We start from the raw sequence: 57,060 nt of genomic DNA, 5'->3' as shown, positions 1-57,060 counted from the left end.
TGAGTACGTGGCAGTACGCCAGTACGAACGTCCAGACCGCGGATCATGTCTTTCTCACGACCATCGATACGCGGCTCGCCTGCCAGTACGCGGCTACGAACAGCATTTTTCTCGATAGCGTGCAGAATTTCGCTCAGCTCGTTAGCGTCCAGAGATTCATCCTCAGCAACCAGCGTAGCGATGGTTTCAGATTTGATGACATCAATCTGCGCGTAACGCTCTTGCTTGTCGGTGATGCGGTATGCATCGCTCAGACGTGCGCCCGCCAGTGCAGCAACGCGTGCGTTCAGCGCGTCGTTTACCGCTTCAGGCTGCCAGTCCCAACGTGGTTTACCGGCTTCTTTCACCAGGTCGTTGATGTTCTGGATAACAACCTGCTGCTGATCGTGGCCGAAGACCACTGCGCCCAGCATCTGGTCTTCGCTCAGCAGTTCAGCTTCGGATTCAACCATCAGCACAGCCGCTTCAGTACCCGCAACAACCAGGTCCAGCTTACTTTCTTTCAGCTCTTCCTGAGTTGGGTTCAGCACATACTGGTCATTGATGTAACCAACGCGCGCCGCACCGATTGGACCATTGAATGGAATACCAGACAGTGACAGGGCAGCAGATGCACCGATCATCGCCACGATGTCCGGGTTAACCTGTGGGTTAACGGAAACAACGGTCGCAATAACCTGCACTTCGTTAACGAAGCCTTCCGGGAACAGCGGACGAACCGGGCGGTCAATCAGACGCGCGATCAGGGTTTCACCTTCGCTTGGACGGCCTTCACGACGGAAGAAACCACCCGGGATTTTACCGGCAGCGTAGGTACGCTCCTGGTAGTTAACGGTCAGCGGGAAGAAATCCTGACCTGGTTTAGCTTTTTTCTGGCCAACAACGGTAACGAATACCGCAGTGTCATCCATGCTTACCATAACGGCAGCAGTAGCCTGACGTGCCATCATGCCGGTTTCCAGCGTGACGGTATGTTGACCGTACTGGAATTTACGAACGATCGGATTCAGCAAAGTTCTGTCCTTTCTTAAATGTTTGACAGCACACCACCGGTGTGCTGTCGATTTAACCCGACCTTCTTCGCATCCTCGCGACTAATGACAACCAACACCCCCATGGGTGAAGCCTCTCATTAGCCGCGCGAACCTCTGCAATGAAGATCATTTATAGCAACAATACAATAGTTTCCAGTGAATTGCTGCCGTCTGGTTGAAAAAAGGGGCCATCAGGCCCCCTTTTCTGAAACTCGCAAGACTTAGCGACGCAGACCCAGACGCTCGATCAGCGCGGTGTAGCGTGCAACATCTTTACGTTTCAGGTAGTCGAGCAGTTTACGACGCTGAGAAACCATACGCAGCAGACCACGACGGCTGTGGTGATCTTTTTTGTGCTCTGCAAAGTGACCCTGCAGGTGGTTAATCTGTGCAGTCAGCAGTGCAACCTGAACTTCGGTAGAACCGCTGTCGTTAGTACCACGACCAAACTCAGAAACGATTTTAGCTTTAGCTTCAACGCTTAGAGACATTTTCAAACTCCAAAATATAAAGAATGTAAGGGTGCCGATCTCTAATTCAGCGACCCCATGTACGCCTCGCAGATTGTTAAACAATTTACCAGGCGTTAAGCGGCGATATTCTACTCGTCTCCCCTGCTTATCGCAAGGTGAGCCGTTATCACCGTCACGCTTCGACCGGATATTCGACGACCAGACGACGCGGCGCAACGCGCCCTTCGCCATCCATTTCGCCCATCCCGATGAACTTGCCTTCGTCACCTTCGGTGACGCGGACCAGTCCTTCCAGCGGCGCTTGCGCCGTACGAACCGGATTACCGTTCTTAAAGTAAACGGACGATGTTAAAGGAAGATTAACGACCGGGAAGTCTGCTGCCGGACTGTCCATTGGCATCAGCAGTGGATCGAGCAAATCTGCCGGTGCAATCCCCTGAACTTGTGCCTGCTCAACCAGCTCGCACAGCTGTTCCAGGGTCACCATCCGCTCCACCGGGTACTTGCTCACCGCCAGGCGGCGCAGGTAAATCACATGCGCGCCACAGCCCAGCTTTTCCCCGAGGTCGTCGATAATGGTGCGAATATAGGTCCCTTTCGAACAGTGTACTTCCAGCTCCAGTTCGTCACCTTCGTGGCGAATAAACAGCAGCTCATACACGGTTATCGGACGGGCTTCACGCGGGACTTCAATACCCTGGCGCGCATATTCGTAGAGTTTTTTCCCCTGATATTTTAGCGCCGAATACATCGACGGCACCTGCATCGTGTCCCCACGGAAGCTCTCCAGCGCAGCATCAAGCTGTTCCGCGCTGAACGTCACCGGACGCTCTTCTACCACCTGGCCATCCGCATCGGAGGTATCCGTGCGCTGGCCCAGTTTAGCGATGACGCGATAACGCTTATCGGAGTCGAGCAGGTACTGGGAAAACTTTGTCGCCTCTCCCAGACAGACCGGCAGCATACCGGTTGCCAGCGGATCGAGCGCGCCGGTGTGGCCCGCACGGTTGGCGTTAAAAATACGCTTAACTTTTTGCAGCACGTCGTTGCTGGAAGCGCCCTGGGGTTTATCCAGCAGCAGCACACCATGCACGTCGCGACCACGACGACGAGGACGACTCATTAGTCCTCCTTGCTGTCGTCCGCCGGGTTAACACGACGCTCATCGTCATGTTTAACCACGCTGGTCACCAGGTTGGACATGCGCATACCTTCGACCAGCGAGTTGTCGTAGAAGAAGGTCAGTTCAGGCACGATACGCAGGCGCATCGCTTTGCCGAGCAGAGAGCGGATGAAACCAGAAGCTTCCTGTAGCGCTTTAATGCCGTTTTTCACTGCGGCTTCGTCCTGATCGTTCAGGAAGGTGACGAACACTTTGGCATAGGCCAGATCACGGGACATTTCCACACCGGAAACGGTGGTCATCATGCCGACGCGTGGGTCTTTGATTTCACGTTGCAGAATGAGTGCGATCTCTTTCTGCATTTCCTGCGCTACGCGCTGTGGGCGACCAAATTCTTTCGCCATAATAAATTCTCCAGACAAAAAAGGGGCTAAAGCCCCTTTTTAAAATTATTGCCGGGTGGCGCGAGGCGTTCCCGGCCGACATCAGTCATTATGCAATAGTACGCTGAATTTCGATGATCTCGAACACTTCGATCATATCGCCAACGCGAACGTCGTTGTAGTTCTTCACGCCGATACCACATTCCATGCCGTTACGGACTTCGTTGACGTCATCTTTGAAGCGGCGCAGGGATTCCAGCTCGCCTTCATAGATAACCACGTTGTCGCGCAGGACGCGGATTGGGTTGTGACGCTTGATGTTACCTTCGGTAACCATACAGCCCGCGATCGCACCGAATTTCGGTGATTTGAACACGTCACGCACTTCAGCCAGACCGATGATCTGCTGTTTCAGCTCAGGAGACAGCATGCCGCTCATCGCTGCTTTCACTTCGTCGATCAGGTTATAGATGACGGAGTAGTAACGCAGATCCAGGCTTTCGGCTTCAATCACTTTACGCGCAGACGCATCCGCACGAACGTTGAAGCCAACCAGGATCGCGTTGGATGCAGCAGCCAGGGTGGCGTCGGTTTCGGTGATACCACCTACGCCAGAACCGATGATCTTCACTTTAACTTCGTCAGTAGACAGTTTCAGCAAGGAGTCGGAGATCGCTTCCACAGAACCCTGAACGTCGGCTTTCAGAACGACGTTCACTTCGTGAACTTCACCCTCGGTCATGTTAGCAAACATGTTCTCGAGTTTAGATTTCTGCTGACGAGCCAGTTTAACTTCACGGAATTTGCCCTGACGATACAGTGCCACTTCACGCGCTTTCTTCTCGTCACGCACAACGGTCACTTCGTCACCAGCAGCCGGAACACCGGACAGACCCAGGATTTCCACAGGAATGGACGGACCCGCTTCCAGCACTTCCTGACCCAGTTCGTTACGCATCGCACGAACGCGGCCGTATTCGAAGCCACACAGAACGATGTCGCCCTTGTTCAGCGTACCTTCGCGAACCAGAACAGTTGCAACCGGACCACGACCTTTATCCAGGAAGGATTCGATCACCGCGCCGCTCGCCATACCATTACGGATCGCTTTCAGCTCCAGAACTTCAGCCTGCAGCAGGATAGCATTCAGCAGGTCGTCGATACCGGTACCCGCTTTTGCAGATACTGGGATGAACTGCGCTTCACCGCCCCACTCTTCCGGCATAACGCCGTACTGAGACAGTTCGTTCTTCACGCGGTCCATATCGGCTTCTGGCTTATCGATTTTGTTGACTGCAACAACCAAAGGCACCTGCGCCGCTTTCGCGTGCTGAATAGCTTCGATGGTCTGTGGCATCACGCCATCATCTGCTGCAACAACCAGTACAACGATATCCGTAGCCTGAGCACCACGAGCACGCATTGAGGTAAACGCTGCGTGGCCTGGGGTATCCAGGAAGGTGATCATGCCATTTTCTGTTTCTACGTGGTAAGCACCGATGTGCTGGGTAATACCACCCGCTTCACCAGAGGCAACCTTAGTAGAACGAATGTAGTCAAGCAGAGAGGTTTTACCGTGGTCAACGTGACCCATGATGGTCACAACCGGTGCACGCGGTTCAGCCGCAGCACCTGTGTCACGGTCGCTCATTACTGCTTCTTCCAGCTCGTTTTCACGACGCAGGATAACTTTATGGCCCATCTCTTCGGCAACCAGCTGTGCGGTTTCCTGATCGATAACCTGGTTGATGGTTGCCATGGCGCCCAGTTTCATCATCGCTTTGATGACCTGAGAGCCTTTGACTGCCATCTTGTTCGCCAGATCGCCAACGGTGATGGTTTCGCCGATCACAACGTCACGGTTTACGGCCTGAGCTGGCTTCTGGAAGCTCTGCTGCAGAGCGGAACCTTTACGCTTACCGCCTTTACCACCGCGAACGGCAGCGCGTGCTTCTTCACGGTCAGCTTTGGATTCAGCGTGCTTATTGCCTTTTTTCGCAGGGCGCGCAGCTTTAGTACTGCGAGTACGACCGCGACCACCTTCAACTTCACGGTCGTTGTCGTCTTCAGCCTGACGCGCGTGCTGAGAGGTGGTCACGTGATAATCGCTGGTATCTTCAGTCGGTTCAGCGGTATTCACACCATTTTTCTCGTTTTCTTCTGCCATACGGCGCGCTTCTTCAGCCACACGGCGAGCTTCTTCTTCAAGCTTACGGCGGGCTTCTTCTTCCGCTTTACGCTTCAGCTCGGCAGCTTCATTTTCACGGCGGGCTTTTTCAGCCTGGGCGGTTTTTGTCATTTCGTCGGTCTGTTGATTGCTCACTTTGTCTTTTTCCGCAGCGTCACGCTTCACTTTATCACTTGCGTCGCGTTTCGCTTTTTCTGCGGCCTCACGTTCAGCTTTTAATTCTGCTTCACGTTTGGCGGTTGCTTCCGCCTCACGCTGAGCTTGTTCTTCCGCTTCACGCTGTGCCTGCTCTTCCGCGGCAAGGCGTTCTGCCTCTTGCGGATCACGTTTTACAAAGGTGCGCGTCTTGCGGACTTCAATTTGTACCGATTTGCTTTTGCCACCGGTACCAGGGATGTTTAACGTGCTACGCGTTTTGCGCTGCAGCGTTAACTTGTCAGGCGTAGAACCGTGTTCACGGTTCAGGTGCGTTAACAAGGTTTGTTTTTCTTGCGCGGTCACCGAGTCATCAGCGGACTTCGGGATCCCTGCATCAGCAAATTGCTGTACCAGGCGGTCCACGGAGGTCTGAATCTCAGCAGCCAGCGATTTTACAGTTACATCAGTCATGCTGTTCCTTCCTGCTACAGTTTATTACGCTTCGTCGCCGAACCAGCAAATATTACGTGCGGCCATGATGAGCTCGCCGGCTTTTTCGTCGGTTAAACCGTCGATATCAGCCAGGTCATCAACGCCTTGCTCAGCGAGATCTTCCAGCGTACAAACACCACGGGCAGCCAGCTTGAACGCAATCGCACGATCAAGACCTTCCAGATTCAGCAGGTCATCAGCCGGCTTCTTATCGCCAAGGCTTTCTTCCTGAGCCAGTGCCAGGGTGGTCAGTGCGTTTTTAGCGCGTTCACGCAGGGCTTCAACAGTCTGTTCATCCAGACCGTCAATTTCCAGCAGCTCTTTCATTGGCACATAGGCCAGTTCTTCCAGCGTAGAGAAACCTTCTTCAACCAGAACAGTGGCGAAATCTTCGTCAATATCCAGGTATTTAGTGAAGGTATCGATCGCCGCATGGGCTTCAGCCTGATGCTTAGCCTGCAGGTCATCAACGGTCATAACGTTGAGTTCCCAGCCGCTCAGCTGCGACGCCAGGCGTACGTTCTGACCGTTACGGCCGATTGCCTGCGCCAGGTTGCCCGCTTCAACAGCGATATCCATGGTGTGTTTGTCTTCGTCAACAACGATAGACGCCACATCAGCTGGAGCCATTGCGTTGATCACGAACTGCGCCGGGTTGTCATCCCACAGAACGATATCAATACGTTCGCCGCCCAGCTCAGTAGAAACTGCCTGGACACGCGCACCGCGCATACCGACGCAAGCACCGACCGGGTCGATACGCTTGTCGTTGGTTTTCACCGCAATTTTCGCACGGGAGCCCGGATCGCGAGCCGCCGCTTTAATCTCGATAACTTCTTCGCCGATTTCCGGTACTTCGATACGGAACAGTTCAACCAGCATTTCTGGTTTAGAACGGGTCACGAACAGCTGTGCACCACGCGCTTCAGGGCGAACGGCGTACAGAACACCGCGGATACGGTCGCCTGGACGGAAGTTTTCACGCGGCAGCATATCTTCACGCAGGATCACGGCTTCAGCGTTACCCGGCAACCCTTCGGATTTGATCTCCAGAGAGATGTTGTCGCGGTTAACTTTCTTCACCACGCCCGTGATGATTTCGCCTTCCTGATCGCGGAACTGATCGACAACCAGCGCGCGCTCAGCTTCGCGCACTTTCTGCACGATAACCTGCTTCGCGGTCTGGGTGGTGATACGGTCGAAGGTGACAGATTCAATCTGGTCTTCAACATACTCACCCACGTTCAGACTTTCGTCTTCATAACGTGCCGCTTCCAGCGTGATCTCTTTAGTCGGCTGGGTCACTTCTTCTACGATTACCCAACGACGGAAAGTATCGAAGTCACCGCTTTTACGATCGATTTCTACGCGAACATCGATCTCTTGTTCGTATTTTTTCTTGGTTGCTGTAGCCAGTGCACTTTCCAGCGCTTCGAAAATCTTCTCACGCGGCAGTGATTTCTCGTTGGAGACGGCTTCAACAACAGCCAAAATTTCTTTGTTCATCGCGGGCTTTTCACCTCAATCCAGACTGTTAAAAGTGGGGAACCAGGTTCGCCTTCTGGATATTACTCAGCGCGAACACTTCATCTTTGCCGTCGACTGTCACCGTGATCATTTCACCATCAACGGCTTTGATAATTCCCTGCCATTTACGGCGGTTCTGTACGGCCATACGCAGAACGAGAGCCACTTCTTCACCGGTAAAGCGCACATAGTGCTCGGCCGTGAACATCGGGCGATCGAGGCCAGGTGAGGAAACTTCCAGGTTGTACGCAACGGTAATCGGATCTTCAACATCAAGAACCGCACTCACCTGGTGGCTAACATCAGCACAATCATCAACATTGATGCCATCTTCACTATCAATATAGATGCGCAGCGTCGATGTACGGCCGCGAACGAATTCGATGCCGACCAGTTCGTAGCCCAGTGCTTCGACCGGTGCAGTAATCATCTCTGTTAATTTTTGCTCTAATGTGGACAAGCCCACCCCCAAGACATAAAAAAAGGGCGTAAAGCCCAGTTATTCTGTAGTCAGATAACAAAAAACCCCGATAAATCGGGGCTTTAGATAACTGAACCCTATAGCCACAACTGTGGCCTGGAGCACTCTCCGAAAGAATTTTTTCAAATCCAGCTACGAAGGCTCTAAGTCTTCACAGTATATTTGAAAAAGAACTTTATGGGAAAGTGGTTGCGGGGGCCGGATTTGAACCGACGACCTTCGGGTTATGAGCCCGACGAGCTACCAGGCTGCTCCACCCCGCGCCTGAAACGTGGCAAATTCTACGCGTTTTGGACAGAATTTGCAAATAATGCTGGGATTTGGTACCGAAGACGGGACGTAAAATCGGCGTTTAGTATATTGATAGTTGACCCCACCTGTCAAGGCGACTTCCGCCAGATCAATCAGACCAAAATTTTTACAAAAAACGCACGAGTCTCTTCCGGTCTTCGCCAAAAGATGATTAAATGAATACTCACTTATTTTGCATAAAAATGCACAAGAGAGCGAAAGCGGTCTCTAATCAGTCAATCAAGCAGGGTTTTATTCTATGACGACGATTCTCAAGCATCTTCCGGTAGGACAACGTATTGGCATCGCTTTCTCAGGCGGCCTGGATACCAGCGCTGCACTGCTGTGGATGCGCCAGAAGGGAGCGGTTCCGTATGCATATACTGCGAACCTGGGTCAGCCGGACGAGGACGACTATGATGCTATTCCTCGTCGCGCTAAAGAGTACGGTGCAGAGAACGCGCGCCTGATTGACTGCCGTAAGCAACTGGTCGCTGAAGGTATCGCGGCTATTCAGTGTGGTGCTTTCCATAACACCACCGGCGGCCTGACCTATTTCAACACCACTCCGCTGGGCCGTGCAGTCACCGGCACCATGCTGGTTGCCGCCATGAAAGAAGACGGCGTGAACATCTGGGGTGACGGTAGTACCTATAAAGGTAACGATATCGAACGCTTCTATCGTTATGGCCTGCTGACCAACGCCGAATTGCAGATCTACAAACCGTGGCTGGATACTGACTTCATCGACGAGCTGGGTGGTCGTCATGAGATGTCCGAGTTCATGATCGCCTGTGGTTTTGACTATAAGATGTCCGTAGAGAAAGCGTACTCCACCGACTCCAACATGCTGGGTGCGACGCACGAAGCAAAAGACCTGGAGTTCCTGAACTCCAGCGTGAAGATCGTTAACCCGATCATGGGCGTGAAGTTCTGGGACGAGAATGTCAAAATCCAGGCCGAAGAAGTGACCGTTCGTTTCGAGCGCGGCCATCCGGTTGCACTGAACGGTAAAACATTCTCTGATGATGTTGAGCTGATGCTGGAAGCTAACCGTATTGGTGGTCGTCACGGTCTGGGCATGAGCGATCAGATTGAAAACCGTATCATCGAAGCGAAAAGCCGCGGCATCTATGAAGCTCCGGGAATGGCACTGCTGCACATCGCTTACGAGCGTCTGCTGACTGGTATTCACAACGAAGACACCATCGAGCAATATCACTCTCATGGCCGTCAGTTGGGTAAACTGCTGTATCAGGGCCGCTGGTTCGATCCACAGGCGCTGATGCTGCGTGATGCGTTGCAGCGTTGGGTCGCAAGTGCGATCACCGGTGAAGTCACCCTGGAACTGCGTCGCGGTAACGACTACTCCATCCTGAATACCGTGTCTGACAACCTGACCTATAAAGCAGAGCGTCTGACCATGGAGAAAGGTGAATCCGTGTTCTCGCCGGACGATCGTATTGGTCAGCTGACCATGCGTAACCTGGATATCACCGATACCCGTGAGAAGCTGTTCAACTATGTTGAGAATGGCCTGCTCTCCGCAAACTCTGGTAACGGCCTGCCGCAGGTTGAAAACCTGGAACACAGCGTTAAGAAGTAATCACTGTACCGAAATGCAAAAGGCGCCTGAAGGCGCCTTTTTTGTTGTCGGGTTTTCGTAGGCCCGGCAAGCATCGCGCCACCGGGCGAAACGGCGGGTGGCGCTACGCTTACCCGCCCTACAAAATCACAAACTACAGACGAAAAAAAAGACGTCTTTCGACGTCTTTCTTCTGGAATATTGGTACCGAGGATGGGACTCGAACCCACAAGCCCGTTAGGGCACTACCACCTCAAGGTAGCGTGTCTACCAATTCCACCACCTCGGTACAGAATACTTAGTGCGGGATATCGCTGGTCGGCTTAGCCGGCGCAGCTGGCTGAGTCTGCTCAGTTTTAGCTGGCGCGCTCAGATTTTCCCACTCGCTTCCTTTGCTGGTCTTGTTGCTGTTGATATTGCCAAGCACCAGACTGATGATGAAGAACAGCGTAGCCAGAATCGCCGTTGTGCGGGTCATGAAGTTCGCAGAACCACTTGAACCAAACAGCGTACCGGAAGCGCCTGCTCCGAAGGAGGCTCCCATATCAGCGCCTTTACCTTGCTGCAGCATAATCAGCGCTACGAGAGCGATGGCTACAATAAGGAAAATAACTAAAAGAGCTTCGTACATAATCAACCTGTTCCTTGCGGATTTGCCGCATACCAATGCTTCGACCAATTAGCAGGATTTTTGTTTCCCACTGAAGCGGGTGTGAATACTAACCAAAGCGAATGGCCTTCGCAAGGGCATTTTTGACGCATTGTATCAACTGCGGAAAAAAACAGCAAAAAGCCATTAATTGCTTAAAACAAAGGCGACAAAAGCCGCCTTTTTAAACATTTAGCGTGCAAGATTATGCAGCTTTTACAGCATCCGCAATGCGGTGTGCGAACTCAGTGACCTGCGCTTCGTCTTCACCTTCGACCATGACGCGGATCAGCGGTTCGGTACCGGACTTACGCAGCAGCACGCGTCCACGATTACCCAGGGCCGCTTCAACGTCAGCCATTACTGCTTTCACGTTCTCATTTTCCAGCGGATCGCCTTTGCCCGCAGTGAAGCGCACGTTCACCAGGAGCTGAGGGAACATTTTCATCCCGCTGCAGAGGTCGTGCAGGCTCATATGGTTGCGTGCCATTGCGGCAACCACCTGCAGCGCGGCCACGATGCCATCTCCGGTGGTGGTTTTGTCGAGCAGGATCACGTGGCCCGAGTTTTCTGCACCAATACGCCAGCCCTTCTCCTGCAGTTTTTCCAGCACATAGCGGTCACCCACTTTCGCGCGGACAAACGGAATACCGAGCTGTTTCAGCGCCAGCTCCAGGCCCATGTTACTCATCAGGGTACCGACGGCGCCGCCGCGCAGCTGACCCTGACGCAGGCCCTCACGCGCGATGATATAAAGGATCTGATCACCGTCGACTTTATTACCTTCGTGGTCGACCATGATCACGCGGTCACCGTCGCCGTCCAGCGCAATGCCCAGATCGGCTTTTTCAGCCAGAACGCGCGCCTGCAGGGCACGAACGTCAGTTGCACCGACCTGCTCGTTAATGTTCAGACCATCCGGCTCGCAGCCGATGGTGATCACTTTCGCGCCCAGTTCGCGGAAAACATTCGGGGCGATGTGATAGGTCGCGCCATTTGCACAGTCCACCACAATTTTAAGGTGCGCCAGGCTCAGCTCATTTGGGAAGGTGCCTTTACAGAATTCGATATAACGACCCGCCGCATCGACAATACGGTTCGCTTTACCCAGCTCTGCGGAATCAACACAGGTGATCTCTTTTTCCATTTCGGCTTCAATTGCTTCCTCCACTTCATCCGGCAGCTTGGTACCATCGATAGAGAAGAACTTGATGCCGTTATCATAGAACGGGTTGTGGGAAGCCGAGATGACAATCCCCGCTTCCGCACGGAAGGTACGGGTCAGATATGCAACCGCAGGCGTTGGCATTGGGCCTGTAAAGGAAGCAGACAGTCCAGCCGCCGCGAGACCGGCTTCCAGCGCAGATTCCAGCATATAGCCCGAAATACGGGTATCTTTACCGATAATGATCTTACGGGAACCATGACGCGCCAGTACCTTGCCAGCAGCCCAGCCGAGCTTCAGGACAAAATCAGGGGTGATGGGAGCATCGCCTACACGCCCACGGATACCATCGGTACCAAAATATTTACGATTACTCATAGCGTTTGTTTTCCTTCGCTGCCAGTGTGGCTTCCACCACCCGCATGGCTTCTACTGTTTCTTTGACGTCATGGACACGAATAATGTGTGCGCCTTGCATTGCCGCAATCACCGCGCAGGCCAGACTACCACTCAGCCGTTCACCTGGCCCAACATTCAGTAACTGACCAATCATCGACTTTCTCGACATCCCCACCAGTAACGGCAGGCCAAAGTGATGAAATTCCGATAAGCGCGCAAGCAGCGCATAATTGTGTGAGAGATTTTTACCGAAACCGAACCCCGGGTCGAGCAGCAATTTCTCTTTTGGGATACCTGCACGTTCACAGCGCGCAATATGCTCAATAAAGAAGCGATTCACGTCGGCATAGACATCGTCATACTTAGGCGCTTCCTGCATGGTTTTCGGCTGGCCCTGCATATGCATCAGACAAACTGGCAGCCCGGTTTCCGCTGCTGCTTCAATCGCGCCCGGCTCGGTGAGTGAACGAATATCATTGATAATATGAGCACCTACTCTCGCCACTTCACGAATCACCTCAGGTTTGGAAGTGTCGACGGAGATCCATACTTCGAAACGTTGTGCAATCGCTTCAACCACCGGTACCACGCGCGCCAGTTCTTCTTCCACAGACACGTCAGCCGCCCCCGGACGCGTCGATTCGCCGCCAACGTCAATGATGGTGGCACCCGCATTAATCATTAAGTTTGCGTGCTTAACCGCCTCAATAAGCGTGTTATGCGTGCCGCCGTCAGAGAAGGAGTCAGGGGTAACATTCAGGATCCCCATCACATGAGGATGTGAAAGATCGAGATGCGAGTCCTGGGCGAATAATTTCATGGCGAAATCCCTGGTATCTATATGGTTAAACAGAAATGAAAAACCCCGGAGCAAGCTCCAGGGTTTGAGGTACGGACAAATGCTTCAACAGCAGTGACTTACTTATCGCCCAACTGTTCTGACATGGTATTGCCCGGGTTTGGCGTACGCGGTTCATCAACCGGACGCGGCGCACGCGGGGTGCCATTGTTGTCAGAATTATTGGAAGCGCCTGGGTCTTCCCAGCCTGCTGGCGGACGCACTTCGCGACGCGCCATCAGGTCGTCAATCTGCGGTGCATCGATGGTCTCATATTTCATGAGTGCATCTTTCATCGAATGCAGGATGTCCATATTGTCATTCAGGATCTGGCGAGCACGTGCATAGTTACGCTCAACCAGAGATTTTACTTCCTGATCGATGATACGTGCCGTCTCATCGGACATATGTTTCGCTTTCGCCACAGAACGGCCCAGGAATACTTCGCCCTCTTCCTCTGCGTACAGCAGCGGACCGAGTTTGTCGGAGAAGCCCCACTGCGTCACCATGTTACGCGCCAGGTTTGTCGCAACTTTAATGTCGTTGGACGCACCGGTAGAAACATGTTCAACACCGTAGATAATCTCTTCTGCCAGACGACCACCGTAGAGGGTAGAAATCTGACTTTCCAGTTTCTGACGGCTGGCGCTGATCGCGTCGCCCTCAGGCAGGAAGAAAGTGACACCCAACGCACGTCCGCGCGGAATAATCGTCACCTTATGCACCGGATCGTGTTCCGGTACCAGACGACCGATAATCGCGTGACCCGCTTCGTGGTATGCCGTGGACTCTTTCTGCGCTTCCGTCATCACCATGGAGCGGCGTTCCGCACCCATCATGATCTTGTCTTTCGCTTTCTCGAACTCCACCATCGACACGACGCGTTTGTTACCGCGAGCGGCAAACAGTGCTGCTTCGTTGACCAGGTTAGCCAGGTCCGCACCGGAGAAGCCCGGGGTACCACGCGCAATGATTGCCGCGTCGATATCTGGCGCCAGCGGTACGCGACGCATATGGACTTTCAGAATCTGCTCACGACCGCGAACATCCGGCAGACCGACCACAACCTGACGGTCGAAACGGCCTGGACGCAGCAGAGCGGGGTCAAGTACGTCTGGACGGTTAGTTGCTGCGATAACGATGATACCTTCGTTACCTTCGAAGCCGTCCATCTCAACCAGCATCTGGTTCAGCGTCTGCTCGCGTTCATCGTGACCACCACCCAGACCTGCGCCACGCTGGCGGCCAACGGCGTCGATTTCATCGATGAAGATAATGCACGGTGCTGCCTTCTTGGCCTGCTCGAACATGTCACGCACACGAGATGCACCGACACCCACGAACATTTCTACGAAGTCAGAACCTGAAATAGTAAAGAACGGCACCTTCGCTTCACCCGCGATAGCTTTCGCCAGCAAGGTTTTACCAGTACCCGGAGGGCCAACCATCAGCACGCCTTTCGGGATCTTACCGCCCAGTTTCTGGAAACGGCTCGGCTCGCGCAGGTATTCAACCAGTTCAGCAACCTCTTCTTTCGCTTCGTCACACCCGGCGACGTCGGCGAACGTGGTCTTGATCTGGTCTTCCGTCAGCATACGCGCCTTGCTCTTACCGAACGACATGGCACCTTTGCCACCGCCGCCCTGCATCTGGCGCATAAAGAAGATCCAGACGCCGATAAGAAGCAGCATTGGGAACCAGGAAATGAAGATAGAAGCCAGCAGGCTTGGTTCTTCTGGCGGCTCACCTACCACCTTGACGTTTTTAGTCAGAAGGTTATCAAGCAGCTTAGGATCGTTCACCGGGATGTAAGTCGTGTAACGGTTACTATCTTTCTTGGTAACGTTGATCTCACGTCCGTTGATACGCGCTTCGCGAACCTGGTCCTGATTGACCTCCTGCAGGAAGGTAGAATAATCCACCTTGCGGCCATTCGACTCGCTGGGCCCAAAGCTCTGGAATACTGACATCAGCACAACGGCAATGACCAGCCAGAGTATTAGGTTTTTCGCCATGTCACTCAAGGGATTAACCTCATATTACAACTGTGTTAAAAACAGCGTCAGGATACTCTATATCCAGTTTCATTCAAACTTTCGCCTGAAATCCACCGGTTATCATTTTCGCCCGGTCGCTACAATATACACTTCACGGGAACGGGCCCGGGAAGAGTCCGGCTTACGAACTTTGACCTTCGCAAACAGGGAGCGAATTTCCTTAAGGTACTCCTCGAAACCTTCGCCCTGAAACACCTTCACAACAAAACTACCACCAGGCGCTAGTACATCACGACACATTTCTAACGCTAGCTCCACCAGATACATGCCGCGGGGGATATCCACCGCCGGTGTTCCGCACATATTTGGTGCCATATCAGACATGACAACCTGAACCTTACTGTCACCCACACGTTCAAGTAACGCTTTCAGTACTAATTCATCACGAAAGTCGCCCTGAAGGAAGTCGACACCGACGATGGGATCCATTGGTAAAAGATCGCATGCGATGATTCGGCCCGCTCCACCGATCTGCGTTACCGCATACTGGGACCATCCGCCAGGTGCTGCACCGAGGTCGACAACCGTCATCCCCGGCTTAAAAAGTTTGTCACTTTGCTGTATTTCATCAAGTTTAAACCAGGCGCGGGAACGTAACCCCTTTTTCTGCGCCTGAAGAACATATTTATCGCTAAAGTGTTCCTGAAGCCAGCGGCTGGAACTGGCAGAACGCTTTTTACCTGTCATTTAACATTTCCGTCCGGGTTCATCGTTACTTACCTTTGGCGTAAATTTCTACGCTGCTGTTTGGCGATATTAGGGAGATGGCGGTAGAATGAACCGTTTTCAATCCCAACGTAAGCAAAAATATACGATGAATCTGAGTACTAAACAAAAACAGCACCTTAAAGGTCTGGCACATCCGCTCAAGCCTGTAGTTATGCTTGGCAACAATGGTTTGACCGAAGGGGTGCTTGCCGAGATTGAACAAGCGCTGGAACACCACGAGCTGATCAAGGTGAAAATCGCCTCTGAAGACAGAGACACTAAAAACCTGATCGTGGAAGCCATCGTGCGCGAAACCGGTGCCTGTAATGTACAGGTCATCGGTAAAACGCTGGTGCTCTATCGCCCATCTAAAGAGCGCAAAATCTCGCTGCCACGCTAAGGATATCCTGAATCAAACACATTTTCTGTGTTAAACGAGGGATTTCTGTCAGCAGGTGAGCAAAATGCCATGCTCCTTGAGTTGTTAAAAGGCCGCTATGCGGCCTTTTTCTTTTCTTTACAATGTATCAACATCTTAGCAGAGAGGCGAATTACAGGTATTCGACCTTGATAATTTCGTATTCCACTTCACCACCAGGGGTGCGGATGGTGACAACATCGTCCTGCTCTTTGCCAATCAGGCCACGAGCAATCGGCGAGTTCACCGAAATCAGGTTCTGTTTGAAGTCTGCTTCATCATCACCCACGATGCGATATGTCTGCTCTTCGTCGCTGTCCAGGTTCAGCACGGTAACGGTTGAACCGAAAATCACGCGGCCATTATTAGGCATCTTAGTGATATCAATAACCTGCGCGTTGGACAGTTTTGCTTCGATATCTTTAATACGCCCTTCACAGAAGCCCTGCTGCTCACGCGCGGCGTGGTATTCAGCGTTCTCTTTCAGGTCGCCATGCTCACGCGCATCCGCGATAGCGGCGATGATTTCAGGGCGACGAACGGATTTCAGGAAATCCAGCTCTTCGCGCAGTTTTTCGGCACCACGTAAGGTCATCGGAATAGCTTGCATTTGTTATACCTCTTAAACATTCCTGTTGGGAGCAGTGTTCCCTGCCCCGGCCCTCATGAGCAGGCCAGAAGCAAAAAGAAAACCGACCCGGGAGCAACGCCCCAGGTCAGCAGCAATTTTCAATTTGATATGCATTTTACCGCGAAGTTCACTATGGGTCATCGTTTACTTTGCAGTGCTATGCACCGTAGTATGACGGTTTGTTTTCGGGTTGTTAGCGCGAGATTATGCGATTTTCCAGATTTATCATCGGATTGACTACCAGTATAACGTTCACCGCCCAGGCCGCGAATGTTGATGAGTACATTAATCAGCTCCCCGCAGGCGCGAACCTGGCCCTGATGGTGCAGAAGGTTGGCGCACAGGCTCCCGAGATTGACTATCACAGTCAACAGATGGCGCTGCCTGCCAGTACCCAAAAGGTGATCACTGCCCTCGCCGCCCTGCTCCAGCTCGGGCCTGACTTCCGGTTTACCACCACACTCGAGACGAAAGGTAACGTCGAGGGTGGCGAACTGAAAGGCGATCTTATCGCCCGCTTCGGCGGTGACCCGACCTTTAAACGCCAGGATATCCGCAATATGGTTGCGGTGCTGAAAAAAACTGGCGTGCAGAAGATTGATGGCAATGTGCTGATAGACACGTCCATTTTCGCCAGCCACGATAAAGCCCCAGGCTGGCCGTGGAACGATATGACGCAATGCTTTAGCGCCCCGCCAGCCGCCGCGATTGTTGACCGTAACTGCTTCTCTGTTTCGCTTTACAGCGCGCCAAAGCCAGATGATTTAGCGTTTATCCGCGTGGCCTCTTACTACCCGGTCACGATGTTTAGCCAGGTCCGCACGCTGGCCAAGGGCTCCCCAGACGCACAGTATTGCGAACTGGATGTGGTGCCAGGCGATCTTAACCGCTTCACGCTCACCGGCTGCCTGACGCAGCGTGCCGATCCGCTGCCGCTGGCCTTTGCGATACAGGACGGTGCCAGCTACGCGGGTGCCATTCTGAAAGATGAGCTGAAACAAGCGGGAATAACTTACTCCGGCACGCTGCTCCGTCAGACGCAGGTTAACCAGCCCGGCACGGTCATCGCCAGCAAACAGTCTCCGCCGCTGTACGATCTGCTGCGAATTATGCTGAAAAAGTCGGACAACATGATTGCCGACACCGTGTTCCGCATGATTGGTCACGCGCGTTTCGGCGTGCCGGGAACCTGGCGCGCGGGCTCAGACGCGGTTCGTCAGATCCTGCGCCAGCAGGCAGGGATCGATCTGGGTAATACCATTGCCGTCGATGGCTCCGGATTATCGCGTCATAATTTGATCTCTCCGGCCACAATGATGCAAGTGCTTCAGTACATTGCACAGCATGACACTGAGCTAAACTTTATTTCAATGCTGCCACTGGCCGGCCATGACGGTTCGTTGCAGTACCGCGCCGGGCTTCACGCTGCCGGTGTGGATGGCAAAGTATCCGCCAAAACCGGTTCACTGCAGGGGGTTTACAACCTTGCAGGCTTCATCACTACCGCCAGCGGACAACGCATGGCATTCGTGCAGTATCTTTCCGGCTATGCCGTCGAACCGACCGACCAGCGCAATCGTCGTATTCCGCTTGTTCGCTTCGAAAGCAGGCTCTATAAGGACATTTATCAGAATAACTAGCGATGAAACTACTCATAGTTGAAGACGATCTGTTATTGCAGGAAGGGCTGGCACTGGGTCTGGCTAATGAAGGGTATGCCCTCGACTGCGCCAGCACGGCGGCGGAAGCGGATGCCCTGATTCAGAGCGGCGAATACAGCCTGGTGATCCTCGATTTGGGCTTGCCTGATAAAGACGGCGCCACGCTCCTGAGCCAGTGGCGACGCCGCGGTATCGCCAACCCGGTGTTGATTCTGACGGCACGCGATGCCATTGAAGATCGTATCACCGGCCTCGATGCCGGTGCAGATGATTACCTGGTGAAGCCTTTTGCACTTGCAGAGCTGCAGGCTCGGGTGCGAGCGTTGATTCGTCGTTATCAGGGTCATAGTGATAACTTACTGACCGACGGCGATATTACGCTGAATCTGCAAACCCAGCAGGTATTGCGCCAGGCCCAACCGGTTGAGGTGACGCCAAAAGAGTTCGCCCTGCTAACGCGTCTGATCATGCGCAGCGGGCAAACGGTGCACAGAGAAACTCTCCAGCAGGATATCTACTCCTGGCAGGACGATCCGGGCTCAAATACCCTTGAAGTCCACATTCACAACCTGCGTCGTAAGCTCGGCAAAGACAGGATCAAAACCGTCCGTGGCGTTGGCTATCGTCTGGAGAGCCAGAAATGAACAGCATGCGTCGGCGCTTGATGGTTCTGCTGGCGGTTATTCTGTTATTTTTCCAGTTGATAAGCGTGATCTGGCTGTGGCATGAAAGCCGTGAACAGATTGGTTTTCTGGTCAGTGAAACGTTGTCTGCCAAAGCCCGCAATAGCCACGTAGAGAAAGAGATCCGCGAAGCGATTGCCTCTCTTCTGGTTCCTTCTCTGGTGATGGTCGGTTTCACGCTGTTGTTTTCATTCTGGGCAGTCACCTGGATAATCCGGCCCCTCAATAAACTACGCGCCAGCCTGGCTAACCGTTCGGCGGATAACTTAACCCCGCTTCCTATGTATTCCGATATGGAAGAAATTGGCGCGGTTACCACTTCCATGAATCAGTTACTCGCCAGGCTGGACAATACCATTCAGCAGGAACGTCTTTTCACCGCAGACGCTGCACACGAACTGCGAACGCCCCTTGCCGGGATCCGGCTCCATCTGGAACTCATGGCGCAGTCTGGTGCGCCACAGGCCGCGACGTTAATCAGCCGTATCGATCAGCTTATGCATACCGTTGAACAACTGCTGATGCTGGCCCGTGCCGGACAAGCAATGGCCAGCGGCCACTATGAAACCGTTAACTGGACGGACAATATCATTACGCCGCTTGGCCTTGAGCATGAAGCCAAAGAACATACGGTGATATGGCCCGCCAGGAGTGCGCTCACGGTTCAGGGAGACGCAGTGCTTCTGCGTCTGATGCTGCGCAACCTGCTGGAGAATGCCGGACGATACAGCCCGTCAGGGACAACGATTGAAGTGACATTAAACGAAATCGAAGGGGGTACTCAGGTCAGCGTTATCGATCAGGGTCCCGGTATTGATGAAGCTCACCGACAGTCTATTACTGAGCCATTCCGTCGGCTTGACCAGCGCTACGGTGGCAGTGGTCTGGGCCTGAGTATCGTGCAGCGCATCGTGCAGCTCCACCACGGCAAGCTGACACTTGAAAATGGCGCTGAAGGCGGATTGATCGCCAGCTGCTGGTTACCATCAACGCTGGAATAAAAAAAGCCCCCATAATGGGGGCTTTGGACAGATATTAGTGCTTGTAAATGAACTCGACGCCTTCTTCGTCGTCTTCATCCCAGTCATCGTCCCAGTCTTCATCATCTTCTTCCGCTTCCAGCTCTCCGAGCTGCTGGCGGTGGTAGTCATCCCACATGAATTCGACTTTTTCAGGCTGTTTGGCTTCTTCCGCCTGGACAATTGGGTTCTCGATGATGAAGGTCATCACATCCCAGCACAGATCTTTCACGCCAACCTGGCTTGCCGCAGAGATCAGGTAGTATTTTTCTTCCCAACCCATCGCTTCTGCAATCGCTTTGGCTTTTGCTTCCGCTTCGGCTTTGTCCATCAGGTCGATCTTGTTGAAGACCAGCCAGCGTGGTTTATTCGCCAGTTTTTCGCTGTATTTTTCCAGCTCACCGATGATGATTCTGGCGTTTTCAACCGGATCGGAACCATCGATAGGATCGATATCGATGAGATGCAACAGTACACGGCAACGCTCAAGGTGTTTCAGGAAGCGAATACCCAGACCAGCCCCTTCCGCAGCGCCTTCAATCAGACCCGGAATATCGGCAACCACAAAGCTCTTCTCGTTATCCATACGGACAACACCGAGGCTTGGTACCAGCGTGGTAAACGGATAGTCCGCCACTTTTGGTTTCGCAGCAGAGACGGCACGAATAAACGTCGACTTACCGGCGTTTGGCATACCCAGCATGCCCACGTCTGCCAGAAGCATCAGCTCCAGCTGCAGGTCGCGCTTATCGCCCGGTGTACCCATCGTTTTCTGACGCGGCGTACGGTTAACGGAAGATTTGAAACGGCTGTTACCCAGACCGTGCCAGCCACCTTTAGCAACCATCAGGCGCTGACCATGTTTGGTCATGTCACCCATGGTTTCACCAGTCCCCTGGTCAATCACACGCGTGCCGACCGGAACCTTAATGGTGACGTCTTTTCCGCGTTTCCCGGTACAGTCACGGCTCTGGCCGTTCTGGCCACGTTCAGCGCGGAAGGATTTCTCGAAACGGTAGTCGATCAGCGTGTTGAGGTTCTCATCCGCCTCCAGCCACACGTCACCACCATCCCCGCCGTCGCCGCCATCAGGACCGCCACGTGGGATATACTTTTCACGGCGGAAGCTCACGCAACCATTGCCGCCATCACCAGCCACGACCAGGATCGTAGCTTCATCAACAAACTTCATTTTACTCTCCGTAACTCATTCGCCTGAGCGGGGGACTACTACAACCGCTTCATTTTTGCGCCAACGTCCCCAAAGACGATGACCAATGGCGGAATACATCGCGCCCGCAACCACGACAAACGCACCGAGATAGCCCAACAGGTTGAGCATCGGTCTGACGAAGACATCGGGCCAGGCCATTGATAACAAATCTGAAAATAACAGCGTAAACAGCGGGGTAAGCGTAATTAACGCGCTTACCTGTGCTGCCTGCCAGCGCGCCATCGCTTCGGCCAGCGCGCCATAACCGACCAGCGTGTTCAGCCCACAAAAAATGAGGCACGCCAGTTGCCAGTCGCTAAGCTGGGCGATCACACCCGGCTTTGCTAATGGCAGCAATGCTATTGTACACAAAGTGTACAGCAAAAAGAGGATCTGCTGTGAGGCAAGACGACGCAATAACACCTTTTGTGCGACACCATAACTCACCCAGACCGTTGCTGCCCCTACACCGAAGATCACACCCCACGTGTAATCCGTCAGTCGGGTAAAAATCTCCATCAGACTGGTGTTGAAGAACATCACCAGACCGCATAGCAGCATGCTCGCCCCGATAATCTGCGTACCGCGCATCTTCTCCTTAAGGATAAAGACGCTGGCGACCATCATGCCCACGGGTGAAAGCTGACCAATCACCTGTGACGCCGTAGGGCTAAGATATTGCAGGGAAGAGCTAAACAGAATGAAGTTACCAAACAGACCGCCCGTCGCAATAGCCAGCAACACCAGCCAGCGCGGTTTGCGGAAGAGTCGCAAAGGTGGAAGCTTACCTTTGATAGCCAGAATGGCCCCGAGGCCGATGCTTGCCATCAGAAAGCGATAAAAGACCACCGTGGGCGGCTCCATCACTTCCAGTACCTGCTTCATTGCAATTGGCAGCGCACCCCAGCACATTGCGGTTGTGAGCGCCAAAAGAATACCAATGCCGGCCTGCTGCTTCATGCCCGTTTTCCCTACAGAAAAAATTACCGGGTTTCCAATGTAAAAAGCCCCGCAACAGGTTGCGGGGCTTTAATCCGTTACCGGACCGAGAAAACCTTACTCAGCAACGATGCTGATGTATTTACGGTTGTTCGGGCCTTTAACTTCAAATTTCACTTTACCGTCTGCTTTAGCAAACAGAGTGTGGTCACGACCGCAACCTACGTTGTTGCCAGCGTGGAATTTGGTACCACGTTGACGAACGATGATGCTACCCGCCAGAACGGATTCGCCACCGAAACGCTTAACGCCCAGGCGTTTAGCTTCTGAATCGCGACCGTTACGTGTGGAGCCGCCAGCCTTTTTATGTGCCATTTAAATCTCTCCTCAGGTCTTAGGCGCTGATGCCAGTAATTTTCACATCAGTGAACCACTGACGGTGGCCCTGCTGCTTACGGTAGTGTTTACGACGACGAAACTTAACGATTTTAACTTTCTCGCCACGACCGTGTGCAACAACTTCAGCTTTGATAACGCCGCCATCAACGAAAGGAACGCCGATTTTGACTTCTTCACCGTTTGCGATCATCAGAACTTCTGCGAACTCAACAGATTCGCCAGTTGCGATGTCCAGCTTTTCCAGGCGAACGGTCTGACCTTCGCTTACTCGGTGTTGTTTACCACCACTTTGGAAAACCGCGTACATATAAACTCCGCTTCCGCGCACGTCCTCGTATGATTCAGAGTGCGCTATAAATATTCACAATAGGGCGCGAATATTACGCAAAACGCGAGCCTTTGACAAGTGCTACCGTCAATACATGAAGAAAAAAAACACAACACGTACGGTAACGTTTATCTGAGCCGTTTTTTCAGTACAATCAGCACTACTATTGATAAACCGAAACCCTTCGTTACCCCATTGTAGATGGGATCAACAGGATAAAAAGCCCGGCTTTTGCGATGAATTTAGAAAAAATCAACGAGTTAACCGCGCAAGATATGGCGGGTGTGAATGCAGCAATCCTGGAGCAACTCAACTCTGACGTTCAGCTGATCAATCAGTTGGGCTATTACATTGTCAGCGGCGGCGGTAAACGCATTCGTCCGATGATCGCCATTCTGGCTGCCAGAGCCGTTGGCTATCAGGGAAATGCCCACATCACGATCGCAGCGCTCATCGAATTTATTCACACGGCGACGCTTCTGCATGATGACGTTGTGGATGAATCGGATATGCGTCGTGGCAAAGCCACGGCAAACGCCGCTTTCGGGAACGCAGCCAGCGTACTGGTGGGGGATTTTATTTATACCCGCGCCTTCCAGATGATGACCAGTCTGGGTTCTCTGAAAGTGCTGGAAGTGATGTCCGAAGCCGTTAACGTCATTGCGGAAGGCGAAGTGCTGCAACTGATGAACGTCAACGACCCTGACATCACCGAAGAAAACTACATGCGTGTGATCTACAGTAAAACAGCGCGCCTGTTTGAAGCGGCCGCCCAGTGTTCCGGCATTCTGGCTGACTGTACTGAGGCACAGGAAAAAGGGCTGCAGGACTATGGTCGTTATCTGGGTACGGCATTCCAGTTAATTGATGATTTACTGGACTACAGTGCGGACGGTGAGACGCTCGGCAAAAACGTGGGTGATGACCTGAACGAAGGCAAACCGACCCTGCCGCTGCTTCACGCTATGCGCAACGGAACAGCCGACCAGGCGAAAATGATCCGTGAAGCGATTGAGCAGGGAAATGGCCGCCATCTTCTGGAACCCGTACTGGAAACCATGGCCATCTGCGGATCGCTGGAGTGGACGCGCCAACGTGCGGAAGAAGAAGCAGACAAAGCCATCACTGCACTGCAGGTTATTCCAGACAGCCCATGGCGCGATGCGCTAATTGCTCTGGCTCACATCGCCGTTCAGCGCGACAGGTAATCCCCTTGTATCTCCCCGCACCATCGCGGGGAGATTCCAGTACACCCCAGTAAATTACGTAGTCATGTAAATTTATCGGTTTAGAGACCGCATGAATAAAGCCGTGCCTTATTCTGAATATCCTTTCAAGTAACGCGAACTTTTTAGAACAAGAGTTTGAAATGGGTATAGTAAGCCCGTCGTTTCAGAAGAAACGGCGTAGGTGAATCCGAACTTAAGGACAGCTTTATGGATACGAAATTTATCGACTGGCATACGGCAGATATCATTGCGGCACTGCGCAAAAGAGGCACTTCACTGGCTGCAGAATCCCGCCGCAATGGCCTGAGTTCTTCAACCCTCGCAAATGCCCTCACCCGACCCTGGCCCAAGGGAGAGTTAATTATCGCGACAGCGCTGGATACACATCCGTGGGTGATTTGGCCTTCGCGCTACCACGATCCCCTTACCCATGAGTTTATCGACAGATCGCGTATGATTCGCCAGAGAAAGGCAAAGAAAGAATCGCAGGAATAATGCGTTTTTGACAGGAACAGCAACCCCCCGGTCATTTCTGGCAGGGGGCTGCCGGAACGATTACTCGCCCTTCACACGCTCGATATTCGCACCCAGCGCGCGCAGTTTATCTTCGATACGTTCGTAACCACGATCGATGTGATAAATACGATCCACAATCGTTGTCCCTTCCGCAATACAACCCGCCAGCACCAGGCTTGCTGACGCACGCAGATCGGTTGCCATCACCTGAGCACCTGACAGTTTCTCAACGCCGTGGCAAATCACGGTATTACTCTCGATCTCTGCATGTGCACCCATACGGATCAGCTCCGGTACGTGCATAAAGCGGTTCTCGAAAATGGTTTCAGTGATGAAGCCGGTACCTTCAGCGACCAGGTTCAACAGGGTGAACTGCGCCTGCATGTCGGTCGGGAACGCCGGATGCGGCGCGGTACGCACATTGACCGCTTTTGGACGCTGACCATGCATATCGAGGCTAATCCAGTCTTCACCGATTTCGATATCCGCACCCGCATCGCGCAGTTTCGCCAGCACCGCATCCAGAGTATCTGGCTGTGCGTTACGGCAGACAATTTTACCGCCAGAGATCGCCGCAGCCACCAGGAAGGTCCCTGTTTCGATGCGGTCTGGCAGAACGCGATACACACCACCGCCCAGACGCTCAACGCCTTCGATGGTGATACGGTCGGTACCCTGACCGGAGATCTTCGCACCCAGCGCCACGAGGAAGTTTGCAGTATCCACAATTTCCGGTTCACGCGCGGCGTTCTCGATGATAGTGGTACCTTCTGCCAGCGTCGCCGCAGACATAATGGTGACCGTTGCGCCCACGCTCACTTTGTCCATGACAATGTGCGCGCCTTTCAGACGGCCATTGACGGACGCTTTGACGTAACCTTCTTCCAGCTTGATCTCTGCGCCCAGTTTTTCCAGACCAAAGATATGCAGGTCAACCGGACGCGCGCCGATAGCGCAACCACCCGGCAGTGAAACCTGCCCCTGGCCAAAACGCGCCACCAGCGGACCAAGCGCCCAGATGGAAGCACGCATGGTTTTCACCAGATCGTAAGGGGCAGAGAAGTTGTTCACCTTGCTGGCGTCGATCCAGACGGAACCGTTACGCTCAACTTTAGTGCCCAACTGGGTGAGCAACTTCATGGTGGTGTCGATATCTTTCAGCTTCGGTACGTTCTGAATTTCTACCGGCTCTTCCGCGAGCAGCGCAGCAAAAAGGATTGGCAGCGCGGCGTTTTTCGCGCCAGAAATTGTGACTTCGCCCTGGAGACGCGTTGGCCCCTGTACACGAAATTTATCCATTGTGTGCTCTCTTATAAATTCAACCGTGCTGCGGGCCTGTCGCCCTCAGCTCAAAAACCGTTTAGTTTGCGATCGCGTGCCCACTCTTGCGGGGTGAACGCTTTAATCGACAGGGCGTGGATGCGGTTATCCGCAATATATTCCATCAGCGGCGCGTACACAGCCTGCTGCTTCTTCACACGGCTCATGCCGTCGAACATATCACCCACAGCAATAACCTGGAAGTGACTGCCATCGCCAGTGACGTGGGCTTCCTGAAGGGAGAGTGCATTCATCAGCACTGTCTGGATTTCATGATTTTCCATGGGTTCTTAATCATCTGATAGTGAAAACAAGCCCAACATCTTAGAGCAAAGTGGCGTCGTCTTAAACAAGCAAAAAGCCCCGACGATGAAACTGTCAGGGCTTTAGGAAGTAACGCACTGAAAATATTAACGAGGCAGTACGTCCTGAGGGAGATTGTAGAGCTGCGCAAGAGTAACCACGTTATCGCTCGCGCCGTTAAGCATAACGCTCAACCCCTGCTTTTTACCCTCGGCAATCAGATGGGCAAGCAGCGCAACACCTGCCGTATCTACCCGCGTGACGTCGCTTAAGTCGATAAGCGTCACGCCCTGCATGGCTTCATGGCGTTTGTCCCACAAGGGGTTCAGCAGATCCTGATCCAGCTCACCGGACAGCTTTAATGTCTCGCCTTCACGCGACCAGCTGAGTTGCTGTGACATTACTTCTTCTCGTCCAGGCTAATTTTCTGACGAGAGATAGACTGCAGCTGTGCGGTCAGGCCATCAATGCCTTTGGTCCGCAGCAGGTCGCTCCACTCGTTCTGTTTGGTGGTGATCATGCTTACCCCTTCGGCAATCATGTCATACGCCTGCCAGTGACCGGTCTGGCTGTTTTTACGCCACTGGAAGTCCAGGCGAACCGGCGGGCGGCCGTTAGGATCGTTGATTGTCACGCGGATAGGCACGATGGTCGCATCGCCCAGCGGCTGCTCAGGCGCAATCTGATAGGTCTGACCGTGGTACATCGCCAGCGCCTGACCATAAGCCTGTTTCAGGTATTCACGAAACGCGGCAAAGTAGGCATCACGCTGCGCAGGGGTAGCATCTTTGTAATAACGCCCCAGAACCAGCGCCCCCGCGTATTTGATCTGTACATACGGCAGCAATTCCTGGTCAACGACGTCACGCAGGTAATCAGGATTAGCACGAATCTTAGGTTGTTCGTCTTTAAGACGGTCGAAAGTCTTCTTCGCCGCTTCGTCCATCAGTTTGTACGGGTTACTCTGATCCGCAGCATGCACAGCGGTGAGAGGGGCAATGACCAGCATGGCAACCATTAACAGTCGTTTAAACATGAATGACTTCTCCTGAAATTAATTCGTCGTGCCTGGTGTCGGTGCGACATTGGTATGATCTTCGCTCTGCGCAGGGGCAGCATCGGATTTTTTCTCATCCCCTTTACTGCTGTAAAGGAACTGACCAATCATATCCTCCAGCACCATCGCGGACTTCGTATCCTGGATGACGCTACCGTCTTTAAGGATAGTCGTTCCCAGCTCAGGGTCTTCAAAACCGACATTAAGTGCCAGATATTGTTCGCCCAGCAGGCCTGAAGTCCGGATCGAAAGGGAACTGGTGTCCGGAATATGGTTATAACGCTCTTCGATATCCATCGCGACGCGTGGCAGGTAGGTTTTCTCATCAAGCGTAATGTCAGATACGCGTCCGATCACCACGCCGCCAATACGCACCGGTGAACGAGCCTTCAGCCCGCCAATATTATCGAAGGTGGCATAGATGCGATAAGTAGGCTCTGTGCGCACAGACGTGATATCCGCCGCTCTCAGGCAGATAAACAGCGCGGCCAGCAGCGCCAGTAGCAGGAATATGCCGACCCAAATTTCATTTTTTTTCGTTTGCATGAACTCAATTCCCAAACATCAGTGCGGTGAGCACAAAATCCAGACCCAGTACGGCCAGCGACGAATGTACGACTGTACGTGTAGTTGCACGGCTAATGCCTGCCGACGTCGGGATGGCATCATAACCATTGAACAATGCAATCCAGGTGACCGTAATGGCAAATACCACGCTTTTAATCAGACAGTTAACCAGATCCATTCGCAGGTCAATGGCGTCCTGCATGGCGGACCAGAAGAAACCGGCATCAATGCCTTTCCAGTGGACGCCAACCAGCGAGCCGCCCCAGATGCCCACGGCGACAAACAGAATAGTCAGTAGCGGTAAAGAGATCACGCCAGCCCAGAAACGCGGTGAGATCACGCGACGCAGCGGATCGACCGCCATCATCTCCATGCTAGAGAGCTGTTCGGTCGCACGCATCAGGCCAATTTCAGCCGTTAATGCCGACCCCGCGCGCCCGGCGAACAACAGCGCCGCCACAACCGGCCCCAGTTCACGCAGCAGCGAGAGCGCCACCAGCATTCCGAGGCTGGTTTCCGCGCTGTAGGTTGTCAGAACAAGGTAGCCCTGCAGCCCAAGCACCATACCGATAAACAAACCGGAAACAATGATGATGAGCATCGACAGCACGCCGACATTATAAAGCTGCCGCACCAGCAGAGGGGCGTGCTTACGGAATTCCGGCTTGCCGAACAGCGCGTTGAATAACATCAATCCGGCACGCCCGAACGTCCTGATGGTTTTTATGCCACGGTGTCCGAGAGCGGCCAACGCATTTAACAGCATGAGTGGCTTAACTCCCTATTCCCAGTAAATCGTCACGATAGTCGCCCGCCGGGTAGCGGAACGGCACAGGGCCATCTGCAATACCGTCGAGGAACTGCCGCACGCGCGGATCGCAATTTTCCTGCAACGCCTGGGCGCTACCGTGTGCGACGATCTTTTTGTCCGCCACGATATAGGCGTAATCGGCAATGCTCAACACTTCCGGTACATCGTGAGAAACCACAATGCAGGTTACGCCAAGCGCGCTGTTCAGTTCAGAGATGAGCTTCACCAGCACGCCCATTGTGATGGGATCCTGTCCAACGAACGGTTCGTCGAACATGATTAAATCGGGTTCTAATGCAATGGCTCGTGCGAGCGCAGCACGGCGCGCCATACCACCGGAGAGTTCCGAAGGCATCAGTTTTGCAGCCCCCCGCAAACCAACGGCCTCAAGTTTCATCATCACCGTGCTTTTCAGCAACGCGGGCGGCAGGCTGGTATGTTCGCGCAGCGGATAGGCCACGTTATCAAAAACGTTCATATCCGTGAACAAGGCCCCTGACTGAAAGAGCATGCTCATACGTTTGCGAACAGTATACAGGCGCGAGCGTGACATCTCCGGGATGTTTTCGCCATCAAAGAGGATTTCACCGCTATCGGGTGGGATCTGCCCACCAATAAGGCGCAGCAGGGTCGTTTTACCGATCCCGGACGGCCCCATGATGGCAGTGATCTTGCCACGCGGCACGGTCAACGAAATATCATCAAATATCAACCTGTTGGCGCGAGAAAAACTCACCCCACGGACATCGACTATATTCGCCAGCGTTTGGCTCATTTACGGTTCCTTTCTTGCCCTGCTTCATGCGAAGCCTGAAGCTTAAATCAGCCCTAAACCCCACATTTTTACAGAATATTGGCTGGAGAGGTTAGCGAAAGCTGGCATTTGTTTTACTTTTCCGGCGCATAAAGTCAAAATTAGGAATTCGTTACGCCTCAGACTGTATACAGTCCAGCCATTCCCGCGCGATGGACCGACGAGTATACCTGAAGAAAGGACTTTTGATGCTTTTAGCAACAGCACTGTTAATAATTGGTTTACTTTTGGTGGTCTACAGTGCTGACCGTTTAGTGTTTGCTGCATCTATCCTGTGTCGCCTGACTGGCGTACCGCCTGTCGTCATCGGGATGACCGTTGTCAGTGTTGGAACATCACTCCCTGAAATCATCGTCTCTGTCTCGGCATCGCTGCACGGCCAGTTAGACCTGGCAGTAGGCACCGCGATTGGCTCGAACATCGTCAATATATTATTGATTTTAGGCCTGGCGGCACTGCTCCATCCATTTCGCGTGCATTCTGATGTTCTGCGCCGTGAATTGCCGCTAATGTTAGTCGTAAGCCTGCTGGCAGGGTGCGTATTTTATGATGGAATACTGAGCTTCAGTGACGGCATATTCCTGCTGGCGCTGGCCGTTATTTGGTTACTGTATAGTGTTAAAATCGCCCGTCTGGCTGAGAAGCAGGGTCTGGATAGCCTCACGCGCGAGCAGGTCGCCGAGCTCCCGCGCGAAGGTACGCTGCCTGTTGCCCTGCTCTGGCTTGGCGTTGCGCTGATCATCATGCCGATGGCAACGCGCATGGTCGTGGATAACGCGACGGTGCTGGCGAACTATTTCGCCATCAGTGAACTGACCATTGGCCTGACGGTTATTGCCATCGGCACCAGCCTGCCGGAGCTGGCCACGGCCATTGCGGGGGCACGGAAAGGTGAGGATGACATTGCCATTGGTAATATCATCGGCTCCAATATTTTTAATATCGCCATTGTGATGGGCCTGCCGGCCCTGATTACGCCAGGGCCCTTTAATCCCCTGGCGTTCTCACGTGATTACGGCGTGATGCTGCTGGTCAGCGTGATATTTGCCCTGCTCTGCTGGCGGCGGCAACGACAGATTGGCAAAGGCGCAGGCGCGCTGTTGACGGGTGGATTTATCGTATGGATGGCGATGCTGTACTGGCTCTCGCCTCTTCTCTCTGGGTAAACGGAAACGCATTATGTCGCAAATAGAATTGCAGCCGGGTTTTGACTTTCAGAAAGCAGGCAAAGACGTTCTGGAGATTGAACGTGAAGGTCTGGCGCAGTTAGATCAGTACATTAATCAGGATTTTAGTCTGGCATGTGAGAAGATATTCTACTGTGCCGGCAAAGTCGTGGTGATGGGGATGGGTAAGTCCGGCCACATTGGACGCAAAATGGCGGCGACGTTTGCCAGCACCGGAACCTCGTCCTTCTTTGTACACCCGGGGGAAGCCGCGCACGGGGACCTGGGAATGGTCACGCCGCAGGATATCGTCATCGCGCTGTCCAACTCCGGTGAGTCCAATGAAATTCTGGCGCTGATCCCGGTACTGAAGCGGCTGCAGGTGCCGCTTATTTGCATAACCAGCCGTCCGGAAAGTAGCATGGCGCGTGCGGCTGATATTCACCTGTGCGTTAAAGTTCCCAAAGAGGCCTGCCCGCTGGGCCTGGCGCCGACCTCCAGCACCACCGCTGCGCTGGTCATGGGCGATGCGCTCGCCGTGGCGCTGCTGGAAGCCCGCGGTTTTACGCCGGAAGATTTCGCGCTTTCCCACCCGGGCGGCGCGCTGGGGCGCAAGCTGCTGCTTCGGGTTAACGATATTATGCACACCGGGGATGAAATCCCTCACGTCAGTAAAGAGGCCTCCCTGCGCGATGCACTGCTGGAAATCACCCGTAAAAATCTGGGTATGACGGTCGTGTGCGACGATCTGATGAAAATTCAGGGGATCTTCACCGATGGCGACCTGCGCCGCGTGTTCGACATGGGTGTCGATGTCCGCACGCTGGGCATTGCCGATGTGATGACGCCCGGCGGTATCCGCGTGCGTCCGGGAACATTGGCAGTGGATGTGCTGAACCTGATGCAGTCCCGTCATATCACCTCCGTTATGGTTGCCGATGGCGACCAGTTGCTGGGTGTGGTACATATGCATGATCTGCTGCGCGCAGGCGTAGTGTAATGAAGGATAAGACAATGAGTAATGCGGGTGCATCCCTTGCAACCTGTTATGGCCCGGTCAGTACCCAGATGATGGCAAAGGCGGAAAATATTCGCCTGCTCATCCTGGATGTGGATGGGGTACTCTCCGATGGCCTGATTTATATGGGCAATAACGGTGAAGAGCTAAAAGCGTTTAACGTTCGCGACGGCTACGGTATCCGCTGTGCGCTTACCTCGGGTATCGAGGTTGCTATCATCACCGGGCGGAAAGCTAAACTGGTAGAAGACCGCTGTGAAACCTTAGGCATTACCCATTTGTATCAGGGTCAATCCGATAAGATGGCGGCATTCAATGATTTAGTGGGTAAACTGGCTATCGCGCCGGAAAACGTGGCCTATGTCGGAGACGATCTGATTGACTGGCCAGTGATGGCTGAAGTTGGGCTGAGTATCGCCGTTGCCGATGCGCATCCGCTGCTGATCCCGCGCGCGGACTACGTTACCCACATCAACGGTGGCCGTGGTGCCGTCCGTGAAGTCTGCGATCTGCTCCTGCTGGCGCAGGGCAAGCTTGATGAGGCCAAAGGGCAATCGATATGAGTAAAACCAGACGTTGGATTATCATTTTGCTTTCGCTTGTCGCCCTGGTATTGATTGGCGTGAACCTTGCCGATCGTGACGATACGCAAACGGAAGCGATCAACACTAACGATCCAACCTATAAAAGCGATCACAGCGACACCGTGGTCTATAGCCCGGAAGGCGCGCTGAATTATCGCCTGATTGCCCAGCATGTTGAATATTTTTCAGATGACGGTATTTCGTGGTTTACCCAGCCCGTCATGACCACGTTTGATAAAGACAAAGTGCCGACGTGGTCAATTAAGTCCGATCGGGCAAAACTGACAAATGACCGTATGCTTTATCTATATGGTCACGTTGAAGTCAACGCCCTGACCGCTGACTCGCAACTGCGAAAAATTACGACGGATAATGCCCAAATCAACCTGGTGACCCAGGACGTGACGTCGCAGGATCTGGTCACACTGTATGGCACAACATTTAATTCCAGCGGCTTAAGAATGCGCGGGAACTTACGCAGCAAAAACGCCGAGCTGATTGAAAAGGTTAGAACCTCCTATGAAATTCAAAACAAACAAACTCAGCCTTAAAGTAATTATCGCCAGCGCGATGCTGGCAACCAGTCTCCCCGCGCTTGCTGTAACGGGCGATACCGACCAGCCGATCCATATCGAGTCCGACACCCAGTCTCTCGATATGCAGGGTAACGTCGTCACCTTTACGGGTAACGTCGTCATGACCCAGGGCACCATTAAAATTAACGCCGACAAAGTGGTCGTTACCCGTCCGGGTGGCGAGCAGGGCAAAGAGATTATCGATGGCTATGGTAATCCGGCGACCTTCTATCAGATGCAAGACAACGGCAAGCCGGTGAAAGGCCACGCCACGCATATGCACTATGAGCTGGCGAAAGATCTGGTCATCCTGACCGGGAATGCATATCTGGAACAGCTGGACAGCAACATTACCGGCGACCAGATCACCTATCTGGTTAAAGAGCAAAAAATGCAGGCCTCCAGCGAGAAAGGCAAACGCGTCACCACCGTACTGGTTCCGTCGCAGCTGCAGGACAAAGGCAAAGGCCAGGCCCCGGCACAGAAGAAGAGTAACTAATTCGTTATGGCAACATTAACTGCAAAAAACCTCGCGAAGGCCTATAAGGGCCGCCGTGTCGTAGAAGATGTCAGTCTGACCGTCAACTCCGGCGAAATTGTGGGCCTGCTTGGCCCTAATGGTGCGGGTAAAACCACAACCTTCTACATGGTCGTTGGCATTGTGCCGCGCGATGCCGGCAACATTGTCATTGACGATGAAGACATCAGTCTTCTGCCGCTGCACGCGCGCGCGCGCCGTGGGATCGGCTATCTGCCGCAGGAAGCCTCCATTTTCCGTCGTCTTAGCGTTTACGATAACCTGATGGCGGTCCTGCAAATTCGTAACGATCTGACCAGCGAACAGCGTCAGGATCGTGCCAAAGAGCTGATGGAAGAGTTCCACATTGAGCATCTGCGTGACAGCCTCGGTCAGGCGCTCTCCGGGGGTGAACGTCGCCGCGTTGAGATTGCGCGTGCGCTGGCCGCAAACCCGAAATTTATCCTGCTGGATGAACCGTTTGCGGGCGTTGACCCGATCTCCGTTATCGACATTAAACGAATCATTGAACACCTGCGTGACAGCGGGCTTGGCGTATTGATCACCGACCACAACGTGCGTGAAACGCTGGCCGTGTGTGAACGTGCGTATATTGTGAGCCAGGGCAATCTGATCGCCCACGGTACGCCACAACAGATCCTCGAAGACGATCATGTTAAGCGCGTCTATCTTGGGGAAGACTTCAGACTCTGATAGGGTAGAGGTAACGTAACGCCGAACCGGAGAAAAATGCTCTGAACATGAAGCAAGGTTTGCAATTAAGGCTCAGCCAACAACTGGCGATGACGCCGCAGCTACAGCAGGCAATTCGCCTGTTGCAACTGTCCACGTTAGAACTTCAGCAGGAGCTCCAGCAGGCGCTGGACAGTAATCCCCTGCTGGAACAAACCGATCTTCATGACGAGGTAGAAACCCAGCAGTCGCAGGATACAGAAGCGCTCGACACCGCGGATGCACTCGAACAAAAAGAGATGCCGGACGAGCTTCCGCTGGATGCCAGTTGGGACGAAATCTACACCGCCGGAACCCCTTCCGGTACGCGTGCAGACTACCAGGACGATGAGCTACCGGTCTATCAGGGAGAAACCACCCAGTCGCTTCAGGATTACCTGATGTGGCAGGTGGAGCTGACCCCCTTCTCCGACACCGATCGTGCGATTGCCACGTCCATTGTCGATGCCGTGGATGACACGGGCTATTTAACCGTCACGCTGGACGATATCCTCGAAAGCATGGGCGACGAAGAGATTGAGCTTGAGGAAGTAGAAGCTGTTCTGAAGCGCATCCAGCGTTTCGATCCGGTAGGCGTGGCCGCAAAAGATCTGCGCGACTGCCTGCTGATCCAGCTTTCTCAGTTCAGCAAAGAGACGCCATGGCTCGATGAGGCGCGCGTCATCATTAGCGATCATCTGGATCTGTTGGCTAACCATGATTTCCGCAGCCTGATGCGCGTCACGCGCCTGAAAGAAGACGTGCTGAAAGAAGCGGTGAATCTGATTCAGTCGCTCGATCCGCGCCCCGGTCAGTCGATCCAGACCAGCGAACCCGAGTACGTGATCCCGGATGTGCTGGTCAGAAAACACAATGACCGATGGGTCGTTGAACTGAACTCTGACAGCATCCCTCGCCTGCAAATCAACCAGCAGTATGCCTCCATGTGCACCAGCGTGCGTAACGACTCCGACAATCAATATATTCGTAGCAATTTGCAGGAAGCGCGATGGTTGATCAAAAGTCTGGAGAGCCGAAATGATACGCTGCTACGCGTCAGCCGCTGCATTGTCGAACAGCAGCAGGCTTTCTTTGAGCAGGGCGAAGAGTATATGAAACCGATGGTGCTGGCGGATATCGCCCAGGCCGTCGAGATGCATGAATCAACCATTTCCCGTGTAACCACGCAGAAGTATCTGCACAGTCCGCGCGGTATTTTTGAGCTTAAGTATTTCTTCTCCAGCCACGTGAATACCGAGGGCGGCGGCGAAGCGTCGTCAACGGCGATTCGTGCCCTGGTGAAGAAGTTGATCGCCGCGGAGAACCCCGCGAAGCCACTGAGTGACAGTAAGTTAACCACCATGCTGTCCGATCAGGGTATTATGGTGGCACGTCGTACTGTTGCGAAGTATCGAGAGTCTTTATCCATTCCGCCGTCCAACCAGCGTAAACAGCTGGTCTGACACAACCGATAAGGAAGACACTATGCAGCTCAACATCACTGGACAAAACGTCGAAATTACTGAGGCTTTACGCGACTTTGTGAACACGAAGTTTGCGAAACTCGAGCAGTATTTCGAAAGGATCAATCAGGTCTATATTGTGTTGAAAGTGGAGAAAGTGACTCATATCTCGGATGCCACCCTGCATGTTAACGGGGGCGAACTCCATGCCAGTGCGGAAGGGCAGGACATGTACGCTGCTATCGACGGCTTGATTGATAAGCTTGCGCGACAGCTCAATAAACATAAAGATAAACTGAAACAACACTAATTGTCCGGGCAGTTAACGGGTGCAGGACGGCCTGTTGTGAAACACAACAGGCCATTTGTACAGTTAGCGCTTAGGTGAAATTATGATGAACAACGATTCCGCTCTTCAACTGAGCAATGTCCTTAACCAGGAATGTACCCGCAGTGCTGTTCACTGCCAGAGCAAAAAACGTGCGCTGGAGATCATCAGTGAACTGGCTGCAAAACAGCTGGGCCTGCCGCCGCAGGTGGTGTTCGAAGCGATCCTGACCCGTGAAAAAATGGGCAGTACCGGTATCGGCAACGGCATCGCGATCCCGCACGGCAAACTGGAAGAGGATACCCTGCGCGCCGTCGGTGTGTTTGTGCAGCTTGAAACACCTATCGCCTTCGATGCCATTGATAACCAGCCCGTCGATCTCCTCTTCGCGCTGCTGGTTCCTGCCGACCAAACGAAAACCCATCTGCATACGCTGTCGCTGGTCGCAAAACGTCTGGCCGATAAAACCATTTGCCGCCGACTGCGCTCGGCCCAAAGTGATGAAGAGCTCTATCAAATTATCACTGAAGCAGAAGGCAATCAGGATGATGCATAACCAGGAGATGGCCTTCACATCTGTTGTCCTGAGGAGAAACGGAACATGGTGCTGATGATTGTCAGTGGCCGTTCAGGGTCGGGGAAATCCGTTGCTCTGCGCGCGCTGGAAGACATGGGTTTTTACTGCGTAGATAACCTGCCGGTCGTGTTATTGCCCGACCTGGCTCGGACGCTTGCGGAAAGACAAACCTCTGCCGCCGTCAGTATCGACGTTCGTAATATGCCTGAATCGCCAGAAATTTTTGAGCAGGCGATGAGTAACCTGCCTGAGGCGTTTTCGCCTCAGCTGCTGTTTCTTGATGCAGACCGTAATACCCTGATCCGCCGATACAGCGATACCCGTCGTCTGCACCCGCTTTCCAGTAAGAACCTCTCTCTGGAGAGCGCTATCGATGAAGAGAGCGATCTGCTGGAGCCGCTCCGTTCACGTGCCGACCTGATTGTCGACACCTCGGAGATGTCCGTTCACGAGCTGGCGGAAATGCTGCGTACCCGGCTGTTGGGCAAGCGCGAGCGCGAACTGACGATGGTGTTCGAATCCTTTGGATTTAAGCACGGTATCCCGATTGATGCGGATTATGTTTTCGATGTGCGCTTCCTGCCGAACCCGCACTGGGATCCGAAACTGCGTCCAATGACCGGTCTGGATAAGCCCGTCGCGGCCTTCCTCGACAGGCACACAGAAGTTCACAATTTTATCTACCAGACGCGAAGCTACCTTGAGCTATGGTTACCAATGCTGGAGACAAACAATCGCAGCTACCTGACGGTGGCGATTGGCTGTACCGGCGGTAAACATCGTTCGGTTTACATCGCTGAACAGCTGGCCGACTATTTCCGCTCGCGCGGGAAGAACGTTCAGTCCCGTCATCGCACGCTGGAAAAACGTAAAACATGACCGTAAAACAAACCGTTGAGATCACCAACAAGCTGGGCATGCATGCACGCCCGGCGATGAAACTGTTTGAGCTGATGCAGGGTTTCGATGCTGAGGTTCTGCTGCGGAATGACGAAGGTACCGAAGCGGAAGCAAACAGCGTGATCGCGCTGCTGATGCTGGATTCCGCCAAAGGGCGCCAGATTGAAGTAGAAGCCACCGGCCCTCAGGAAGAGGAAGCGCTGGCGGCGGTGATTGCCCTGTTTAACGCAGGGTTCGACGAAGATTAAGGTCTGCTATTCAGCGGGTGGCGCTACGCTTACCCGCCCTACATTAATTTATTGCGCTCCATAAACCCTTCCCCTCCCAACTGACGCATCTGGCGCATGATCCACGCCTGTCGGCTTCGCACGTACCCTGATGGGGCACTGGCTTTAAAGCGGATGGGATTAGGTAAAACAGCCGCCAGGAGTGCCGCTTCTGACATACTCAGACGGCTGGCCGGTTTATTAAAATAACGCTGTGCGGCAGCTTCCACACCAAATATGCCGTCACCAAATTCAGCGACGTTGAGATAAACGGTCAGGATGCGCTTTTTGCTCCAGACTGTTTCCATCCCCAGGGTCAGGCCCGCTTCCAGCCCTTTTCGCACCCAGCTTCGCCCATCCCACAGAAACAGGTTTTTGGCCGTCTGTTGTGACAGCGTTGACGCGCCTCGCACGCGGTTTTCGTGGCGTTCGTTATGGGCAAGTGCCTTTTCAATGGCCGCAACGTCGAACCCCCAGTGCTCCGGGAATTTCTGATCCTCCGCCGCGATGACCGCCAGCCCCATGAACGGTGAGATCGCGTCCATGCTCACCCAGTCTGAGTGGGCCACATAGCTGAAATCGCCGGTGAGCCACGCGCCGAGCTGGCGCTCAACCATAACGGCAGAGAACGAAACCGGCATAATGCTGAATAAAGCCAGCCCGCCTCCCCAGAATACCGCCAGCACAAGAACGATGCGCAAGAGAATACGTTTCACCCATGCGCCTGCGCCAAATTGACGTCTCATTCAGTGAGCACCAGCACGCGAGCCACCAGCTTTTCAATACCTGAGGCGGCCTCTGCAATATTCTGCGCCAGCATATAAGCAGGCGTGGTGACAATTTTGTTATCTTCATCAACCACAATATCATCTACCGGGCACGGGACGTGTTCGCCCCCCATTTCCTCGACGATGTCTGCGGTATCAATATCCGTCCCGATAGTCAGGCGCAGCGGGAAATCAAAAATTTTGGGCAGCATGGCCGGGGCGATGCAGATAAAGCCCAGCGGTTTTCCCGCCGCGTGCATGGCCTGCGACAACGTTTTTAGATGAGGATCGATCTGACACTCCGCACCCTGCGCGGCAAAGGTGCTGAGATTTTTAGCAGCGCCAAACCCACCCGGCACAATTAACGCATCAAGCTCAGCGGCGTCTGCCTGAATAAGAGGATGGATATCACCTCGCGCAATACGCGCGGCTTCAATCAGTACATTACGGGTTTCCGCCATCGGCTCACCGGTCAGATGATTAATTACATCCGCCTGATTTTTGTCTGGCGCAAAGCAAATAACCTCTGCTCCCTGTTTTGCCAAAGCCAGCAGCGTGATGACGGCTTCATGTATCTCAGAACCATCGTAAACACCGCATCCGCTCAGCACGACACCAATCTTTTTCATCATGACGATCCTTTTCTGCAACTTGCTGAAGCACATTAATAATTTTGATTAAAACGCTATGCTTCACACATTTCACTGATTCATGTAACAAACCATTTAAGATTTGCTATCTTATCTGCGTGCGGCCTAAATTTTTCAGGCGGCGCCTTTTCGAAAATAACTTTAAAAAACAGGCGCAGCCACGATTTCCCTGGTGTTGGCGCAGTATTCGCGCACCCCGGTTAAGCCGGGGTCATTTTTTTCTGGCATCGACCCAGGCTTTAAGCACTGCAACATCGTTTTGCCACTCTTGTTTCATCTCTTCAACCCAATCACCCACGTTATCTTCCCAGGCAGGTAAATCAGGCGACTGAATCTGTTGACCCAGCTGCTGCAGGTGGCGTAAACCGACCGAGCCGGCTGCACCTTTGATTTTATGTCCTTCTTCCACGATGCCCTTCTGGTCCCGGGCGGTCAGGTTTGATTCCAGCACGCTCAGATAGCCAGGCATCATTTTTTCGAACACCGCCAGACCGTCGGTAATCAGTTTTGGACCAACCAGATCGATGTACTGCTCAAGCATTCCCGTATCGAGTATCGTTTGGGCTTTTGCGCTATCAACAGACGTCATGGTGCTCTCCTCTTCATCATGGGTATCCCAGAACTTCTTAATCATGGCGGTCAGAGCAGGCACCGCCAGCGGCTTGCTGAGTACATCGTCCATACCGGCATCGAGATACTCTTTTTTATCTTTCAGTACGTTCGCCGTCAACGCAACCAGCGGCGGCAGTTCATCGGCCGCGTACTGGCGCGTTAGTTCACGCGAGATATCCAGCCCGGTCATATCCGGTAATTGAATATCCAGCAGAACGAGGTCGTATTCGTCCGGTTTAAACATCTCCAGAGCGGCTTTACCCGTCATCGCGACATCGACGCTGTTGCCCAATTTTTCCAGCACAGAGCGCGCCACAATCACGTTCAGCTCAATATCTTCCACCAGCAGGACGTGCAGCGCAGGCAGCGGCATGTCGTCGTTATCAAAGGTATCCTCAACCTCTTCCGCCACCGCCGGCGCATGGACCGTCAGCGTGAAGGTTGATCCTTTGCCCGGCAGGCTGGCAACGGTGATATCGCCACCCATACTCTTCGCCAGCCGTTTTGACACCGCCAGGCCAATGCCTGTACCGGTGGCGGGTTTCCCGCCATTGCTGTCTTTCACCTGGTAGTACATCGCGAAAATTTTGTCCTGCTCCTCCTGCGGAATACCAATCCCGGAGTCTTCCACCTCGAAGTGCAGCATGTCGCCTTCGTCATAGCGGATACGCACCGCCACCTTCCCCTTCTGGGTAAATTTCACCGCGTTGCTGATCAGGTTCCACAGGATCTGGCGCAGCCGCGTACCGTCAGTCACCACTTTATGCGGCAGCGGCAGGGTGGGATCCATCACAAAGCTCAGCCCCTTCTGCTGCGCCTGCAGGCCGGACAGGTTTTCCAGATCGGCAAGGAAGCTGGTGAAATCAACCGGCTGGTTATCAAGCTGAACTTTACGACGCTCCATCTTATCCATGTCAATAATATCGTTGAAGATATTACCCAGCGTGACCGCCGAGACATGGATCGTTTTGAGGTATTTTTCCTGCTCTGCGGTCAGGTCGGTATCCAGCAGAATACGGCTCAGCCCGACAATGCCATTAAGCGGGGTGCGCAGTTCGTGGCTGATGGTCGAGATGAAGGTGGTTTTGTCACGGCTGGCGCGCTCAAGGGCATCCTGATAGCGCTTACGCTCGGTGATATCGCGGCCAAAGCCCATCAGGCCGTGGCGTTTCCCCACGCGGTCATAATAGGGCACCTTACGGATCTCGAAGCAGGCTTTACGTCCGTCCGGATAATCCAGCCACTGTTCATAGGTCAGTGAGACGTTATGGCGGAACACTTTTTCGTCCGTCTCCATGACCTTGGCGGCCGCCTCTTCGGAGTAAACGTCCTGTGGCTTCAGGTGAATCAGCTGCTTTTCGCTTTTCCCGGTGAGCAGTTCCATCGCCCGGTTACAGCCGGAAAACTCTTTATCTTCATTACGGTAGAACACCAGATCCGGTGAGGCATCAAGGAACGAACGCAGGAAAGAGGATTGCTGCTCGAGCTGGATCTGCGTGACCTCACGCTCTTTCATTTCGACTTTCAGCTGCTCCAGCGTGGCCTGACGCTCGGCTTCCGCCTTCTCACGATCTGAAATCTCCTGATTCAGCTGCGCAATGTTGTCTTTGAGCTGAACGTTGAGCTTCAGGTCGCGCTCGCGCATCTCCTCCAGTTTGTCGACCAGTTTTGACAGGCGCTGGCGGGACTCTTCCAGTTGCTCAACGACGACGGAGAGGAAATAGACCGCCCAGGGGGTAATGAGTAAGCCAAAGAAGATAGAGCGGATAACGTCGATACTTTCGACCTGACCATGCAGAACCATGGTCACGGCCATTTGCACCACAATGGCCAGCACAACCAGCGCCAGCGCCAGCAGCATGGAGAAACGCACCAGCCCGAGCTTCATCATCAGATCGACGTAGTACTGGGCAAGCATTCGAATTTGCTTCATAGAGGATCCCTTCACGACTTTATCGCTCAATAATACTCAAATTCGCGACGGGGCGTTGAAGGATGTGAGAAAAAGTGCGGGGTGAAACAGGAGATTAGCCTCGCTCCCGGCTAACCGGAAGCGAGGAGAGGTCAATCAGGAGCGTTTCAGAAGCAGCCAGAGGCTAATCAGGAGGAAACTGGCGCTCGGCAGCAGTGCACCAATAATCGGCGGAATGCCATACACCAGCGTCAGCGGACCGAAGATCTGATCGAGCACGTAGAACACAAAACCGAAGCTAATACCGGTCACGACGCGTACCCCCATCGGCACACTGCGCAACGGGCCGAAGATAAACGACAGCGCCATCAGCATCATCACCGCCACAGACATCGGCTGGAAGATTTTGCTCCACATATTGAGCTGATAACGTCCCGCATCCTGCCCGCTCGACTTCAGGTATTTCACATAGTTGTGTAAACCGCTGATGGAGAGCGCGTCCGGATCCAGCGCCACCACTCCGAGCTTATCGGGCGTGAGGTTAGTCTTCCACGTGCCGGTCACCGTCTGAGACCCGGTGATCTGTTTCGGATCTGTCAGGTCAGACTCATCAACCTGGGACAAACGCCATTGCTTATTTTCAGGGTCAAACTTCGCAGAAGAGGCGTGTCTGACGGACTGCAAACGGCGCTGATCGTTGAAAGCGTAGATACTGACACCGCCTAACTCATCGTTGCCTTTCACACGTTCGATGTAGACGAAGCTTTTGCCATCTTTCGCCCATAACCCTTGCTGAGTGGAAAGCAGAGACCCACCGTACATCGCCTGAGCACGGTAGTTACGCGCCGTCTGTTCGCCCTGCGGTGCCACCCACTCGCCAATCGCCATGGTCAACAGCACCAGCGGGATTGCGGTTTTCATGACCGACAGCGCGACCTGCATACGGGTAAAACCCGATGCCTGCATAACAACCAGCTCACTGCGCTGCGCCAGCATACCCAGCCCCAGCAACGCACCCAGTAGCGCCGCCATCGGGAAGAAGATCTGCACATCTTTCGGCACGCTGAGCAGGGTATACATCCCCGCGCCCAACGCGTCATAACTCCCCTGCCCGGCTTTTTTCAACTGATCGACAAATTTGATAATGCCTGAGAGCGACACCAGCATGAACAACGTCATCATGATGGTGGTAAAAATGGTTTTACCGATATAGCGATCGAGAACGCCAAACGCCTGCATTAGATGGCTCCTTTACGCGAGAATCGGGCACGTATGCGGCGCACAGGCACCGTATCCCACAGGTTTAATCCCAGCGCCAGTAAGATGTACAAGCTGTTGACGAACCATGTCCAGACCATGGGATCCAGCTTACCCTTCGCGCCGTTGGAGCGAATCGAGGTTTGCAGCAGGAAGTAGATCAGGTAAAGCAGCATCGCCGGCAGCATAGAGAGCACGCGTCCCTGACGAGGGTTCACCACGCTCAGCGGAACAACAATCAGCGCCATCATAAACACGGTGAAGACAAGAGTAATACGCCAGTGGAACTCAGCGCGCGCTCTGTTGGTATCGGTATTCCACAGGGTACGCATGTCCATTTGCTCGGTATCCGTTGGATCGAGCGCCACAGTCTGATGGCCAATAATGGCCTGGTAGTTCTGGAAATCCGTAATACGGAAGTCACGCAGCATCGCGGTGCCTTCGAAACGGGTCCCCTTATTCAGCGTCACGATCTGTGAACCGTCTTTGCGCTGCGCAAGTTGACCAGAGTCTGCGATGACCACTGACGGACGCGCGTTACCTTTAGTCCGCAGCTGCGCCAGGAATACGTCGTTAAATTTACTGCCGTCAACGCTCTCAATGAACAGCACTGAGTTTCCGTCGGTCGCCTGCTGGAACTGCCCCTGAGCTAGCGCCGCCATGCCGGGGTTTGCTTTCGCTTCGGCCAGCACTTCGTCCTGATGACGGGAAGACATGGGGCCCGCCCACATCACATTCACCGCCGCAACAATACCCGTGAACAACGCCAGTATCATGGCGGCTTTCACCAGTACGGCTTTACTCAGGCCACAGGCATGCATCACCGTGATTTCACTCTCGGTGTAGAGCTTCCCAAGCGTCATGAGCAGACCAAGGAAAAGACTTAGCGGCAGGATAAGCTGCGCCATTTCCGGGATCCCTAAACCAAGCAGGGAAAGCACCAGATTCGTTGGAATTTCGCCGTCAACGGCCGCACCGAGGATCTTAACCAGCTTCTGACAGAAAAAAATCAGCAGCAGGATGAAGAGGATCGCCAGTTGGCTTTTGAGCGTCTCCCGCACCAGATATCTTATGATTATCACTTTAAATACGCCCGTAAAAACCCGTCTCTTTGCAGGAATTTCGCTTGTTTCATGGCTTAAACGTCATTTATTCTCTTGAGTCGTCGAAATCATCGCTAAGATTAAAACATCCGGCGGATTCACGCTTCAGGACTTTTTCTGACGTGTCGAAACCGTAGTAACGTAAGATTAACACGAAGTCACCACAACAGCGGACATGAGTTACGAAAGGTTTCAATTCTATCCGTAGCTGCCGCCGTTGTCTTTAAGATTCAGGAGCGTAGTGCATGGAGTTCAGTGTAAAAAGCGGTAGCCCGGAGAAACAGCGGAGTGCCTGCATCGTTGTGGGCGTCTTTGAACCACGCCGACTCTCCCCGATCGCCGAGCAACTCGATAAAATCAGTGACGGCTATATTAGCGCCCTGCTGCGCCGTGGCGAACTGGAAGGCAAACCTGGGCAGACGCTGTTACTGCACCATGTTCCGAACGTACTGTCAGAACGTATTCTGCTGATTGGCTGCGGCAAAGAACGCGAGCTGGATGAACGTCAGTATAAGCAGGTGATTCAGAAAACGATTAATACGCTGAATGACACCGGTTCAATGGAAGCCGTCTGCTTCCTGACAGAGCTGCACGTTAAGGGGCGTAACACCTACTGGAAAGTGCGCCAGGCGGTCGAAACGGCAAAAGAAAGCCTGTACAGCTTCGATCAGCTGAAGACCAATAAAAGCGAGCCGCGTCGTCCGCTGCGTAAAATGGTCTTTAACGTGCCAACCCGTCGCGAGCTGACCAGCGGCGAGCGCGCCATTCAGCATGGTCTGGCCATTGCTGCCGGCATTAAAGCCGCCAAAGATCTCGGCAACATGCCGCCTAACATCTGTAACGCCGCGTACCTGGCTTCGCAGGCGCGTCAGTTGGCTGACGCCTACAGCAAGAATGTCATTACCCGCGTCATCGGCGAACAGCAGATGAAAGAGCTGGGGATGCACTCTTATCTGGCGGTCGGTAACGGCTCTCAGAACGAATCCCTGATGTCCGTTATCGAGTACAAGGGCAATCCGTCCGAAGACGCGCGCCCTATCGTGCTCGTCGGTAAAGGCCTGACCTTCGACTCCGGCGGTATTTCCATCAAGCCTGCCGAAGGCATGGATGAGATGAAGTACGACATGTGCGGCGCGGCGGCGGTTTATGGCGTGATGCGCATGGTAGCGGAGCTTCAGTTGCCCATTAACGTGATTGGTGTACTGGCAGGCTGCGAAAACATGCCTGGCGGTCGCGCTTATCGTCCGGGTGACGTCCTGACCACCATGTCCGGGCAGACGGTTGAAGTGCTGAACACCGACGCTGAAGGCCGTCTGGTGCTGTGTGACGTGCTGACCTACGTGGAGCGCTTCGAGCCGGAAGCGGTGATTGACGTCGCCACGCTCACCGGCGCCTGTGTGATTGCGCTGGGCCACCACATCACTGGCCTGATGTCGAACCATAATCCGCTGGCGCACGAGCTTATCGGTGCCTCGGAGCAGGCCGGCGACCGCGCATGGCGTCTGCCACTGGGTGACGAGTATCAGGATCAGCTGGAATCTAACTTTGCGGATATGGCGAACATCGGCGGACGTCCTGGCGGGGCGATCACCGCGGGCTGCTTCCTGGCACGCTTCACCCGCAAGTACAACTGGGCGCACCTGGATATCGCGGGCACTGCATGGCGCTCCGGTAAGGCCAAAGGCGCAACCGGTCGTCCGGTGGCGCTTCTGTCGCAGTTCCTGCTCAATCGTGCGGGTTTTAACGGCGACGAGTGATGTAAAACGCCGGGTGGCAGCTTCGCCTTACCCGGCCTACAACGTCACTCACCGTAGGCCGGGTAAGCTAGCGCCACCCGGCTTTGCATTTAAATCCACGACAAGAAGCCCCATATATGAAGAATGCAACGTTCTACCTTCTGGACAATGACACCCACCAGGATGGCCTCAGCGCCGTCGAACAGCTGGTGTGTGAAATTGCCGCAGAACGTTGGCGCGCAGGTAAACGCGTTCTGATTGCCTGTGAAGATGAACAGCAGGCTATCCGTCTTGACGAAGCGCTGTGGGCGCGCCCGCCGGAGAGTTTTGTGCCGCATAACCTGTCAGGCGAAGGTCCACGCGGCGGCGCACCGGTAGAAATTGCCTGGCCGCAAAAGCGCAACAGCAGCGCGCGCGATATTCTGATTAGCCTGCGGAGAGATTTTGCAGATTTTGCCACCGCTTTCACAGAAGTGGTAGACTTTGTCCCTTACGAAGAATCTTTGAAACAACTGGCGCGCGAACGCTATAAAGCGTACCGCCTGGCTGGTTTTAACCTGAATACGGCAACCTGGAAATAATGGAAAAGACATATAACCCACGCGATATCGAACAGCCGCTTTACGAGCACTGGGAACAGCAGGGCTATTTCAAGCCTAACGGCGATGAAAGCAAAGAGTCCTTCTGCATCATGATCCCGCCGCCGAACGTCACCGGCAGTTTGCATATGGGTCATGCTTTCCAGCAGACCATCATGGACACCATGATCCGCTACCAGCGCATGCAGGGTAAAAACACCCTGTGGCAGGCGGGGACTGACCACGCGGGTATCGCGACCCAGATGGTGGTTGAGCGTAAAATTGCCGCTGAAGAAGGGAAAACCCGCCACGACTACGGTCGCGACGCGTTCATCGACAAAATCTGGCAGTGGAAAGCGGAATCTGGCGGCACCATTACCCGTCAGATGCGCCGTCTCGGTAACTCCGTGGACTGGGAGCGCGAGCGCTTCACCATGGATGAAGGCCTGTCCAACGCCGTTAAAGAAGTCTTCGTCCGCCTATACAAAGAAGACCTGATTTACCGTGGCAAGCGCCTGGTAAACTGGGACCCGAAACTGCGTACCGCAATCTCCGACCTGGAAGTGGAAAACCGCGAGTCTAAAGGCTCCATGTGGCATATCCGCTATCCGCTGGCCGACGGTGCAAAAACTGCAGACGGTAAAGATTACCTGGTGGTCGCGACGACCCGTCCGGAAACCCTGCTGGGCGATACCGGTGTCGCCGTTAACCCGGAAGATCCGCGTTATAAAGATTTGATCGGCAAATTCGTGGTGTTGCCGCTGGTTAACCGCCGTATTCCGATTGTGGGCGACGAACATGCCGACATGGAAAAAGGCACCGGCTGCGTGAAAATCACCCCGGCGCACGACTTCAACGACTACGAAGTCGGTCGTCGTCACGCCCTGCCGATGATCAACATTCTGACCTTCGACGGCGATATCCGCGAAAGCGCAGAAGTGTATGACACCAAAGGTGAAGAATCCGACGTCTACTCCAGCGACATTCCGGCTGAGTTCCAGAAGCTGGAACGTTTTGCCGCGCGTAAAGCGATTGTTGCTGCAGTAGATGCTCTCGGCCTGCTGGAAGAGATCAAACCTCACGACCTGACTGTGCCATACGGCGACCGTGGTGGTGTGGTTATCGAGCCAATGCTGACCGACCAGTGGTACGTGCGTGCCGACGTGCTGGCGAAACCGGCTGTTGAAGCGGTTGAGAACGGCAGCATCCAGTTCGTGCCGAAGCAGTACGAAAACATGTACTTCTCCTGGATGCGCGATATTCAGGACTGGTGTATCTCCCGTCAGCTGTGGTGGGGTCACCGCATCCCGGCATGGTACGACAACGAAGGCAATGTCTACGTTGGCCGCACCGAAGACGAAGTGCGTCAGGAAAACAACCTGAGCGCGGATGTTGCCCTGCGTCAGGACGAAGACGTGCTGGACACCTGGTTCTCCTCTGCGCTGTGGACCTTCTCCACGCTCGGCTGGCCGGAAAATACCGACGCGCTGCGTCAGTTCCACCCAACCAGCGTGATGGTGTCCGGTTTCGACATCATTTTCTTCTGGATTGCCCGCATGATCATGATGACCATGCACTTCATCAAAGACGAAGACGGCAAGCCGCAGGTTCCGTTCCATACCGTCTACATGACCGGTCTGATCCGCGACGACGAAGGCCAGAAGATGTCCAAGTCCAAGGGCAACGTGATCGACCCGCTGGACATGGTTGACGGTATCTCTCTGGAAGAGCTGCTGGAAAAACGTACCGGCAACATGATGCAGCCTCAGCTGGCTGAGAAAATCCGCAAGCGCACCGAGAAGCAGTTCCCGAACGGGATTGAACCGCACGGTACCGACGCCCTGCGCTTCACCCTGGCAGCACTGGCCTCGACCGGCCGCGACATTAACTGGGACATGAAGCGCCTGGAAGGTTACCGTAACTTCTGTAACAAGCTGTGGAACGCCAGCCGCTTCGTGCTGATGAACACGGAAGATCAGGATTGCGGCTTCAACGGCGGCGACATGACGCTGTCTCTGGCAGACCGCTGGATCCTGGCGGAATTCAACCAGACGGTGAAAGCGTTCCGCGAGGCGCTGGACAGCTACCGCTTCGATATCGCGGCGGGCATCCTGTATGAATTCACCTGGAACCAGTTCTGCGACTGGTATCTGGAGCTGGCGAAGCCGGTAATGAATGGCGGAACGGAGGCGGAACTGCGCGGCACGCGTAATACGCTGATCACCGTTCTGGAAGGCCTGCTGCGCCTGGCGCATCCGGTCATTCCATTTATCACCGAAACCATCTGGCAGCGCGTGAAGGTCATCGCAGGCATCAATGCTGACACCATCATGCTGCAGCCGTTCCCGGAATTCGATGCGGCGAAAGTCGATGACGCTGCATCAGCGGATACCGAGTGGCTGAAGCAGGCGATCGTTGCGGTACGTAACGTCCGTGCTGAAATGAACATCGCTCCGGGTAAACCACTGGAGCTGCTGCTGCGCGGTTGCAGCGAAGCGGCGGTTCGTCGTGTCACCGAGAACAACACCTTCCTCAAGACCATGGCGCGTCTGGAAAGCATCACCGTGCTGCCTGCTGATGACAAAGGTCCGGTATCCGTGACCAAAATCATCGACGGCGCCGAGCTGCTGATCCCAATGGCGGGTCTCATCGACAAAGACGCAGAGCTGGCTCGTCTGGCGAAAGAAGTGGCGAAAGTCGATGTGGAAATTGGCAAAATCGAAGGCAAGCTAGCGAACGAAGGCTTTGTCGCCCGTGCACCAGAAGCGGTCATCGCGAAAGAGCGTGAGCGTCTGGTTGCCTTCGCCGATGCGAAGACCAAGCTGATTGAGCAGCAGGCGGTAATTGCAGCCCTGTAATGCTATTACCCCTTACGCTTCAGGGCGTAAGGGGTATCCTTCCTGAAAACTCCTCGCTTGCACTCCCCTTTCTGCGGTGCTATTAACAGCAGTTGTGTGTCAATTTTTGTAATGAGTAATGCTATGAGCGTGATTACCCCCGTCGCGACGACGATGCGTCGGATCGCTGTGCAGGACAACCCGGCTATCGCCGCCGTTATCCGTACGGTTTCTGCCGAATATGGCCTGACGGCTGATAAAGGCTACACGGTTGCCGACCCGAATCTGGACGAGCTGTTCCAGCTGTACAGCCAGCCGGGCCATGCCTACTGGATAATCGAGCAGAACGGCCAGGTGGTGGGCGGCGGCGGCGTCGCGCCTCTCAGCTGCAGCGAGCCGGATATCTGTGAACTACAGAAAATGTATTTCCTGCCAGCGGCGCGCGGGCAAGGTCTGGCGAAAAAGCTGGCGCTGGTGGCCCTGGACCACGCGCGAACTCAGGGTTTTAAACGCTGTTACCTCGAAACCACCGCCTTCCTCAAAGAAGCCATTGGCCTGTATGAACATCTGGGCTTTGAGCATATTGATGCACCGCTGGGTTGTACCGGCCACGTTGATTGCGAAGTCAGGATGCTGAAAAGTCTGTAATTATCTTTGCTGCCCTCTTCTGTTAAGCGGCGCTGAACTGAATGCTCTACACTCTCAGTTCACACCACAACGGGGGAAACACGATGTCAACGATAAAAAGCTACGCCGCACCGCAGGCGGGTGCAGAGCTTGAGCTGTACGAATACGATGCGGGCGAACTAAAAGCAGAAGACGTCGAAGTACAGGTTGATTACTGCGGGATCTGCCACTCGGATCTCTCGATGATCGACAACGAATGGGGCTTTTCAAGCTATCCACTGGTTGCCGGGCACGAAGTCATTGGCCGCGTCGTGGCGCTCGGTAGCGCCGCGCAGGACAAAGGGCTGAAAGTGGGCCAGCGCGTGGGCATTGGCTGGACGGCACGTAGCTGCGGCCACTGCGATGCCTGTATCAGCGGGAATCAGATCAACTGCCTCGAAGGCGCCGTTCCCACCATTCTGAACAAAGGCGGTTTTGCCGACAAACTACGCGCCGACTGGCAATGGGTCATCCCGCTGCCGGACAGCATTGATATCGAATCCGCCGGTCCGCTCCTGTGCGGCGGTATCACCGTCTTCAAACCCCTGCTGATGCACCATATTACCGCTACCAGCCGCGTGGGCGTCATCGGTATTGGCGGCCTGGGGCATATCGCCATCAAACTGCTGCACGCGATGGGCTGTGAAGTCACGGCGTTCAGCTCGAACCCAGCCAAAGAGAAAGAAGTGCTGGCAATGGGTGCAGATAAAGTCGTGAACAGCCGCGATCCTGAAGCCCTGAACGCGCTGGCGGGGCAGTTTGACCTGATCATTAACACCGTTAACGTCGATCTCAACTGGCAGCCGTACTTTGAAGCACTGGCCTACGGCGGCAACTTCCACACCGTAGGGGCAGTCATGAAGCCGCTGCCGGTTCCGGCGTTTACCCTGATCGGCGGGGATCGCAGCGTGTCCGGTTCCGCAACCGGTACGCCATTCGAGTTGCGCAAGCTGATGAAGTTTGCCGGACGCACCAAAGTGGCCCCAACCACCGAGCTGTATCCGATGTCGAAAATCAACGAAGCCATCCAGCACGTGCGCGACGGCAAAGCTCGTTATCGCGTGGTGTTGAAAGCGGATTTTTGATGTGATTGTGCCGGGTGGCGGCTTCGCCTTACCCGGCCTACTTTGCTATTTCGCTAACGTGTTAAACACCTCTGCCACCGCGACCGCTCCCGGATCCATCACGCCGTCCAGATTCTCTTTGTTCACATACGATGAGCGCCCCGCACCGGCTTTCTCCATTTTCGCCGTTGCCTCTGCCCCCTGCTGTGCCGCCAGCGCTGCCGCCTGAAGATCGCCTTTCTGCAAGGCTTCCAGCGCCGGTTGCAGCGCATCGATCAGCGTGCGATCGCCGAGATCCGCCCCGCCGTACTGCTTCATCTGCGCCAGCCCGCTCAGCAACGCTTCAGGTAACGCCTGCCCGTCATGCAGTTTCTGCCCCGCAGCGGTAAAGAAGATCGACATCAGTACCCCGCTCGATCCGCCCATCACCGTGGCCAGCCGCTCGCCCACCAGCAACAGTAGCGCCGACACATCATTAAGTGGAAGTTTGTCCTCCTCCAGGCGCTGCGCAATATCCCGGGCACCTTGCGCAAAGGTAGAGCCGGTATCACCATCCCCCACTTTTGCATCCAGCGCGTTAAGACGATTTTCTAGCTGGATCAGCGTCTTCGTTACCGAGGCGACATACCCACCAACCTGCGGATTGACTGATGGGGCGTATTCCACACGATCATGAATGGCGCTATGCGCCACGGTACGCAGCGGTGCAAACGCCACCGGCTTCTGCCAGCCCAGCGTTTCGACCTCGGCGTGAATCGCCTTTTCGAAGAAATCGTTGAGCTTCAGCAGCGTCAGAGAAAAACCTTTCATATCTAGCGCGCTGACCAGCGGTGCAGGGCCAATCAGGTAGGCGATCTCCTCTTTCAGTGCCGAGTGCGCCAGCTCTTTCGTCAGCAGCGCCATCTCCAGCGCCGATACGCCACCAAGATTGTTAATCAATACCGCAAAGCGCCCCTTACCCGCCTGCGCCCTCAACGGTGCCACCAGCGTGTCGATAATCGCTTTGCTGTTTTGCGTATCCACCACGGAAGCTCCGGGCTCGCCGTGAATGCCAAGACCCAGCTCGACGTGGCCTTGTTTAATGCGCCCCTCTTCATCGTCGCTGCCCGGCAGATTGCAGGTTTGCATCGCCACGCCCAGGCTCCAGAGATTGTCGCAGGCCTGCTGCGCAATCTCCCGCACTTCACTCAGCGATTTCCCGTGCTCCGCCGCATAGCCCGCAATTTTGTGCACCAGTGCCGTACCGGCAATACCGCGCGGCTGCTTGTTATCCGGCAGCGCGATGTCGTCCGCCACAATCACCATCTCCACCTTCAGACCGTAGCGCTTGGCCTTTTCAGCCGCCAGGCCGAAGTTCAGGCGGTCACCGGTATAGTTTTTGACGATCAGCAGGCAGCCGCGATCGCCCGTGACCGCGACGATGGCATTCAATACCGCATCCACGCTCGGCGAGGCAAACAGATCGCCACACACTGCCGCCGTCAACATGCCTTTACCGACAAACCCGGCGTGCGCGGGTTCGTGGCCTGAGCCACCGCCAGAGATCACCGCCACACGGCTTTTGTCCCAGTCGCCGCGCGCGACGATCCTGATGGCCGGATCGACATCGAGTTTGACAAGGTTGGCGTGCGGTGCAGAGAGCAGTATGCCTTCAATGGCATCGTTGACCAGCTGTTTGCGGTCGTTAAAGAAGAATCTGGACATAGTTTCCCACTATTTTGTGAACCGTATGCAAAAGCATAGTTCGCGCTGGATAATGCGCCGCAAAGTCAGCAATTTACTCAGCCAAATTGCCGTCAGGTTGCCTATACTGCACCCAGGACTAAGAGAGGAAGCGCATCATGAGTACACCATTGTTAATTGCCCGGACGCTGGAAAAAGAGCTGTATTTATTGCCCGCGATGGCGAACCGCCACGGTCTGATCACCGGTGCGACCGGGACGGGGAAAACCGTGACCCTGCAAAAGCTGGCGGAGTCGCTTTCAGAGATTGGCGTACCGGTCTTTATGGCTGACGTGAAAGGCGATTTAACCGGTGTGGCTCAGGAGGGTACCGCCTCTGAAAAACTGCTCGAACGGCTGAAGAATATTGGCATCACGGACTGGACCCCACGCAGCAACCCGGTGGTTGTTTGGGACATCTTCGGCGAGAAAGGTCACCCGGTACGCGCCACTGTCTCCGATCTCGGCCCGCTGCTGCTGGCCCGCCTGCTTAACCTCAACGACGTGCAGTCCGGTGTGCTGAATATTATCTTCCGCATTGCCGATGACCAGGGTCTGCTGCTGCTTGATTTCAAAGATCTGCGGGCCATTACCCAATACATCGGCGATAACGCGAAATCCTTCCAGAACCAGTACGGCAATATTAGCAGCGCGTCGGTGGGAGCCATTCAGCGCGGATTACTGACCCTGGAGCAACAGGGGGCTGAACACTTCTTCGGCGAGCCCATGCTGGATATCAAAGACTGGATGCGCACCGACAGCAGCGGCAAAGGCATCATCAACATTCTGAGCTCAGAGAAGCTCTACCAGATGCCGAAACTCTACGCCGCCAGCCTGCTGTGGATGCTCTCAGAGCTTTATGAGCAGCTCCCCGAAGCGGGCGATCTGGAAAAACCGAAGCTGGTGTTCTTCTTTGACGAAGCGCATCTGCTGTTCAACGACGCGCCGCAGGTCCTGCTGGATAAGATTGAACAGGTCATTCGCCTGATCCGCTCCAAAGGCGTCGGCGTCTGGTTTGTTTCGCAAAACCCGTCGGATATTCCGGACAACGTACTAGGCCAGCTCGGCAACCGCGTGCAGCACGCCCTGCGCGCCTTTACGCCGAAAGATCAAAAAGCGGTGAAAGCCGCGGCGCAAACCATGCGCGCCAATCCTGCCTTTGATACCGAAGCAGCAATTCAGGCGTTAGGCACCGGTGAAGCGCTGATCTCGTTCCTTGATGCCAAGGGCAGCCCGTCCGTTGTGGAACGCGCAATGGTGATCGCCCCCTGCTCGCGCATGGGGCCAGTGACGGACGACGAGCGCAACGGCCTGATTAACCACTCGCCGGTATACGGAAAATATGAAGACGAGGTGGATCGGGAGTCTGCGTTCGAGATGCTGCAAAAAGGCGTGCAGTCGACAACGGAATCGCAGGATGCGCCTGCCGCTAAAGGGCAGTCTGTCGCGGTGGATGACGGTATTCTCGGTGGACTCAAAGACATTCTGTTCGGCAGCACCGGGCCGCGCGGCGGCAAGCGTGATGGCGTGGTGCAGACCATGGCGAAAAGTGCTGCACGGCAGGTCACGAATCAGATAGTGCGCGGCATGCTGGGGAGTTTGTTAGGCGGTCGTCGTCGGTAGATGGGGAACCCACGGGCGGCCAAGCGCCGAGCCCTGTACGCCATTCTCCTGCAGATAGCGGTCGATTTCCACCATCCCCGTCCAGCGGTTCTCACACCACAGCGGTGCCAGAAGCGTTGGGCGGCGGGCGCTGGCGGAGATGCGATGGTAAATAATCTCCGGCGGCGTATGGCGAATCATCTCTCCCGCCGTCACCGTATACTCGTCGAGTTCGATGCCGTTTAACCGACCGGCTTCCCAGGCTTTCGCCATGATGCTGCCCTTCACGATATGCAGCGGGTGCAGCTTGATACCGTCCACGCCGGTCTCAACCACTTTTTCCAGCGTCTCCAGGCCATGCTGTTGACCTTCGCCAGGCAACCCGACAATCAGGTGCGAGCAGACTTTTAGCCCGCGCTCGCGCGCCAGACGCGTAGTGCGTTGGTAGCAGGCGAAATCATGGCCACGGTTGATTCGGTGCAAGGTTTTGTCATGCGCGGTCTGTAAACCCAGTTCCAGCCAGATCTCATAGCCTTGATCTTTATACTCGCTGAGCAGGTCCAGCACCGCGTCCGGCACGCAGTCCGGGCGCGTCCCCACGCACAGCCCGACAATATTGGCCTGAGTGACCGCCTGCTGATACATGGAACGCAGCACCTGCACCTCCGCCCATGTGCTGGTGTAGGCCTGAAAATAGGCCAGATATTGTTTGGCGCGGTTGACCAGGCTTGCCTGATGGGCAAGCTGTTCCGCGATGGAGTTATGCTGCTGCGCCTCGTCGGCGAACGAAGCCACGTTACAGAAAGTGCAGCCGCCGCGCCCGATGGTGCCATCGCGATTCGGGCAGCTAAAACCGCCGTGCAGCGTCAGCTTGTGAACCTTTTGCCCATAACGCTGCAAAAGATCCCCACCAAACATATTGACTAATTTCTGTAACTGCATAATCTGATAGACCGTCCCGGAGAAAGGGGACAAGCCTGCCATTTTTAGCCTCTGTCGGCGATGACCTGGATCAATCGTCCCGGACGGCCTTTATCTATATGAATAAATAATCAAGATTACTGCAATTTCATTCACGCAATCCGTAATTACTTTTCCTTATGTTCTGATGGTTTTTTTTATTTATAGTGCCCACACTGAAAAACAGTGACTTTATGCGGGTTTACACCTCGCACCAGATTATTATTCTGCTATAAATCTGCTATTCAGCACGCTGCATCGATAATACCGCTTTCATATAGTGAGTCAGATCACACTCCGCTGCGTCCTGCCAGGGCATACAATCAATGTAAAATTAGTTAAATACTTTTTATATACAAATAGATAGCACCTCTTTAGCACATTTTTGTATAAATAAGATTGCCATTTGACCTGTGTACCAATTCCCGATAACTTGGAAATCCGCTGGAAGCTTTCTGGATGAGCGGCCTGCTCATCATATTTATGCAGTAATTGAGATTCCCTCTGAAGCAAGTCCTCAAACTTGTTTACCTGCGCGAAAGGATGAAAAAGAGGGCGAATGCGAGGTCCGCGTATGAAACGCAAACCCCGTCGCCATGCTCTTTCTGCGCCTGTGCGCCACGGTAAAGTTCAGTGGGAAGCCCGACGAGCCTGGGGAGGTTCACTGATATGTTGTACGATAAATCCCTTGAGAAGGATAACTGTGGTTTCGGCCTGATCGCCCACATAGAAGGCGAACCTAGCCACAAGGTAGTGCGTACTGCTATTCACGCACTGGCCCGAATGCAGCACCGTGGCGCCATCCTTGCCGATGGTAAAACCGGCGACGGTTGCGGCCTGCTGCTGCAAAAACCCGATCGTTTCTTCCGCATCGTGGCGGAAGAGCGCGGCTGGCGTTTAGCCAAAAACTACGCTGTCGGTATGCTGTTCCTGAACCAGGATCCTGAAAAGGCTGCTGCCTCACGCCGCATCGTCGAAGAAGAACTTCAGCGTGAAACCCTGTCTATTGTCGGCTGGCGTAATGTGCCAACCAACGAAGGGGTGCTCGGTGAAATCGCCCTCTCCTCACTGCCTCGCATTGAACAGATTTTCGTTAATGCGCCTGCGGGCTGGCGTCCACGTGATATGGAACGCCGTCTGTTCATCGCTCGCCGCCGCATTGAAAAACGTCTCCAGGACGATAAAGAGTTCTACGTCTGTAGCCTCTCTAACCTGGTGAACATCTATAAAGGTCTGTGTATGCCGGCTGACCTGCCGCGCTTTTACCTGGACCTGGCGGACCTGCGTCTGGAATCGGCCATTTGCCTGTTCCACCAGCGCTTCTCCACCAACACCGTACCTCGCTGGCCGCTGGCTCAGCCGTTCCGCTATCTGGCGCACAACGGCGAGATCAACACCATTACCGGTAACCGCCAGTGGGCCCGCGCCCGTACCTATAAATTCCAGACGCCACTGATCCCTGACCTGCACGATGCCGCGCCGTTCGTGAACGAAACCGGCTCTGACTCCAGCTCCATGGATAACATGCTGGAACTGCTGCTGGCGGGCGGGATGGACATCGTTCGCGCCATGCGTCTGCTCGTGCCGCCGGCCTGGCAGAACAACCCGGATATGGATCCGGAGCTGCGCGCGTTCTTCGACTTTAACTCCATGCATATGGAGCCGTGGGATGGCCCGGCGGGCATCGTTATGTCCGACGGCCGTTTTGCTGCCTGTAACCTGGACCGTAACGGCCTGCGTCCTGCGCGCTACGTCATCACCAAAGACAAGCTCATCACCTGCGCCTCTGAAGTCGGTATCTGGGATTACCAGCCTGACGAAGTGGTCGAGAAGGGCCGCGTCGGCCCGGGCGAGCTGATGGTTATCGATACTCGCGGTGGGCGCATTCTGCACTCAGCCGAAACCGATCACGATCTGAAAAGCCGCCATCCGTACAAAGAGTGGATGGAGAAGAACGTGCGTCGCCTCGTGCCGTTCGAAGATTTATCGGATGAAGAAGTGGGTCGTCGCGAACTGGACGACGACATGCT

General features: G+C 54.2%; 56 protein-coding genes and 2 tRNA genes (2 of these 58 running past the window's edge). 25 read left to right on the top strand and 33 right to left on the bottom strand.

Translation table 11 applies throughout. From position 1 onward, the window contains the following. From pnp to E3U32_RS01675, 8 genes are all read right to left on the bottom strand, one after another. Positions 1-1,013, bottom strand: the 5' end (the start) of a protein-coding gene (gene pnp / locus E3U32_RS01710; RefSeq protein WP_134347424.1) for a polyribonucleotide nucleotidyltransferase. Its footprint begins 1,126 nt before the window's first position; only the first 1,013 of its 2,139 coding nucleotides appear in the window; the start codon lies at positions 1,011-1,013; the stop codon falls past the left edge of the window. A gap of 242 nt (positions 1,014-1,255) precedes the next feature. Beyond that, on the bottom strand, positions 1,256-1,525 hold the full coding sequence (rpsO, locus tag E3U32_RS01705) for a 30S ribosomal protein S15 (protein WP_003861789.1): 270 nt from the start codon (positions 1,523-1,525) through the stop codon (positions 1,256-1,258). A gap of 154 nt (positions 1,526-1,679) precedes the next feature. Then, positions 1,680-2,630 carry a tRNA pseudouridine(55) synthase TruB gene (gene truB, locus E3U32_RS01700; protein WP_134347423.1) on the bottom strand — a complete coding sequence of 317 codons (951 nt, stop codon included), beginning with the start codon at positions 2,628-2,630 and terminating at the stop codon, positions 1,680-1,682. After that, positions 2,630-3,034 (bottom strand): 30S ribosome-binding factor RbfA, encoded by a 405-nt coding sequence (gene rbfA / locus E3U32_RS01695; protein ID WP_003024988.1) that lies wholly within the window; start codon positions 3,032-3,034, stop codon positions 2,630-2,632. The genes truB and rbfA overlap by 1 nt, the downstream gene beginning before the upstream one ends. 88 nt (positions 3,035-3,122) lie before the next feature. Next, positions 3,123-5,810 carry a translation initiation factor IF-2 gene (infB, locus tag E3U32_RS01690; protein WP_134347422.1) on the bottom strand — a complete coding sequence of 896 codons (2,688 nt, stop codon included), beginning with the start codon at positions 5,808-5,810 and terminating at the stop codon, positions 3,123-3,125. 24 nt (positions 5,811-5,834) lie between these two features. After that, the gene (gene nusA, locus E3U32_RS01685) at positions 5,835-7,337 is read right to left on the bottom strand and encodes a transcription termination factor NusA (RefSeq protein ID WP_134347421.1); all 1,503 of its coding nucleotides are present in this window, start codon (positions 7,335-7,337) and stop codon (positions 5,835-5,837) included. Between the two features lie 28 nt (positions 7,338-7,365). After that, positions 7,366-7,818, bottom strand: coding sequence for a ribosome maturation factor RimP (gene rimP, locus E3U32_RS01680; RefSeq protein WP_032639709.1), 453 nt, complete (start codon positions 7,816-7,818; stop codon positions 7,366-7,368). A 207-nt stretch (positions 7,819-8,025) separates the two neighbouring features. Beyond that, a tRNA-Met gene (locus tag E3U32_RS01675) sits at positions 8,026-8,102 on the bottom strand. Positions 8,103-8,389: 287 nt separating this feature from the next. Between E3U32_RS01675 and argG the strand changes: the two genes are divergently transcribed. Beyond that, positions 8,390-9,736, top strand: coding sequence for an argininosuccinate synthase (argG, locus tag E3U32_RS01670; RefSeq protein WP_134347420.1), 1,347 nt, complete (start codon positions 8,390-8,392; stop codon positions 9,734-9,736). A gap of 181 nt (positions 9,737-9,917) precedes the next feature. Here argG and E3U32_RS01665 read toward each other — a convergent pair. The 6 genes from E3U32_RS01665 to rlmE form a co-directional block, all read right to left on the bottom strand. Then, a tRNA-Leu gene (locus tag E3U32_RS01665) sits at positions 9,918-10,004 on the bottom strand. Between the two features lie 9 nt (positions 10,005-10,013). After that, positions 10,014-10,346: a preprotein translocase subunit SecG gene (gene secG / locus E3U32_RS01660; protein ID WP_023333590.1), complete on the bottom strand. Its 333-nt coding sequence runs from the start codon at positions 10,344-10,346 to the stop codon at positions 10,014-10,016. 223 nt (positions 10,347-10,569) lie between these two features. Further along, positions 10,570-11,907, bottom strand: coding sequence for a phosphoglucosamine mutase (gene glmM / locus E3U32_RS01655; RefSeq protein ID WP_134347419.1), 1,338 nt, complete (start codon positions 11,905-11,907; stop codon positions 10,570-10,572). Beyond that, on the bottom strand, positions 11,900-12,748 hold the full coding sequence (gene folP, locus E3U32_RS01650) for a dihydropteroate synthase (protein WP_134347418.1): 849 nt from the start codon (positions 12,746-12,748) through the stop codon (positions 11,900-11,902). The genes glmM and folP overlap by 8 nt, the downstream gene beginning before the upstream one ends. Positions 12,749-12,846: 98 nt before the next feature. Then, positions 12,847-14,781: an ATP-dependent zinc metalloprotease FtsH gene (gene ftsH, locus E3U32_RS01645; protein ID WP_134347417.1), complete on the bottom strand. Its 1,935-nt coding sequence runs from the start codon at positions 14,779-14,781 to the stop codon at positions 12,847-12,849. A 102-nt stretch (positions 14,782-14,883) separates the two neighbouring features. Continuing rightward, the gene (rlmE, locus tag E3U32_RS01640) at positions 14,884-15,510 is read right to left on the bottom strand and encodes a 23S rRNA (uridine(2552)-2'-O)-methyltransferase RlmE (protein WP_010436004.1); all 627 of its coding nucleotides are present in this window, start codon (positions 15,508-15,510) and stop codon (positions 14,884-14,886) included. 127 nt (positions 15,511-15,637) lie between these two features. On the opposite strand from rlmE, the gene yhbY reads away from it, so the two are divergent. Next, positions 15,638-15,931: a ribosome assembly RNA-binding protein YhbY gene (yhbY, locus tag E3U32_RS01635; protein ID WP_003861814.1), complete on the top strand. Its 294-nt coding sequence runs from the start codon at positions 15,638-15,640 to the stop codon at positions 15,929-15,931. A gap of 151 nt (positions 15,932-16,082) precedes the next feature. Here yhbY and greA read toward each other — a convergent pair whose 3' ends face one another. Continuing rightward, complete coding sequence (greA, locus tag E3U32_RS01630) at positions 16,083-16,559, bottom strand: transcription elongation factor GreA (protein WP_134347416.1); 477 nt, start codon at positions 16,557-16,559, stop codon at positions 16,083-16,085. Between the two features lie 227 nt (positions 16,560-16,786). Between greA and dacB the strand changes: the two genes are divergently transcribed. Genes dacB through pmrB form a run of 3 tightly spaced genes read left to right on the top strand, consistent with a single transcriptional unit; the run spans position 16,787 to position 19,925 of the window. Next, a complete protein-coding gene (gene dacB, locus E3U32_RS01625) occupies positions 16,787-18,220 on the top strand; it encodes a serine-type D-Ala-D-Ala carboxypeptidase (protein ID WP_134347415.1) in 1,434 nt (477 codons plus the stop codon). Positions 18,221-18,222: 2 nt separating this feature from the next. Further along, the gene (gene pmrA, locus E3U32_RS01620) at positions 18,223-18,885 is read left to right on the top strand and encodes a two-component system response regulator PmrA (RefSeq protein ID WP_134347414.1); all 663 of its coding nucleotides are present in this window, start codon (positions 18,223-18,225) and stop codon (positions 18,883-18,885) included. Continuing rightward, positions 18,882-19,925: a two-component system sensor histidine kinase PmrB gene (pmrB, locus tag E3U32_RS01615; RefSeq protein ID WP_134347413.1), complete on the top strand. Its 1,044-nt coding sequence runs from the start codon at positions 18,882-18,884 to the stop codon at positions 19,923-19,925. Before pmrA ends, pmrB begins: the two co-directional genes overlap by 4 nt. Positions 19,926-19,959: 34 nt before the next feature. Here the strand turns inward: pmrB and cgtA are convergent, their stop codons facing one another. The 4 genes from cgtA to rplU all read right to left on the bottom strand — a co-directional run bounded on the left by cgtA (position 19,960) and on the right by rplU (position 22,801). Next, positions 19,960-21,135 carry an Obg family GTPase CgtA gene (gene cgtA / locus E3U32_RS01610; protein ID WP_134347412.1) on the bottom strand — a complete coding sequence of 392 codons (1,176 nt, stop codon included), beginning with the start codon at positions 21,133-21,135 and terminating at the stop codon, positions 19,960-19,962. A gap of 15 nt (positions 21,136-21,150) precedes the next feature. After that, positions 21,151-22,116 (bottom strand): DMT family transporter, encoded by a 966-nt coding sequence (locus E3U32_RS01605; RefSeq protein WP_134347411.1) that lies wholly within the window; start codon positions 22,114-22,116, stop codon positions 21,151-21,153. Between the two features lie 96 nt (positions 22,117-22,212). Continuing rightward, positions 22,213-22,470: a 50S ribosomal protein L27 gene (rpmA, locus tag E3U32_RS01600; RefSeq protein ID WP_004385076.1), complete on the bottom strand. Its 258-nt coding sequence runs from the start codon at positions 22,468-22,470 to the stop codon at positions 22,213-22,215. A gap of 19 nt (positions 22,471-22,489) precedes the next feature. After that, the gene (gene rplU, locus E3U32_RS01595; protein WP_003025032.1) at positions 22,490-22,801 is read right to left on the bottom strand and encodes a 50S ribosomal protein L21; all 312 of its coding nucleotides are present in this window, start codon (positions 22,799-22,801) and stop codon (positions 22,490-22,492) included. Between the two features lie 257 nt (positions 22,802-23,058). Between rplU and ispB the strand changes: the two genes are divergently transcribed. Both ispB and sfsB read left to right on the top strand, forming a co-directional pair. Further along, positions 23,059-24,030, top strand: a complete 972-nt coding sequence (ispB, locus tag E3U32_RS01590) for an octaprenyl diphosphate synthase (protein WP_134347410.1) — start codon at positions 23,059-23,061, stop codon at positions 24,028-24,030. A 228-nt stretch (positions 24,031-24,258) separates the two neighbouring features. Further along, positions 24,259-24,546, top strand: a complete 288-nt coding sequence (sfsB, locus tag E3U32_RS01585) for a DNA-binding transcriptional regulator SfsB (RefSeq protein WP_134347409.1) — start codon at positions 24,259-24,261, stop codon at positions 24,544-24,546. A gap of 60 nt (positions 24,547-24,606) precedes the next feature. On the opposite strand, the gene murA is transcribed toward sfsB, so the two are convergent. The 7 genes from murA to mlaF form a co-directional block, all read right to left on the bottom strand. After that, on the bottom strand, positions 24,607-25,866 hold the full coding sequence (murA, locus tag E3U32_RS01580) for a UDP-N-acetylglucosamine 1-carboxyvinyltransferase (RefSeq protein WP_023309349.1): 1,260 nt from the start codon (positions 25,864-25,866) through the stop codon (positions 24,607-24,609). Between the two features lie 50 nt (positions 25,867-25,916). Then, on the bottom strand, positions 25,917-26,171 hold the full coding sequence (ibaG, locus tag E3U32_RS01575) for a BolA family iron metabolism protein IbaG (RefSeq protein WP_134347408.1): 255 nt from the start codon (positions 26,169-26,171) through the stop codon (positions 25,917-25,919). 126 nt (positions 26,172-26,297) lie between these two features. Then, the gene (mlaB, locus tag E3U32_RS01570; RefSeq protein ID WP_134347407.1) at positions 26,298-26,591 is read right to left on the bottom strand and encodes a lipid asymmetry maintenance protein MlaB; all 294 of its coding nucleotides are present in this window, start codon (positions 26,589-26,591) and stop codon (positions 26,298-26,300) included. Beyond that, positions 26,591-27,226 (bottom strand): phospholipid-binding protein MlaC, encoded by a 636-nt coding sequence (gene mlaC / locus E3U32_RS01565; protein ID WP_134347406.1) that lies wholly within the window; start codon positions 27,224-27,226, stop codon positions 26,591-26,593. The genes mlaB and mlaC overlap by 1 nt, the downstream gene beginning before the upstream one ends. 18 nt (positions 27,227-27,244) lie before the next feature. Next, complete coding sequence (gene mlaD, locus E3U32_RS01560; protein WP_134347405.1) at positions 27,245-27,793, bottom strand: outer membrane lipid asymmetry maintenance protein MlaD; 549 nt, start codon at positions 27,791-27,793, stop codon at positions 27,245-27,247. A gap of 4 nt (positions 27,794-27,797) precedes the next feature. Then, on the bottom strand, positions 27,798-28,580 hold the full coding sequence (mlaE, locus tag E3U32_RS01555; RefSeq protein ID WP_047347698.1) for a lipid asymmetry maintenance ABC transporter permease subunit MlaE: 783 nt from the start codon (positions 28,578-28,580) through the stop codon (positions 27,798-27,800). 7 nt (positions 28,581-28,587) lie between these two features. After that, positions 28,588-29,400, bottom strand: coding sequence for a phospholipid ABC transporter ATP-binding protein MlaF (gene mlaF / locus E3U32_RS01550; protein WP_134347404.1), 813 nt, complete (start codon positions 29,398-29,400; stop codon positions 28,588-28,590). Positions 29,401-29,627: 227 nt separating this feature from the next. On the opposite strand from mlaF, the gene E3U32_RS01545 reads away from it, so the two are divergent. From E3U32_RS01545 to npr, 11 genes are all read left to right on the top strand, one after another. Next, positions 29,628-30,605 carry a calcium/sodium antiporter gene (locus E3U32_RS01545; protein WP_134347403.1) on the top strand — a complete coding sequence of 326 codons (978 nt, stop codon included), beginning with the start codon at positions 29,628-29,630 and terminating at the stop codon, positions 30,603-30,605. Positions 30,606-30,618: 13 nt separating this feature from the next. Beyond that, a complete protein-coding gene (kdsD, locus tag E3U32_RS01540) occupies positions 30,619-31,605 on the top strand; it encodes an arabinose-5-phosphate isomerase KdsD (protein ID WP_134347402.1) in 987 nt (328 codons plus the stop codon). A 14-nt stretch (positions 31,606-31,619) separates the two neighbouring features. Then, positions 31,620-32,186 carry a 3-deoxy-manno-octulosonate-8-phosphatase KdsC gene (kdsC, locus tag E3U32_RS01535; protein ID WP_059312166.1) on the top strand — a complete coding sequence of 189 codons (567 nt, stop codon included), beginning with the start codon at positions 31,620-31,622 and terminating at the stop codon, positions 32,184-32,186. Continuing rightward, entirely contained in the window at positions 32,183-32,758 is a 576-nt protein-coding gene (gene lptC / locus E3U32_RS01530) for an LPS export ABC transporter periplasmic protein LptC (protein ID WP_047347694.1), read from the top strand. Before kdsC ends, lptC begins: the two co-directional genes overlap by 4 nt. Continuing rightward, positions 32,727-33,281, top strand: coding sequence for a lipopolysaccharide ABC transporter substrate-binding protein LptA (gene lptA / locus E3U32_RS01525; protein WP_024906352.1), 555 nt, complete (start codon positions 32,727-32,729; stop codon positions 33,279-33,281). The genes lptC and lptA overlap by 32 nt, the downstream gene beginning before the upstream one ends. A 6-nt stretch (positions 33,282-33,287) precedes the next feature. Further along, positions 33,288-34,013 carry an LPS export ABC transporter ATP-binding protein gene (gene lptB, locus E3U32_RS01520; RefSeq protein ID WP_134347401.1) on the top strand — a complete coding sequence of 242 codons (726 nt, stop codon included), beginning with the start codon at positions 33,288-33,290 and terminating at the stop codon, positions 34,011-34,013. Positions 34,014-34,060: 47 nt separating this feature from the next. Continuing rightward, positions 34,061-35,494: an RNA polymerase factor sigma-54 gene (gene rpoN, locus E3U32_RS01515; protein WP_134347400.1), complete on the top strand. Its 1,434-nt coding sequence runs from the start codon at positions 34,061-34,063 to the stop codon at positions 35,492-35,494. A gap of 22 nt (positions 35,495-35,516) precedes the next feature. Continuing rightward, positions 35,517-35,804, top strand: coding sequence for a ribosome hibernation promoting factor (gene hpf, locus E3U32_RS01510; protein WP_013098943.1), 288 nt, complete (start codon positions 35,517-35,519; stop codon positions 35,802-35,804). An 82-nt stretch (positions 35,805-35,886) separates the two neighbouring features. Then, positions 35,887-36,378, top strand: a complete 492-nt coding sequence (ptsN, locus tag E3U32_RS01505) for a PTS IIA-like nitrogen regulatory protein PtsN (protein ID WP_008501443.1) — start codon at positions 35,887-35,889, stop codon at positions 36,376-36,378. A 45-nt stretch (positions 36,379-36,423) separates the two neighbouring features. Next, on the top strand, positions 36,424-37,278 hold the full coding sequence (gene rapZ / locus E3U32_RS01500) for an RNase adapter RapZ (RefSeq protein WP_047347692.1): 855 nt from the start codon (positions 36,424-36,426) through the stop codon (positions 37,276-37,278). Further along, positions 37,275-37,547: a PTS phosphocarrier protein NPr gene (gene npr / locus E3U32_RS01495; protein ID WP_003861872.1), complete on the top strand. Its 273-nt coding sequence runs from the start codon at positions 37,275-37,277 to the stop codon at positions 37,545-37,547. Before rapZ ends, npr begins: the two co-directional genes overlap by 4 nt. Positions 37,548-37,585: 38 nt before the next feature. On the opposite strand, the gene mtgA is transcribed toward npr, so the two are convergent. The 5 genes from mtgA to lptF form a co-directional block, all read right to left on the bottom strand. Further along, positions 37,586-38,311, bottom strand: a complete 726-nt coding sequence (gene mtgA / locus E3U32_RS01490) for a monofunctional biosynthetic peptidoglycan transglycosylase (RefSeq protein WP_134347399.1) — start codon at positions 38,309-38,311, stop codon at positions 37,586-37,588. Beyond that, on the bottom strand, positions 38,308-38,961 hold the full coding sequence (gene elbB, locus E3U32_RS01485) for an isoprenoid biosynthesis glyoxalase ElbB (protein ID WP_134347464.1): 654 nt from the start codon (positions 38,959-38,961) through the stop codon (positions 38,308-38,310). The genes mtgA and elbB overlap by 4 nt, the downstream gene beginning before the upstream one ends. Positions 38,962-39,193: 232 nt before the next feature. After that, the gene (gene arcB / locus E3U32_RS01480) at positions 39,194-41,527 is read right to left on the bottom strand and encodes an aerobic respiration two-component sensor histidine kinase ArcB (protein ID WP_134347398.1); all 2,334 of its coding nucleotides are present in this window, start codon (positions 41,525-41,527) and stop codon (positions 39,194-39,196) included. A 135-nt stretch (positions 41,528-41,662) separates the two neighbouring features. Further along, positions 41,663-42,745, bottom strand: coding sequence for an LPS export ABC transporter permease LptG (lptG, locus tag E3U32_RS01475; protein WP_134347397.1), 1,083 nt, complete (start codon positions 42,743-42,745; stop codon positions 41,663-41,665). After that, the gene (gene lptF / locus E3U32_RS01470) at positions 42,745-43,845 is read right to left on the bottom strand and encodes an LPS export ABC transporter permease LptF (protein ID WP_134347396.1); all 1,101 of its coding nucleotides are present in this window, start codon (positions 43,843-43,845) and stop codon (positions 42,745-42,747) included. Before lptF ends, lptG begins: the two co-directional genes overlap by 1 nt. A 266-nt stretch (positions 43,846-44,111) precedes the next feature. Between lptF and pepA the strand changes: the two genes are divergently transcribed. The 5 genes from pepA to ahr all read left to right on the top strand — a co-directional run bounded on the left by pepA (position 44,112) and on the right by ahr (position 50,768). Further along, positions 44,112-45,623 carry a leucyl aminopeptidase gene (gene pepA / locus E3U32_RS01460; RefSeq protein ID WP_023309366.1) on the top strand — a complete coding sequence of 504 codons (1,512 nt, stop codon included), beginning with the start codon at positions 44,112-44,114 and terminating at the stop codon, positions 45,621-45,623. Between the two features lie 116 nt (positions 45,624-45,739). After that, positions 45,740-46,183 carry a DNA polymerase III subunit chi gene (gene holC, locus E3U32_RS01455; protein WP_134347395.1) on the top strand — a complete coding sequence of 148 codons (444 nt, stop codon included), beginning with the start codon at positions 45,740-45,742 and terminating at the stop codon, positions 46,181-46,183. Further along, positions 46,183-49,038, top strand: coding sequence for a valine--tRNA ligase (locus tag E3U32_RS01450; protein ID WP_134347394.1), 2,856 nt, complete (start codon positions 46,183-46,185; stop codon positions 49,036-49,038). The genes holC and E3U32_RS01450 overlap by 1 nt, the downstream gene beginning before the upstream one ends. Before the next feature lie 123 nt (positions 49,039-49,161). Continuing rightward, positions 49,162-49,665 carry a GNAT family N-acetyltransferase gene (locus tag E3U32_RS01445; RefSeq protein ID WP_134347393.1) on the top strand — a complete coding sequence of 168 codons (504 nt, stop codon included), beginning with the start codon at positions 49,162-49,164 and terminating at the stop codon, positions 49,663-49,665. 83 nt (positions 49,666-49,748) lie between these two features. Continuing rightward, positions 49,749-50,768 (top strand): NADPH-dependent aldehyde reductase Ahr, encoded by a 1,020-nt coding sequence (gene ahr, locus E3U32_RS01440; RefSeq protein WP_134347392.1) that lies wholly within the window; start codon positions 49,749-49,751, stop codon positions 50,766-50,768. A 45-nt stretch (positions 50,769-50,813) separates the two neighbouring features. Here the strand turns inward: ahr and E3U32_RS01435 are convergent, their stop codons facing one another. Then, a complete protein-coding gene (locus E3U32_RS01435; RefSeq protein WP_134347391.1) occupies positions 50,814-52,451 on the bottom strand; it encodes a dihydroxyacetone kinase subunit DhaK in 1,638 nt (545 codons plus the stop codon). Between the two features lie 137 nt (positions 52,452-52,588). Between E3U32_RS01435 and E3U32_RS01430 the strand changes: the two genes are divergently transcribed. Continuing rightward, on the top strand, positions 52,589-54,091 hold the full coding sequence (locus tag E3U32_RS01430; RefSeq protein WP_134347390.1) for a helicase HerA-like C-terminal domain-containing protein: 1,503 nt from the start codon (positions 52,589-52,591) through the stop codon (positions 54,089-54,091). On the opposite strand, the gene E3U32_RS01425 is transcribed toward E3U32_RS01430, so the two are convergent. Beyond that, positions 54,071-55,012: a TIGR01212 family radical SAM protein gene (locus tag E3U32_RS01425; RefSeq protein WP_134347463.1), complete on the bottom strand. Its 942-nt coding sequence runs from the start codon at positions 55,010-55,012 to the stop codon at positions 54,071-54,073. The genes E3U32_RS01430 and E3U32_RS01425 overlap by 21 nt on opposite strands. A 687-nt stretch (positions 55,013-55,699) precedes the next feature. Between E3U32_RS01425 and gltB the strand changes: the two genes are divergently transcribed. After that, a protein-coding gene (gene gltB, locus E3U32_RS01420; protein WP_134347389.1) for a glutamate synthase large subunit crosses the window boundary here: on the top strand, positions 55,700-57,060 show its beginning. The gene runs 3,100 nt beyond the window's last position; only the first 1,361 of its 4,461 coding nucleotides appear in the window; its start codon is at positions 55,700-55,702; its stop codon lies beyond the right edge, outside the window.

The organism is Lelliottia nimipressuralis, from assembly GCF_004402045.1.
Taxonomy (GTDB): Bacteria; Pseudomonadota; Gammaproteobacteria; order Enterobacterales; family Enterobacteriaceae; genus Enterobacter; species Enterobacter chinensis.
Note: the sequence above shows the minus strand (reverse complement) of the source record. Positions and strands in the feature narration are given on the sequence as shown.

Bases quoted from the DNA above. Each gene is read 5' to 3' on its own strand.
- rpsO (WP_003861789.1), bottom strand. From the start codon at position 1,525: ATGTCTCTAAGCGTTGAAGCTAAAGCTAAAATCGTTTCTGAGTTTGGT.
- truB (WP_134347423.1), bottom strand. From the start codon at position 2,630: ATGAGTCGTCCTCGTCGTCGTGGTCGCGACGTGCATGGTGTGCTGCTG.
- rbfA (WP_003024988.1), bottom strand. From the start codon at position 3,034: ATGGCGAAAGAATTTGGTCGCCCACAGCGCGTAGCGCAGGAAATGCAG.
- infB (WP_134347422.1), bottom strand. From the start codon at position 5,810: ATGACTGATGTAACTGTAAAATCGCTGGCTGCTGAGATTCAGACCTCC.
- nusA (WP_134347421.1), bottom strand. From the start codon at position 7,337: ATGAACAAAGAAATTTTGGCTGTTGTTGAAGCCGTCTCCAACGAGAAA.
- argG (WP_134347420.1), top strand. From the start codon at position 8,390: ATGACGACGATTCTCAAGCATCTTCCGGTAGGACAACGTATTGGCATC.
- secG (WP_023333590.1), bottom strand. From the start codon at position 10,346: ATGTACGAAGCTCTTTTAGTTATTTTCCTTATTGTAGCCATCGCTCTC.
- glmM (WP_134347419.1), bottom strand. From the start codon at position 11,907: ATGAGTAATCGTAAATATTTTGGTACCGATGGTATCCGTGGGCGTGTA.
- folP (WP_134347418.1), bottom strand. From the start codon at position 12,748: ATGAAATTATTCGCCCAGGACTCGCATCTCGATCTTTCACATCCTCAT.
- ftsH (WP_134347417.1), bottom strand. From the start codon at position 14,781: ATGGCGAAAAACCTAATACTCTGGCTGGTCATTGCCGTTGTGCTGATG.
- rlmE (WP_010436004.1), bottom strand. From the start codon at position 15,510: ATGACAGGTAAAAAGCGTTCTGCCAGTTCCAGCCGCTGGCTTCAGGAA.
- yhbY (WP_003861814.1), top strand. From the start codon at position 15,638: ATGAATCTGAGTACTAAACAAAAACAGCACCTTAAAGGTCTGGCACAT.
- greA (WP_134347416.1), bottom strand. From the start codon at position 16,559: ATGCAAGCTATTCCGATGACCTTACGTGGTGCCGAAAAACTGCGCGAA.
- dacB (WP_134347415.1), top strand. From the start codon at position 16,787: ATGCGATTTTCCAGATTTATCATCGGATTGACTACCAGTATAACGTTC.
- pmrA (WP_134347414.1), top strand. From the start codon at position 18,223: ATGAAACTACTCATAGTTGAAGACGATCTGTTATTGCAGGAAGGGCTG.
- pmrB (WP_134347413.1), top strand. From the start codon at position 18,882: ATGAACAGCATGCGTCGGCGCTTGATGGTTCTGCTGGCGGTTATTCTG.
- cgtA (WP_134347412.1), bottom strand. From the start codon at position 21,135: ATGAAGTTTGTTGATGAAGCTACGATCCTGGTCGTGGCTGGTGATGGC.
- E3U32_RS01605 (WP_134347411.1), bottom strand. From the start codon at position 22,116: ATGAAGCAGCAGGCCGGCATTGGTATTCTTTTGGCGCTCACAACCGCA.
- rpmA (WP_004385076.1), bottom strand. From the start codon at position 22,470: ATGGCACATAAAAAGGCTGGCGGCTCCACACGTAACGGTCGCGATTCA.
- rplU (WP_003025032.1), bottom strand. From the start codon at position 22,801: ATGTACGCGGTTTTCCAAAGTGGTGGTAAACAACACCGAGTAAGCGAA.
- ispB (WP_134347410.1), top strand. From the start codon at position 23,059: ATGAATTTAGAAAAAATCAACGAGTTAACCGCGCAAGATATGGCGGGT.
- sfsB (WP_134347409.1), top strand. From the start codon at position 24,259: ATGGATACGAAATTTATCGACTGGCATACGGCAGATATCATTGCGGCA.
- murA (WP_023309349.1), bottom strand. From the start codon at position 25,866: ATGGATAAATTTCGTGTACAGGGGCCAACGCGTCTCCAGGGCGAAGTC.
- ibaG (WP_134347408.1), bottom strand. From the start codon at position 26,171: ATGGAAAATCATGAAATCCAGACAGTGCTGATGAATGCACTCTCCCTT.
- mlaB (WP_134347407.1), bottom strand. From the start codon at position 26,591: ATGTCACAGCAACTCAGCTGGTCGCGTGAAGGCGAGACATTAAAGCTG.
- mlaC (WP_134347406.1), bottom strand. From the start codon at position 27,226: ATGTTTAAACGACTGTTAATGGTTGCCATGCTGGTCATTGCCCCTCTC.
- mlaD (WP_134347405.1), bottom strand. From the start codon at position 27,793: ATGCAAACGAAAAAAAATGAAATTTGGGTCGGCATATTCCTGCTACTG.
- mlaE (WP_047347698.1), bottom strand. From the start codon at position 28,580: ATGCTGTTAAATGCGTTGGCCGCTCTCGGACACCGTGGCATAAAAACC.
- mlaF (WP_134347404.1), bottom strand. From the start codon at position 29,400: ATGAGCCAAACGCTGGCGAATATAGTCGATGTCCGTGGGGTGAGTTTT.
- E3U32_RS01545 (WP_134347403.1), top strand. From the start codon at position 29,628: ATGCTTTTAGCAACAGCACTGTTAATAATTGGTTTACTTTTGGTGGTC.
- kdsD (WP_134347402.1), top strand. From the start codon at position 30,619: ATGTCGCAAATAGAATTGCAGCCGGGTTTTGACTTTCAGAAAGCAGGC.
- kdsC (WP_059312166.1), top strand. From the start codon at position 31,620: ATGAGTAATGCGGGTGCATCCCTTGCAACCTGTTATGGCCCGGTCAGT.
- lptC (WP_047347694.1), top strand. From the start codon at position 32,183: ATGAGTAAAACCAGACGTTGGATTATCATTTTGCTTTCGCTTGTCGCC.
- lptA (WP_024906352.1), top strand. From the start codon at position 32,727: ATGAAATTCAAAACAAACAAACTCAGCCTTAAAGTAATTATCGCCAGC.
- lptB (WP_134347401.1), top strand. From the start codon at position 33,288: ATGGCAACATTAACTGCAAAAAACCTCGCGAAGGCCTATAAGGGCCGC.
- rpoN (WP_134347400.1), top strand. From the start codon at position 34,061: ATGAAGCAAGGTTTGCAATTAAGGCTCAGCCAACAACTGGCGATGACG.
- hpf (WP_013098943.1), top strand. From the start codon at position 35,517: ATGCAGCTCAACATCACTGGACAAAACGTCGAAATTACTGAGGCTTTA.
- ptsN (WP_008501443.1), top strand. From the start codon at position 35,887: ATGATGAACAACGATTCCGCTCTTCAACTGAGCAATGTCCTTAACCAG.
- rapZ (WP_047347692.1), top strand. From the start codon at position 36,424: ATGGTGCTGATGATTGTCAGTGGCCGTTCAGGGTCGGGGAAATCCGTT.
- npr (WP_003861872.1), top strand. From the start codon at position 37,275: ATGACCGTAAAACAAACCGTTGAGATCACCAACAAGCTGGGCATGCAT.
- mtgA (WP_134347399.1), bottom strand. From the start codon at position 38,311: ATGAGACGTCAATTTGGCGCAGGCGCATGGGTGAAACGTATTCTCTTG.
- elbB (WP_134347464.1), bottom strand. From the start codon at position 38,961: ATGAAAAAGATTGGTGTCGTGCTGAGCGGATGCGGTGTTTACGATGGT.
- arcB (WP_134347398.1), bottom strand. From the start codon at position 41,527: ATGAAGCAAATTCGAATGCTTGCCCAGTACTACGTCGATCTGATGATG.
- lptG (WP_134347397.1), bottom strand. From the start codon at position 42,745: ATGCAGGCGTTTGGCGTTCTCGATCGCTATATCGGTAAAACCATTTTT.
- pepA (WP_023309366.1), top strand. From the start codon at position 44,112: ATGGAGTTCAGTGTAAAAAGCGGTAGCCCGGAGAAACAGCGGAGTGCC.
- holC (WP_134347395.1), top strand. From the start codon at position 45,740: ATGAAGAATGCAACGTTCTACCTTCTGGACAATGACACCCACCAGGAT.
- E3U32_RS01450 (WP_134347394.1), top strand. From the start codon at position 46,183: ATGGAAAAGACATATAACCCACGCGATATCGAACAGCCGCTTTACGAG.
- E3U32_RS01445 (WP_134347393.1), top strand. From the start codon at position 49,162: ATGAGCGTGATTACCCCCGTCGCGACGACGATGCGTCGGATCGCTGTG.
- ahr (WP_134347392.1), top strand. From the start codon at position 49,749: ATGTCAACGATAAAAAGCTACGCCGCACCGCAGGCGGGTGCAGAGCTT.
- E3U32_RS01435 (WP_134347391.1), bottom strand. From the start codon at position 52,451: ATGTCCAGATTCTTCTTTAACGACCGCAAACAGCTGGTCAACGATGCC.
- E3U32_RS01430 (WP_134347390.1), top strand. From the start codon at position 52,589: ATGAGTACACCATTGTTAATTGCCCGGACGCTGGAAAAAGAGCTGTAT.
- E3U32_RS01425 (WP_134347463.1), bottom strand. From the start codon at position 55,012: ATGCAGTTACAGAAATTAGTCAATATGTTTGGTGGGGATCTTTTGCAG.